This is a genomic window from Nostocoides sp. (genome assembly GCF_037045025.1).
In the GTDB taxonomy this organism is placed as follows: Bacteria; Actinomycetota; Actinomycetes; order Actinomycetales; family Dermatophilaceae; genus Nostocoides_A.
In genome coordinates, this window is the sequence record NZ_JBAOHM010000014.1 from 56,298 (window position 1) to 113,968 (window position 57,671).

At 70.8% G+C, this 57,671-nt stretch carries 14 protein-coding genes and 1 riboswitch (2 of these 15 cut by a window edge); of the genes, 2 read left to right on the forward strand and 12 right to left on the reverse strand.

The features are described from left to right. The 3 genes from V9G19_RS18985 to V9G19_RS18995 all read right to left on the reverse strand — a co-directional run. Positions 1-114: the start of an MFS transporter gene (locus V9G19_RS18985; RefSeq protein ID WP_462286979.1), read on the reverse strand. It extends 1,314 nt beyond the left edge of the window; 114 of the gene's 1,428 nt are visible here — the first part of the coding sequence; the start codon lies at positions 112-114; the stop codon falls past the left edge of the window. A gap of 3 nt (positions 115-117) precedes the next feature. Further along, positions 118-1,848 (reverse strand): phosphomethylpyrimidine synthase ThiC, encoded by a 1,731-nt coding sequence (gene thiC / locus V9G19_RS18990; RefSeq protein WP_462286980.1) that lies wholly within the window; start codon positions 1,846-1,848, stop codon positions 118-120. After that, a riboswitch (TPP riboswitch) is annotated at positions 1,846-1,952 on the reverse strand. (Overlaps the previous gene by 3 nt.) 51 nt (positions 1,953-2,003) lie before the next feature. Continuing rightward, positions 2,004-18,392: an SDR family NAD(P)-dependent oxidoreductase gene (locus V9G19_RS18995; protein ID WP_462286981.1), complete on the reverse strand. Its 16,389-nt coding sequence runs from the start codon at positions 18,390-18,392 to the stop codon at positions 2,004-2,006. 328 nt (positions 18,393-18,720) lie between these two features. Here V9G19_RS18995 and V9G19_RS19000 point away from each other — a divergent pair, with 328 nt between their 5' ends. Further along, positions 18,721-22,479: an ExeM/NucH family extracellular endonuclease gene (locus V9G19_RS19000; protein ID WP_462286982.1), complete on the forward strand. Its 3,759-nt coding sequence runs from the start codon at positions 18,721-18,723 to the stop codon at positions 22,477-22,479. A gap of 119 nt (positions 22,480-22,598) precedes the next feature. On the opposite strand, the gene V9G19_RS19005 is transcribed toward V9G19_RS19000, so the two are convergent. Both V9G19_RS19005 and V9G19_RS19010 read right to left on the reverse strand, forming a co-directional pair. After that, positions 22,599-27,344, reverse strand: a complete 4,746-nt coding sequence (locus tag V9G19_RS19005; RefSeq protein ID WP_462286983.1) for a type I polyketide synthase — start codon at positions 27,342-27,344, stop codon at positions 22,599-22,601. 201 nt (positions 27,345-27,545) lie between these two features. Continuing rightward, positions 27,546-28,007 (reverse strand): hypothetical protein, encoded by a 462-nt coding sequence (locus V9G19_RS19010; protein WP_462286984.1) that lies wholly within the window; start codon positions 28,005-28,007, stop codon positions 27,546-27,548. Positions 28,008-28,591: 584 nt separating this feature from the next. Between V9G19_RS19010 and V9G19_RS19015 the strand changes: the two genes are divergently transcribed. After that, positions 28,592-29,350 (forward strand): transposase, encoded by a 759-nt coding sequence (locus V9G19_RS19015; RefSeq protein ID WP_462284337.1) that lies wholly within the window; start codon positions 28,592-28,594, stop codon positions 29,348-29,350. On the opposite strand, the gene V9G19_RS19020 is transcribed toward V9G19_RS19015, so the two are convergent. The 7 genes from V9G19_RS19020 to V9G19_RS19050 form a co-directional block, all read right to left on the reverse strand. Continuing rightward, positions 29,299-29,736 (reverse strand): DUF6318 family protein, encoded by a 438-nt coding sequence (locus V9G19_RS19020; protein ID WP_462286996.1) that lies wholly within the window; start codon positions 29,734-29,736, stop codon positions 29,299-29,301. The two genes, V9G19_RS19015 and V9G19_RS19020, sit on opposite strands and share 52 nt — an antisense overlap. A gap of 365 nt (positions 29,737-30,101) precedes the next feature. After that, entirely contained in the window at positions 30,102-30,710 is a 609-nt protein-coding gene (locus tag V9G19_RS19025) for a hypothetical protein (protein ID WP_462286985.1), read from the reverse strand. Between the two features lie 263 nt (positions 30,711-30,973). Then, on the reverse strand, positions 30,974-31,582 hold the full coding sequence (locus V9G19_RS19030; protein WP_462286986.1) for a DUF6318 family protein: 609 nt from the start codon (positions 31,580-31,582) through the stop codon (positions 30,974-30,976). 456 nt (positions 31,583-32,038) lie between these two features. Beyond that, entirely contained in the window at positions 32,039-36,385 is a 4,347-nt protein-coding gene (locus V9G19_RS19035; RefSeq protein WP_462286987.1) for a type I polyketide synthase, read from the reverse strand. 77 nt (positions 36,386-36,462) lie between these two features. Beyond that, positions 36,463-40,641 (reverse strand): malto-oligosyltrehalose synthase, encoded by a 4,179-nt coding sequence (gene treY, locus V9G19_RS19040; RefSeq protein ID WP_462286988.1) that lies wholly within the window; start codon positions 40,639-40,641, stop codon positions 36,463-36,465. Between the two features lie 141 nt (positions 40,642-40,782). After that, positions 40,783-50,184, reverse strand: a complete 9,402-nt coding sequence (locus V9G19_RS19045) for an SDR family NAD(P)-dependent oxidoreductase (RefSeq protein ID WP_462286989.1) — start codon at positions 50,182-50,184, stop codon at positions 40,783-40,785. Between the two features lie 39 nt (positions 50,185-50,223). Then, on the reverse strand, positions 50,224-57,671 hold the 3' portion of the coding sequence (locus V9G19_RS19050; protein WP_462286990.1) for an SDR family NAD(P)-dependent oxidoreductase. Its footprint extends 1,579 nt past the window's final position; the window shows 7,448 of its 9,027 coding nt (coding positions 1,580-9,027); its start codon lies beyond the right edge, outside the window — the gene reads right to left on this strand; its stop codon occupies positions 50,224-50,226.

Below are 57,671 nucleotides of genomic sequence, written 5' to 3' on the forward strand. Positions count from 1 at the left end.
GAAGATGTGGATCTGGTCGACATAGTTGCCGAAAACGCCGCCGCGCAACGCCGCCCGCCCCTCGGGCGGAAGGCGTTCGGCGGCAATGTGATCCACGGAGGTGGCCGTGGCCATCGGTTAACGCTCCGTCGGCAGATAGACGCTGGCGCCGAGGTCGAGGAACTCCTGGGACTTCGCGCGCATGCCGTCGGCGAGGCCGTCACCATAGATGTCGCGGATGTCCTGGCTGATCCGCATCGAGCAGAACTTCGGGCCGCACATCGAGCAGAAGTGCGCGGTCTTGGCCGGCTCGGCGGGGAGTGTCTCGTCGTGATATGACATCGCGGTCTCGGGGTCGAGCGAGAGCGCGAACTGGTCGTGCCAGCGGAACTCGAAGCGCGCCTTGCTCATCGCGTCGTCGCGGACGCGAGCGCCGGGGTGCCCCTTGGCGATGTCGGCGGCGTGGGCGGCGATCTTGTAGGTGATGACCCCCACCTTGACATCGTCGCGCCCAGGGAGACCGAGGTGCTCCTTGGGCGTCACGTAGCACAGCATCGCCGTGCCGTGCTGGGCGATGACCGCGGCTCCGATCGCCGAGGTGATGTGGTCGTATCCGGGGGCGATGTCGGTCACCAACGGGCCGAGGGTGTAGAAGGGCGCGCCGTGACACCAATCCTGTTGCAGCCGAACGTTCTCGGGGACGAGATCGAGCGGGACGTGACCCGGTCCTTCGACCATGACCTGGACGTCACACTCCCAGGCGCGCTGGGTGAGCTCGGCGAGGGTGCGCAGCTCGGACAGCTGGGCGTCGTCGTTGGCGTCGGCGACCGAGCCGGGTCGTAGGCCGTCACCGAGGCTGAACGCGATGTCATACTGCGCGAAGATCTCGCACAGCTCGTCGAAATGCGTGTAGAGGAACGACTCTTCGTGATGGGCCAGGCACCAGCTGGCCATGATCGAGCCGCCGCGCGAGACGATCCCGGTGACCCGGTTGGCGGTGAGCGGGACGTAACGCAGCAGCACCCCGGCGTGGATGGTCATATAGTCCACGCCCTGCTCGGCCTGCTCGATCACGGTGTCGCGGAAGACTTCCCAGGACAGCTCGTGGGCGCGGCCGTCGACCTTCTCCAGCGCCTGATAGATCGGGACGGTGCCGATCGGGACCGGGCTGTTGCGGATGATCCACTCGCGGGTGGTGTGGATGTCGTCGCCGGTCGACAGGTCCATGACGGTGTCGGCGCCCCACCGGGTGGCCCAGGTCAGCTTCTCGACTTCCTCGGCGATCGAGCTGGTCACCGCGGAGTTGCCGATATTGGCGTTGACCTTGGTCAGGAAGCGCCGCCCGATGATCATCGGCTCGGATTCGGGGTGGTTAACGTTGGCGGGGATGATTGCCCGGCCGGCGGCGACCTCGTCGCGGACGAGTTCGGGGCTGACCCCCTCGCGGAGCGCGACGAACCGCATCTCCGGGGTGATTTTGCCCTGCCGGGCATAGCGCATCTGGGTGACGGTGTGGCCCGCGGTGGCGCGGACGGGAGCGCGGCGCTCGCCGCGCCACTCCCCCGCCGCGGTGCCCCGCCGGACCGCTCCCCGGCCGTTGTCGGCGAGGGTTCGTTCCCGTCCGTCGTATGCCGCGGTGTCACCGCGCGCGGCAATCCAGTCGGCGCGCAGGGGTGGCAGTCCCTGGGTCGGGTCGCTGCCCGGGCCGCTGGTGCGATAGACGAGCACGTCCGCGTTGGGCGTGCCGTCGGGGGAATCGGCCAGCCCAATCGCCGTCACGGGGACGCGGATCTCCTCGTCCTCGAGGTGGGCGAGCCGATGCTGGGGATGGACCTCGGTCGTCGTGATGGGATCGGTGGTGATGCTCATGGCCGCAGCCTCACTTCCTTCGCCGGCATGATCCGGACAGGTTCAACGGTCCGGGCGGCGACAGCCCGATCTCAGCCCTTGCCAAGGCTCCCGTGTGGGTGCCTCGACCATAGCCCAGTCGAGGCACCCACGCGAAGGAAGTGTCCAGCCGGTGGTCAGGCGAGCGCGCGCGCCCAGGCGTTGAGCACCTCGGCCGTGGTGGCCACGTCGTCCTCGACGAGCGTGAAGTGCGAGCCCGGGACTTCGGCGCTGGTGTGCGCACCAGGCCAGGTGGGTTGCCACTCGGCGACCGGTGCGGCCTGGGCGCCGAACCAGTCGCGCGCGGTGAGGAAGAGCACCGGCGCGGCGAGGAGGGCCCGCTGGAAGTCGGCGAGGATCGCGGCATACCGGCCCATGGCGGACAGTTCGACAGCCGAGAACTCGCCCAGGACCGAGGCCCGCTGCTCGACCGCCACGCCCATCATGTCGAAGATCGACTGGTTGACCGGGTGGGCGATCTCGTAGGTGTCGATGAGAACCACGCCTGACGGTCTGTCGGTGCCCCGGCGCTCCAACTCGGCGGCCACCGCATGCGCGAGCAGCCCGCCCGAGGAGTAGCCCAGCAAGGCGAATGGCCTTCCCGTCGTGCGACATCCGGAAACAGCATCGGCGATCGCGGCCACCGCGGCCGGAAGGTCGGCCGGGAGTGCGTCGCCCTTGGTGAACCCCGGAGTCGGGAGCGCGACCACATTGGCGGCGGCGAGCGGCGCGAGCCGAGCCTGCTGGTGCACGCCTCCGGCGACGGTCGGTGTGCTCAGGCAAATCAGGTCCAGCGGGGTGTCGGGTCTGGTGGGATACCGCAGCGCCCGGGCCGGTGCCGGCGGATCGTCGACCGTGAAGGCGGGGCGAAGGGCAGCGACCGTGCGCAGCAGCGCCATCCCGTCGGCCATCCGGTCTTGGCGGATGGCGTCGGTGAACAGGTCGAAGAGGGTCGGCTCGGCGGTGGCTGCCACCGGTTCGGTGGCTGCCGCCGGTTCGGTGGCTGCCACCGGTTCGGCCGCTGCCGCCGGCTGTGCCGTGGCCGCGCGGCCACCGGAGATGGCTCCGGCGACGATGCGCTCGTGGACGAGCATGGCGAGTCCTCTCAGGGAGTCGACGTCGAAGGCGACAGTTGGGGCCAGGTCGAGGCCGGTGGCCTGGTTGATCCGGTTGCGCAGTTCGACCGAGCTGAGCGAGTCGAAGCCGAGCTCCAGGACGCCCAGGTCGGCGTCGATCCGGCTGGCGTCGGCGAAGCCCAGGACCTCGGCTGCGGTTGCGCTCACGACCGCAAGCGCATCCTCGGGCGAGTCGATTTGCACCGCAGGGATATTCGCGGTTGGGATGGCCGCGGCTCGCGCCGTCGTCGGTGCGAAGTCGCGCACCAGCGCCGGCAGGTCGGCCCGCGTCTTGAGGCCGGCCCGATCGATCGCCAGGGCAGCCAGGACCGGGGCGCTGTCCGCGAGTGCCGCATCAAGGAGATCGAGGGCATGGCCGGCGTCGAGAGGCGGGAACCCGCCGCGCTCCAGCCGCTCCCAATCCTGCTCGCGCAGAAGGGAGCTGAGGCCGGTCTCGGCACGCCAGAGGCCATAGGCGATGGCCGTCGCCGGGAGCCCCACGCCACGCCGGTGCTCGGCGAGAGCGTCGAGGAAGCTGTTGGCGGCGGCATAGGTGCCCTGCCCGGCCGCCATCACCTGTCCTCCGGCGGAGGACAGCAGCACGTATGCCGCCAGCGCCCGCTCGCGAGTCGCCTCGTGCAGCCACCAGGCCCCGTCGGCCTTGGCTCGCCACGCGGGTGGCAAATCGGCGCCGGTGAGGTCGGCGACCAGGCCGTTGGCCGAGCCGCCGGCACAGTGGACGACTGCGGTCAGATGGGTCAACTCGGCGACGAGCGCGTGCACGGCGTCGCGGTCGGCGACGTCGCACGCGACCACCCGGGTGGTGGCGCCGAGATCGGCGAGGTCGGCAATGACTTCGGCTGCGCCGGCGGCTTTTTCGCCGCTGCGCGAGGCCAGGACGATATCGGAGTAGCCCCACGTCGTGACCGCGTGCAGCGCGAAGAGCCGCCCGAGGCCGCCGGTGCCGCCGGTGATCAGGCAGCTTCCGGTGCCCAAAGCCGGGGTGCCCAAAGCCGGGGTGGCCGGGGTCGGGGTGGCCGAGGTCGGGGTGGCCGGGGTCGGGCTGCCGCTAGTCGGCGTGGCATCGGTGCCGGACGCCTGCTGGTCGCCAGCGGGTTCTGAGTCGGAGGGGGTCCGTCCGGCGACCGGGACATAACGCGGCACGAGGACGACGCCGTCACGGACGGCGGTCTCCGGCTCGTCGCCGCCGATCAACCCGGCGGCGAGCGCGAGGTCGTGGTCGGCGGTGACGTCCGTCAGCACGACGCGGCCGGGCTGCTCGGCCTGCAGCGCCCGGATCAGCCCGATGATGCCGGCGTGGGCGACGGCCACGCTCTCGTTCGGCTCCACTGCCCGGGACGAGCGGGTGGCGACGACGGCTCGGCGGTCCTGCCAGTGCGGATCGCTGGCGAGCGTGCCGACCTGACGCAGGACCCAGTCGGTGGCCGTCATTGCGGCGGTGCCGGATTCGCCGGCGACGGGCGGCACGAGGACGAGATCGACCGGGTCACCGTTCCACTCTGAGAGCGTCGGCACCCAGCGCGTCGGGTCCACGTGGTCGGGGAGGACCGGCGCGACGACGAGCAGATCGGCATACGAGCGCGGGGCCGGGGTGACCGAGGGGCGCCAGCCGATCCGCCACAGGTCTCGTTGGGCGCGCGCGGCGGCGCGCAGCACGACCTGGTCGGCCGCCGCCACGAGGGCTCCACTGCTGTCGGTGAGCGTGATTCGGACGGCGTTGGCCATCCCCTCTGCGGGCGACAGCCGGACGGTGCCGCGGGTGGCGTGCCCTGCCGCGCCGACGCGGACGCCCGCCCAGACGAACGGCACGAGCGCGGCATCGGGAGTGTCCGCTGCCCCGATGCCGCCGAACGCGAGGGCGTGCATCGCCGCGTCGAGCAGCACGGGGTGCAGTTCGTGGCTGCCGGGGTCGGCTCCCATTGGAAGCTCGAGTGTGGCGATGATGTCGGCACCGTCGCGCCACGCGGCCGTGACCGCCTGGAACGCCGGCCCGTAGGTGAAACCACGCTCGGTGAGAATGGCATACAGGCCATCGACGTCCAGCGGCTCGGCGCTCGAGCTGGGCGTGACTCCGGGAGCGGCGACGGCCGCTGACGCGGTGCTCACCCGGCCTTCGGCATGCAGTGTCCACGGTCCCGTGTCGCCGCGTTCGCGCGAGTGCACGGCCACGGCTGGCGTCGCCGACGCCGGGTCGGTGACGACCACTTGGATGGACACGCCCGCGTCCGGGACGGTCAGAGGTGCGTGAATCGTCAACTCCGCCAGCGTTGTCCGGCCGACGGCTTGGCCGGCGGCCAGGGCGAGCTCGACGAGCCCGGTGCCGGGATACCACCGCTCGCCGCCGACCTCGTGGTCGGCCACCCAATCGGGGCCGTGCGCGGTGATCGTTCCGGCGAGGATGACCGTGCGCCCGTCGGCCTGAGGCAGGATCGTGCTCAGGACGGGATGCGTTGCGGCATAGTCACTCTCATCCTCGTGGACGCCGCCGCGGCTGACCGGCGGGACCCAGTATTTCTCCGTCTGGAACGGATAGGTCGGCGCATCCAGATCGGGCGTCACGTCCCGGCCGACGACCTCGCGCCAGTCGACGTCGATTCCACGCACCCACCAGTGCGCGAGACCGGCGACGAGAGCCTCGGGTGAGGGGTCGGCGATCAGTTCGAGGTCGGTGCCGTTCGCCGTGACATCGCCGGTCGCGGGTGCCGTCATCCCCAGAGCGAGCCAGGGGCCAGCCGCCTCCTCGGGAATGCCGCGCGCCGGCGGCGTCCCAGCCGCGACCGCTTCCCAGAATCCCGTCGTGTCGGCGTCCAGCGGGATGCCGACCCGAGGTCGGGCAGTGCCGACACGTGTGGGCGTGCTGCCGGCCAGGACGTCGGTGGCGGCCGGGACATCGAGCAGGCCGGCGACGACCCCTGCGGCGACCAGGCCGAAGCCGGTCCCGTCGACGGCGCGCGGCTTGAGGCCGAGGCGCTCCAGCATCCGGGCCAGGGCGACCTGCACGAGGACCGGCTCGTTCTCGGGGATGGCCCCATCGCCGGCCTCGGCGACGACCTCGTCCAGCGCCGTCGTGAATGCCTCGACGTCGCTCAGACCGGTCGCGATCGCCCGGAGCCGGGCGGCGTCGTCACCGAACCACCAGCCCGGCGCCGTGACGGCCGTGCTGGGTGCGCGACCGCGCACCACGGCGTGCTCGTCGCAGGGTGGCGCGCCGGCCGCGGTCAGCGCCGCACGCAAAGACTCGGCGTCGCGGCCCCAGACGACCAGCCGCTCGGGCATCATTGCCCGGCGCGCCATGGCCGCGGCCAGGTGTTGCGCATCGGCCAGGTTCGGCGCTGCGGCCAGCTGTTGCGCATCGGCCAGGTTCGGCGCTGCGGCCAGCTGTTGCGCATCGGCCAGGTTCGGCGCTGCGGTCAGCTCAGGCGGCGTGCTGCTTTCCGTGTGGGAGTTCTTGTGGTCGCGATAAGTCACTGCTTCCGCAGCGGAAGCAGTGACGTAGCTTCCGGGTGCGCTCGCCGGGGCCAGCGATAGCGGCGCCGACAAATGGCCGGCGATCCGACCGGCTTGCTCGGCAACCGCCTCCGGCGCCCGCGCCGAGATGATGATCGGGACCAACCCGCCGAGGCCGACGGACGTGGTCGGGGCAGGCGAACCTGCCGGGTCAGCGACCGGATGCGGGCCGTCCCATTCGGGAGCCTGCTCGATGATCACGTGCGCGTTGGTGCCGGAGATCCCGAATGACGAGACCGCGCCCCGGCGCATGCCGAGGGCATCCCAGGCCCGAGACTCGCGCAGCAGCCGGACGGCGCCGCTGTCCCATTCGACCTGGGCCGAGGGCGAGTCGCTGTGCAGCGACGGAGGCAGGATGCCGTGGCGGATCGCCTCGACGACCTTGATGACCCCGGCGACGCCGGCGGCCGCCTGGGTGTGGCCGACATTGGACTTGATCGACCCCAGCCACGCGGGCCGGTCGGCGGGGCGGCCCTGGCCATAGGTGTTGAGCAGCGCCTGGGCTTCGATCGGGTCGCCGAGTCGAGTCGCCGTGCCGTGCCCCTCGATGAGGTCGACATCCGCGGTGCTCAGGCCGGCGGCGGCGAGGGCGGCGTCGATGACCCGCTGCTGTGACGGGCCGTTGGGGGCCGAGAACCCGTTGGACGCGCCGTCCTGGTTGATCGCCGACGCGGCGATGACGCCGAGCACGCGGTGGCCGTTGCGGCGGGCGTCGGAGAGCCGCTCCAGAACCAGGACGCCGGCGCCCTCGGACCAGCCGGTGCCATCGGCACTCTCGGAGTAGGACCGGCACCGGCCGTCCGGCGACAGGCCCTTTTGCCGGGAGAACTCGACCATCATCCCCGGGGTGCCCATGATGGCGACGCCGCCGACGAGCGCGAGATCGCACTCCCCGAGCCGCAGCGCACTGCTGCCCTGGTGCAGCGCGACGAGCGAGGAGGAGCAGGCGGTGTCGACCGACACCGACGGGCCCTCCAGCCCGAGGGTGTAGGACACCCGGCCAGAAATCAGGCTGCCACCGGATGCCGCCGCGGCGTCGGCACCGAACGCGTAGTCGTGGTACATCACCCCGGCCCATACCCCGGTCCGGCTGCCGCGAAGGGAGTTCGGGTCGATGCCAGCGTGCTCGAGCGAGTCCCACGCGGTCTGCAGCAGGACCCGCTGCTGCGGGTCCATGACCAGCGCCTCGCGAGGGCCGAGGCCGAAGAACGCCGGGTCGAAGTCGGCCGCGCAGTCGAGGAAGCCACCCTGAACCGCGTAGGACTTGCCCTCGCCGCCCTGCGGGTCGAAGGTCGACATATCCCAGCCGCGGTCGGTCGGGACCGGGCCGATGGCGTCGATGCCCTCGGCGACGACGCGCCACAACTCGGCGGGCGCGCTGATCCCGCCGGGATACCGGCAGCCCATACCGACGATCGCGATCGCATCGTCGTGGGCCGCCGCGATGGGACGCGGCCGGTCCAACGCGGGCAGGGATCGAGTCACCCCGCGCGGCTCGATCTGAGTGAGCACGAAGCGGGCGACCGCGGCGGCGTTGGGGTAGTCAAAGATCAGCGTCGCCGGCAGGCGCAGCCCGACGGCCGATCCGAGCTGGTTGCGCAGCTCGACCGCAGCGAGCGAGTCGAAGCCCATCTCATCGAAGGCGCGGTCGGCAGCGACGGCATCAATGTCATCATGACCGAGGACGGCCCCGACCTGGCGGCGCACGATGTCGAGGACCACCGCAAGCGCGTCGTCCTCGTCCAGCCCGGCGAGTTGCTCCGCGAGGGCGTCGCTGTCGCCGGCCTCGGGCTGGGCAGCGGGCTTCTTGGCGGTGCCGGCGAGGTCGAGCAGCACCGGTGCCAATGCCTCGCCACGAGAACGCAGGACCGGCACGTCGACGCTCATACCAACGAGTTCGGCACGCTCGCTGGCGAGCGCAGCGTCGAACAGCGCTAGGCCGCGGGCCGGCGAGATCGCCGGGAACCCGAGCGAGGACATCCGCTCGCCGGCCAGATCGGTGTCGGTGGTCATGCCGGTCGCCAGGTCCCACAAGCCGTATGCCAGTGCCGTCCCCGGCAGCCCGTGCGCCCCGCGCAGGGCCATCAGGGCGTCGACAAAGACATTGGCCGCGGCGTAGTTGCCTTGTCCCGCAGCCAGGGTGAGGCCGCCGGCGGAGGAGATCGCGACGAAGGCGGCCAGCTCACGGCCGGCGGTCGCTTCGTGCAGCCACCACGCCGAGGTCGCTTTGGGGTCAAGGACGGCCGCGATGCGCTCCGGGGTGAGGTCGGTGATCAGACCGTTGTCGGAGACACCGGCGCAATGGACCACGGCGGTCAGATCGGGCAGCCCGGCAACGAGATCGTGGACCTGGTTGCGGTCGGCGACATCGCCGGCCTCGATCCGCACCCGGGCACCGGAGTTGGCGAGACGTGCCTGCAGCTCGGCCGCCCCAGGGGCGTCGATGCCCCGCCGCGAGACCAGGACGAGGTCGGTGACGCCCAGATCGTCAACCAGATGACGAGCGATTGCGGCGCCGATACCGGTGGTGCCGCCGGTGACCAGCACGGTGCCGGTGGCCAGCGTGGCCTCCGCACGTGGCTCCGGGGCCGGGCTGGAGACGATTCGCGGGACGAATGCCCTGCCAGCGCGCACAGCGAGTTCGGCTTCGCCGGATGCGAGCGCGCCGGCGACCGTGCCTGGGTCGGGTTCGGCGGCCGGCAGATCCAGCAGCACGAAGCGGCCCGGGTTCTCCGCCTCGGCCGCCCGCACCAGCCCCCAGACGGCGGCCTGCTCGGGGGCAACGGACTCGCCAGCGACGGCGACGGCGCCACGGGTGACGACCACGCAGCGGCTCCAGTCGGTCCGGCCAAGTAGCTCCTGCAGCCGGGCAAGGGTGTCGGTGAGCACGGCATAGGTGCGGGCGGGCACCGGCAGCGCCGCGTCGGAGCGCACCGGAAGCACCACGGTGTCGGCGCCGACGTTCGTGCTCGTGGTTGCCAGGTCGCCCAAGGAACGCCACGTGACGTGCCAGAGGTCGTCCATCCGGGCCGAGACGAGCTGCGCGGAGGTGACCGGGCGGCCGACGACGGCGGCGACGCGCGCAACCGGGCGGCCGGATTCGCCGGCGATGTCGAAGGACAGCGAATCCTCGGTGGGCTGAGTCAGGCGCACGCGGATCGCGGTCGCGCCGACGGCGGCGATGCTGACGTCGCGCCAGACAAACGGCAGGGTCGTCTGGTCACCGCCGGCTCCGGCAACGAGCGACGGGTGCATGGCGGCGTCGAGCAGGGCGGGGTGAATCCTGAATGAGCCGGCCAGTTCGTGGGCGTCGGCCGGCAGGGCGACCTCCCCAAAAATCGTTCCCGCAGAAGTCCACGCGCGCCGCAGGCCCTGGAACGTCGGGCCATAGGCGAAGCCGCGCTCCAGGAGTCCGGCGTATGCCGCGTTGATCGGCAGTTCGCTGGCACCCGGCGGCGGCCAGGCGGTGAGGCCGCTCGGCTCGGTGGCGGCGGCGCCGAGGACGCCGTCGCCGTGGAGGGTCCAGGCTTCTGCGGTTCCGAGACGCCGGGAGAAGATGCTCACCGAGCGCTCCCCGCGAGCGTCGGCCTGGCCGACGACGACCTGGAGCGCGAGCGGGTCCGCGCCGATGACGAGGGGTGCTTGCAGCGCGAGCTCGACCAGGACCTCGGCGCCCACGATTTCGCCGGCGGCGATGGCAAGTTCGACCAGCCCGGCGCCCGGGTAGAGGACGGTGCCGAGGACGTCATGATCGGCCAGCCAGGGGTGGTCGGTGAGCGACATCCGGCCGAGGACGACGAGATCGCCGCTGCCGGGGGCGGTGAGCCAACCGGTAAGGATGGGGTGCTCGATGCTCTCCAGGCCCTGGGACTGGGAGTCGCCGGCGGGGAGCTGCAGCCAGGTGGCGGCCGCGGCATACTCCGACGCGTCGGACCAGAACCGGCGACGCTGGAAACGGTAGGTGGGGACATCGAGTGCGGGCCAGGTGGTGTCGCCGATGAGCGCGCGCCAGGTGACGCCGATTCCGTTGGCCCACAGGGTGGATACTCCAGCGAGGAGTAGCTCGGGTTCGTTGCCGCGACGGCGGCCGAGCGGCACGGCAACCGCGTCGGGGAGGGTCTGGCCGACGAGCGGCGCGAGCACCCGGTCGGGGCCGATCTCGGCGAAAACCGTTGCGCCGGCGGCCGCGGCCGCCTCGACGGCGTCGCGGAAGCGAACCGCGCCGCGCACCTGCTCGACCCAGTATTCCGGGTTGAGCATGCCTTCGCCAGGAACTCCCGCGTCGGGGCGGCCGGTGACGGTGGAGATCAGCGGGATACTCGGAGCAGTAAAGCTGAGCTTGGTGAGCACGGCACGCAGGCCATCCAGGGCGGGATTCATTGCCACCGAGTGGAATCCGTCCGCGACGCGCAGTTCGACATGCCGGATGCCGTTGTCCCGGCAGTGTGCTGCGACCTGGTCGACTGCGGCGCGCAGGCCGGAGACGACGACCGAGGTGGGCGCGTTGACCGCGCCGATGCCGGCCCGGTCCTCGACACCGGTCGCAGCGAGCGCCTGGGTCACGGCCGCCTCGGTGGCCTGAACGGCGAGCATGGTGCCGAGGCCACCGAGGCGGCCCATCAGCCAGCCGCGGGCGACGACCAGGCGGAGGGCATCGGTGCGGGTCAGGATGCCGGCCAGCGTCGCGGCAGCGATCTCGCCGATCGAGTGACCGACGAGGACCGCGGGCTTGACGCCCCAGGCGGCAAGTTGGTCGGCGAGAGCGAGTTCGTGGACATAGAGGCCGAGCTGAGTGACGAGGGTGCTGATCTGGTCCGGGTCATCCGTGCTCGCTCCGCCGTTGCCCGCGGCGCTCGTCGCCGCGCCGCCGCCCTCCGGTGCACCCGGCGTGACGTCCGGCTCGCTCGTCAATAGCACGGTGACGTCGGCGAGCAGGGTGGCCGTGTCCGCCGGCAGATCGGTCAGGCCACAGTCGGTGACGAGCCAGTCGACGGCCCGCGGAATCTCGGCAAGCAGCGCCGCGCGCGTGGCGGCAAAGACGTGGGCGTGCTCGGCAAGCCCAGAGCCCATTCCGCGCCACTGCCCGCCCTGACCACCGAAGACGTAACACAGCTGGGCACCGGTCCCGGGGATGCGCCCGGCGGCGACGCCCGCGCCCTTGGCGAGGGCGGGAGCCGGTGCCGCGGCGAGGGCCGCCAGGCGTTCCGCGGCGGTGGCGCGGTCGGGTGCCCAGACGACGGCGCGCTCCCCGAAGGCGGTTCGACCGGCGAGGACGCCTGCCACCCTGGCGAGATCGCCGTCGACTGAGGCGGCCATGACGATGGCCGAGTCCGCGCCCATGGCTTGCGGCGTGAAGCCGACGCTCATCGATTCCGAGCCGAATCGGTCGGCAAGTTCGCCCGCCTGCTCGGTGACGGCGCCGAAGGCACGACCCGAGAGTGGCACCGCAACTAGCCCGGCGAACCCGCGGCCCGACGTGGGTAAAGCTGCGAGAGCGGGTGATTCGCTGGCAGCGGGTGATTCGCATCCACCGGACGACTCGGTGACGATCGCACCGACCGAATCCACACCGGTGGTCGTCCGTTCGCTGGTGATCCGCTCGGTGGTGATCCGCTCGGTGGCGGCCCACGGGAGCGGTGCAGCGACGTCGGCGGGGGCCTGCTCGATGATGACGTGCGCGTTGGTGCCGCTGATCCCGAACGACGAGACACCACCGCGTCGGACCCGATCGGCGGGCCACTGCACGTTGTCGCCGAGAAGCGCGACGGCGCCCGCGGTCCAATCGACGTGCGTCGACGGCTGGTCGTTGTGCAGCGACTTCGGCAGGATGCCGTGGCGGATCGCCTCGACGACCTTGATGATGCCGGCGACCCCGGCGGCAGCCTGGGCGTGTCCGATGTTCGACTTGATCGAGCCGAGGTGCGCGGGGTGTGCCTCATCGCGGCCCTGACCATAGGTGGCGAGCACCGCCTGAGCCTCGATCGGATCGCCCAGCCGGGTGCCGGTGCCGTGGCCCTCGACCAGATCGACGTCAGCAGTGGTCAGCCCGGCGTCAGCGAGCGCGGAGCCGATAACCCGTTGCTGGGCAGGCCCATTGGGCGCGGTCAATCCGTTGGAGGCGCCGTCCTGGTTGATCGCCGAGCCGGCGATCACGCCATACACCCGATGTCCCTTGCGGCGGGCGTCGGAAAGCCGTTCCAGGACAAGGACACCGACGCCCTCGCCCCAGCCGGTGCCGTCGGCGCCCTCGCCATAGGACTTGCAGCGGCCATCGGCCGCGAGCCCGTTCTGCCGGGAGAACTCGACGAACACCTCCGGCGTGCCCATCACCGACACGCCGCCGGCGAGCGCCAGTTCGCATTCACCGCGGCGTAGGGAGTCGCTGGCCACGTGCAGGGCGACGAGGGAGGAGGAGCAGGCGGTGTCGACGGTCAGCGACGGGCCGGTCAGGCCGAGCGTGTAGGAGACCCGGCCGGAGAAGATCGCGCCGGTGGAGTTGTTGGCGACGTGATCGTGATACATCAACCCGGCGAAAACACCTGTCGCCGAGCCGCGCAGCGATTGCGGGTCGATCCCGGCGTGCTCCAACGACTCCCACGCGGTCTCCAGCAGCAGGAACTGCTGCGGGTCCATGATCTCTGCCTCGTTGGGGCTGATCCCGAAGAAGTCGGGGTCGACATCACCCGCGCCGTGCAGGAAGTGCCCACGATTCCCGTATGACGTGTGCGGCCGTTCGCGGGTCGGGTCGAAGACGCGCTCGAGGTTCCAGCCGCGGTTGGTCGGGAACTCGGAGCTGGCGTCGCGCCCGGTGACAACCAGGTCCCACAAGTCCGCGGGCGAGTCGACGTCCCCGGCGTAGTGGCAGCCCATGCCGACGATGACGATCGGGTCGTCCTCGGCACGCGTGCGGTCGGCGCCCCCGGCAGCCGCAGCGACCGCGGCACCGGCCGACGCGGAGAGGTCGTCGAGCCCGGCGCTCAGCTCGGTGAGCAGGTGCCGGGCCAGGTCGCCCGGAGTCGGGTAGTCGAAGGCGAGCGTCGCGGGAAGGCGGATGTCGGTCGCCGCGGTCAGCGCGTTGCGGAACTCGACGGCGCTGAGCGAGTCAAATCCCAACTCGCTGAACGCGAGATCCTCACTCAGCGCGGAGTTGTGGCCCAGGACGGTGGAGACCTGTCGCCGGATGACGGTCAGCAGGAAGTCGTGCCGGGCGTCGGGTTCTAGCGCGGCCAGCTCGGCCTGGAGCCCGGACGCGGCGCCGGCCGACGCGCCCCGCCGGGCCGGTTTGGCCTTGGCCGGTAGGACCAGCCCGGCGAGAATGTCGGGCACCTCGCCGACGACGAGCTTGCGCGGATCGAGCTTGATCGGCACCGGTATGCCGTGACCGCTCGCCAGCGCAGCGTCCAGCAACGCACATCCTTCCTCGCCGGACAGGGCACCGACGCCGGAGCGCTCTAGCCGACCGAGATCGGCGTCGGTCAGGCTCTGCGACATGCCGATCCGCCACAGTCCCCAGGGAATGGAGACCCCGGCCAGACCGGCGGCACGGCGCCGGGTGACGAGCGCATCGAGGACGGCGTTGGCGGCGGCATAGTTGCCCTGGCCGGGCGTGCCGAGCAGCCCGGAGGCGGAGGAAAAGCAGACAAATGCGTCGACGTCGTGGGCACGCGTGACCTCGTCGAGGACGATCGCCGCGTCGGCTTTGGGCGCGAGCACTGCGGCCAGGCGCGTCTCGTCCAGGTCGGCGATCAGCGCGTCGTCGATGACGCCGGCGGCGTGGATGACGGCGGTCGGGCGGTGCGCAGCGACCAAGGCTTCGACCTGCTCCCGGACGGTCAGGTCGCACGCCTCGATGATCGTTTCGGCTCCGAGAGCATTCAATTCGGCGCGTGCCTCGTCGACGCCCGGGGCGTGGGCGCCGCGGCGGGAGACGAGCAGCAGCGTGGAGACGCCGTGCTCGCGGGCGAGGTGGGCGGCGACGACGCGGCCGATGCCGCCGGTGCCGCCGGTGATGAGCACCGGCCCGGCGCCGAAGGCGAAGGCGTCGTCGGGGCAGGCGCCGGTGGTCGCGGCCCTGTCCCGGGCCGAGGTGGTGGTGTCGGCCGGGGCGCTGGCCGCCGGGAGCGAGAGCCGCGGCATACGGACAAGGCGGGGGACATGCACCGCGCCGCCACGGACGGCGCTCTGCAAGAGGCCGATCTCGCCGGCCACCCTGACCGGGTCATCGGCGCCAAGGTCGACGATCCGGACCGGGGCCTCGGACTCCATCTGAAAGGCGCGGACCAGGCCCCAAGCGGCGGCACCGGCGAGGTTGTCGGCGGGTTCGTCGGCGACCGATACGGCGCAGCGGGTGACGACGACGAGGGCGGGATCATCGGGAGTCCGGCACTGCAACCGGGCAAGCAGGTCGGCGCCGGCAGACCTAATGGCTTCGGGGCTCGCGCCCGGGGTGACCTCGTAGTAGTCGACAGCGTCCCCATCGGTTGCCGGGATGTCGGCGGCTGCCGGCCAGGCGAGCGCGTACAGGTCGTCGGTGCTGGTGTCGAGGGCGGCGGGATCGAGTTCGCGGAGCATGAGCCCGTCGACCGCGGCGATCACGCCGACGGGCGGGTCAGTGAGGACGACCGTGACGGTGTTGTCGCCGGACACCTCGATGCGGGCCTCGACATAGGTGCTGCCGGGGTGGAGAACCCGGACGCCGCGCCAGCTGAACGGCAGCAACGCCCCGCCACCGGAGGTGAGTGCCCCGGTGAGCATCGCCGCGTGCAGGCAGGAGTCGAGGAGGCCGGGGTGGATCTCGAAACGCTCGGCGAGAGTGCGGGCGGATTCCGGCAACTCCAGTTGGGCCCAGGCGACGTTGCCCTCGCTCCAGACGCGGCGGACGCAGGCGAAGGTCGGCCCGTAGGGCAGGCCCGCCTGGGCGAGGTCGTGGTAGAGCTGGACGGGGTCGCACTCGGTGGCGCTGGCCGGACGGGGCTGGGGTCGAACGATATCGGCCGGTTTCGCGCTGAGTCGGCCCTCGGCGTGCTGGGTCCAGTCGGGGTCGTCTTCCCCGCGGGAGAAGATCGTGACGTCGCCGTCGGCGCCGCCGCTCACGACCACCTGAACCTGGACCGCGCCCTGGGCGGGGATGACGAGGGGGGTCGACAGGGTGAGTTCGTGGACGGCGGCGGCGCCGACGTGATGGGCCGTGCTCAAGGCGAGTTCGACCAGGCCGGCGCCGGGGAAGACGACGGCCGGGCCGACCTTGTGGTCGGCGAGCCAGGGGTGGCTGGACAGCGATAACCGGCCGGTCAGCACCGCCTGGTCGGTTCCGGCGAGGAGGGTCTGGGCGCCCAGGACCGGGTGACGAACCCCGGAGAGACCGAGCGACTCGGCGTCTCCGGAGGCCGGCACATCGAGCCAGTAGCGTTGGTGCGCAAAGGGATACCTGGGCAGAGACTCGCATGGCCAGTCGGCTGCGCCGATCATGGCGTCCCAGTCGACATCGACGCCGCGGACCCAGAGTTCGCCGAGCGCGGCCGGTAGGTCCGCCGCGGTCACGGCATCCGGCAGTCGATCGGCGCAGCCGACGGCGACGACCGTGCCGGGCAGGTCGGCGGCGGGGGCGGCTCCCGAGGCAGCTGGATACGCCGCAAGGCGGTCCCAGACCTGGGAAGGCGAGCCGTTGAAGGCGAGCGGAATGTCGGGTTTGCGGATCTCCTCGGGGGCGACACCGTGAAGGAGTGCGATGCCTTCCGCAACGGAGAGCGATCCGGCGGCGATGCCGGCAGCGATCGCGCCGACTCCAAATCCGGAGACCGCGGCAGGTGCGATCCCCCACGCCTGCAACGACTTTATCAGGCCGACACCAACGGCGAGCACCCCCAAGCGGTCATCTTCCGGTATGCCGCTCGTCCCCGCGAGTGCGTCGCGCACCGCCTTGACGGCCGCCGTCGCTGAGGCGTTCGTGCCAGGCGTCCCAGCGATTCCGAGCGTCGCGGTGCTGACCGACCCCGTTTCGGTCACGGCGGATGCACCGACTGCCGCCGGGATCGAGGTGGTGAGCGCGGCACGGAGCACGCCGGTCAAACCTTGGGTGAATGTCGGCACGGTGAGCAGCGATCGGCCGACTTCGATCCACCAGGGCCCGCTGTCGCCGATGACAACCGAGCACGCAGCGGTGTCGGCTGCGGCCCGGCCGATCGCAGACCCGGGCTGGAGCGCGTTGGACGTGGTGTCGCCGGTGGCGTCGCTCTCGGTGGCGGCCGGGTCGCTCGCGGCGAGCGCCACGAGAGTGGCGGCGATCTCCTCGGGGGCGCTGCCCCATACAACCGCCCGCGCGGCGTGCGGCGAGCGGGCGGCGAGCGCGCGAGCGGCACTCGCGGGAGCGACATCGCCAATGCACGCGGCGAGTTCGCCTGCGAGCGAATGGACTCCGGCAGGAGTGCGGGCGGACAGGAGGAGCGGCACACGGCCGTTGAGGCCGTTGGGGGCAACGGTGGCCGAGCAGGTGCCGTCGGCTTCGGGGGCCTGGGCGAGGATGACGTGGGCGTTGGTGCCGGAGATCCCGAAGGAGGAGACCGCCGCGCGGCGGACCGGGACCTGCGGCCAGGGGCGGGCCTGGTCCAGGAGCGCGACCCGTCCCGCGCCCCAGTTGACCTGGGTGGACGGCTGCTCGCTGTGCAGGGACGTGGGCAGGACGCCGTGGCGGATGGCCTCGACCATCTTGATGATGCCCGCCACTCCGGCGGCCGCCTGGGTGTGGCCCAGGTTGGACTTGATCGAGCCGAGATAGAGCGGGTCGCCGGAGCGGTTCTTGCCGTATGTCGCGAGCAGCGCCTGCGCTTCGATCGGGTCGCCCAGGCGGGTGCCGGTGCCGTGGCCCTCGACGACCTGGACGTCGTCCGTGGTGATGCCGGCGGCGTTGAGGGCGGCGGTGATGACGCGTTGCTGGGACAGGCCGTTGGGGGCGGTCAGCCCGTTGGAGGCGCCGTCGGAGTTGACCGCCGAGCCGGCGATGACGGCGTGGACGTGGTGGTTGTTGCGGCGTGCGGCCGAGAGGCGTTCCAGCACAAGGAGACCGACGCCCTCCCCCCAACCGGTGCCGTCGGCGCCGTCGGCATAGGACTTGCACCGGCCGTCCAGAGCGAGGCCGGACTGCTTGGTGAACGCGACGAAGGGGGCCGGGGTGGCCATGACCATGACGCCGCCGGCGATCGCCAACTCGGCCTCCCCGGCGTGTAGGGCCTCGGCGGCGAGGTGGAGGGAGACGAGGGAGGACGAGCACGCGGTGTCGATGGTGAGCGAGGGCCCCTCGAAACCGAAGTGGTAGGAGACCCGGCCGGACAGCACGGCCGCGGACGTCGCGGTCGTCATATAGGCCTCAGCGACCTCCGGCGAGTTGCCGAGAACGTGCTCGTAGTCCTGGAAGCCCGAGCCGACAAAGACGCCGACCTGCCCACCGTGCAGGGACTCCGGGCGAATCCCGGCCTCTTCCAGTGCTTCCCACGTGGTCTCCAGGAGCAGCCGCTGCTGCGGGTCCATGACCAGCGCCTCACGCGGGCTGATCCCGAAGAACTCGGGATCGAAGTCCGCGGCACCCTGCAGGAAGCCACCGTGATCGACGCCGCCCTGCAGGGTGCTCAGGTCCCAGCCGCGGTCGGTAGGGAACGGGCAGACCGCGTCGACCTCGTCGCGAACGAGGTTCCACAGCTGGCTCGGGGTGCGCACACCGCCGGGGTAGCGGCAGGCCATGCCGACGATGGCGATCGGGTCGTCCTGCTGCGCGGCGCTGTCCGCGGGGGCACCCGGCCGTGCTTGGGCCCTCGCGAGGCGCTCGCGCGTGACCGCGAGGTCAGCGGTGACACGCTTGAGGTAGTCGAGCAGCTGGGTCGAGTCGGTCATCGAGGGCCCTTCGTGTTCGGCTGGCGTGAGCGCATGGCGCCGCGCTGCGCGCGTTGCTGTGAAGGAGAGCCGCTAGGGCCGCGCAGTCGGTCACCCACGCGTCGAGGGCGGTGCCAGAGCGCCGCTCGGCTCGGCACGGAGCACGGGCGTTCTCGCGCTGGCCACGTGCGGTTGTCCGCGGGGCCAGGCCGATTTCACCCGCGCACCTGTCCCGATCCCTCCCGGGGTGTTGACACGCCCTGACCTGCGGTGTTGAGGTGTCACCGACCCCACTGGTCCGTCAGAGAGATCCCCCATGTTAGGTACCCTTCGCGGGACGCGCAGGCGTGTGCTCGGCGCCGTCACAGCAGTCGTCACCACCACGGCCGGACTGGCGGTGATGTCTTCCCCGGCCCAGGCGGCGGGCGCGGCCGCGCTGACCGCCCTCGGCACGGCATACGAGCAGAATTTTGACGCGCTGGTCTCGTCCGGGACCGGGACCGAGGCGACGGACACCCCCGCCGGGTGGACCTTCGTCGAGGCCGGCACCAGCGCCAACACGAGCTACACCGCCGGCACCGGGTCGGGGACCAGCGGCGATACCTACTCCTTCGGCGCATCCGGCACGTCCGAGCGCGCGTTCGGCAGCCTCAACAGCGGCAGCAACTCCCCCACGCTGGGCGTCGTGCTGACGAACTCGACCGGCGGCACGATCACCTCGCTCGACGTTGCGTTCTCGGCTGAGCAGTGGCGGCACGGCGGGAGCACGGCGTCGCGTACCGACCGGCTGGCGTTCGCCTATAGCACCGACGCGACCAGCCTGACGTCCGGGACCTGGACCCTGCTCAATGATCTGGACGCCGCCTCCACCATCACGAGTGGAACGGCGGGCGCACTCGACGGCAACGCCGCGGCCAACAAGACCGCGGTCAACGGCAGCGTCCCCGGCCTGAACGTCGCCCCCGGCGGCCAGATTGTCCTGCGCTGGAGCACAACCGACGTCTCCGGCGCCGACGACGGGCTCTCCCTCGACGACTTGGCGATCACGCCTCGGGGCATCCCCTCCGGTGGCTCCACGGACCCGTCCGGCACCGGCGCCGCCGATCCCGCGTCCGTCGTGCAGGGCGGTCAGACCACGCTGAGCGTCGATGTGACCCCGGGGACCAACCCAGCCAGCACCGGCCTGGCCGTCTCGGCCGACATGAGCAGCATCGGCGGGCCGGCGAGCACGGCCCTGCTCGACGACGGGGTGGCGCCGGACGCGACGGCGGGCGACAACATCTTCACGGCATACGGAAATGTCGCCGCGAGCACCACGCCAGGGGCAAAGTCGCTGCCGCTCACGATCACCGACGCCCAGTCGCGCTCGGGGACGGGAACGATCGACCTGACCGTCACGGCGAGCGAGCCGTGCGCCGCCGAGGACCAGACGATCGGCTCGGTGCAGACCGACGGCCCGATCGGGATCACCGGAGCGGTGACGGTCCAAGGCGTCGTCGTCGGCGACTACGAGGGTGCCTCGCCGAAGCTGCGCGGCTTCTACCTACAAGACAGCGGCGACGGCAATACGGCGACATCGGACGGGATCTTCGTCTTCGAGGGCGACAACGCCAATCGGGTCGCCGTAGGCGATGTCGTCCAGGTGACCGGCAACGCCGGGGAGAACCAGGGCCAGACCCAGATCAGCTCCACGACCGGGATTGCGGCGTGCGGCACGACCGGCACGGTCGGCGGGACCGAGGTGAGCCTCCCGGTGACGTCTGCCACCGACGGATTCGAGCCGTATGAGGGCATGCTCGTGACCTTCCCGCAGGAGCTGTCGGTGACCGAGCACTACCAACTCGGCCGCTTCGGCCAGGTCACGCTCTCCAGCGGCGGCCGCCTGCAGCAGCCGACCAATGTCGTCGAGCCGGGACTGCCGGCCAACGCGCTGCAGGCGGCCAACGACCGGCGCCGGGTCATCGTCGATGACGACAGCCAGGCCCAAAACCCCGACCCGATCAAGTTCGGGCGCGGCGGCCAGCCGCTGTCGGCGACCAACACGCTGCGCGGCGGTGACACGATCACCGGGCTCAAGGGTGTGATGACCTACACCTGGGGTGGCAACTCGGCCAGCCCGAATGCCTACCGGGTGCGCCCGATCGGCGCCCTCGACGGCGGCTCCCCGGAGTTCGTTGCGGCGAATCCGCGGCCGGCGACCGCTCCCGCCGTCGGCGGCAGCTTGACGGCGGTCGGGATGAACCTGCTCAACTACTTCAACACCTTCGGCACCAGCTGCACCGGCGGGGTGACCGGCCCGACGATGGACTGCCGCGGCGCCGACAATCAGACCGAGTTCGATCGGCAGGCGGCCAAGACACTTGCGGCGATCGAGGAAATGAACCCCGACGTCATCGGCGTCAACGAGATCGAGAACGACGGGTATGGCGCGAACAGCGCGCTCGCCGACCTCGTCGGCCGGCTCAATGCTCGCTTGGGCGCCGGGACGTATGCCTATCTCGACGTCGATGCTCGCTCGGGTCAGGTCGATGCGCTCGGCAGCGACGCGATCAAGGTCGGGGTGCTCTACAAGCCGGGGACTCTCTCTCCGGTGGGCACGACGGCGGTGCTCAACTCGGCCGCGTTCGTCAACGGTGGGGACCCGGCGCCGCGCAACCGGGCGACGGTGGCCCAGGCCTTCGAGGAGACCAGCAGCGGGCAGCAGTTCATCATCAACGTCAACCACCTCAAGAGCAAGGGCAGCGCGTGCTCGGCCCCGGATGCCGGTGACGGACAGGGCGAGTGCAACCAGGTCCGGGTCAACGCCGTCAACGTGCTGACCGACTGGCTCGCCGGCGACCCCACGCAGACCGGTGACCCCGACGTCCTGCTCGTCGGCGACTACAACTCCTATGCCATGGAAGACCCGATCATGGCGTTGCAGGCGGACGGGTTCGTGCACCTGATCAAGACCCGCCTGGGCCCGGATGCCTACTCGTATGCCTTCGACGGACAGTGGGGATACCTCGACCACGCGCTGGCCTCCAGCTCGTTGGACTCGCAGGTGACCGGGGTGGCCGACTATCACATCAACGCGGACGAGCCGTCGGTGCTGGATTACAACACCAACTTCAAGTCCCCGGGCCAGATCGATTCGTTGTATGCGCCGGACGAGTTCCGGATCTCCGACCACGACCCGGTGATCGTCGGCCTGGCGTTGCGGACGGCGGTCAACCAGCCGCCGACGGCGCATGACCAGTCGGTGACCACGCCGGAGGACACCGCGGCGAGCATCACGCTCACCGGATCGGACCCCGAGGGGCAGCCGCTGACCTATACGGTCACCAGCGGCCCGAGTCACGGGACCCTCGGCGGCACGGCTCCGGACCTGGTCTACACCCCGGACCCGAACTACAACGGACCGGACTCGTTCACGTTCACGGTGAATGACGGAACGCACACATCCGAGCCGGCAACGGTCAGCATCACGGTCACCCCGGTCAACGATGCGCCGACGATGCGGATCACGCCTGGCGGAACGTGCCTGTCCGACACCAGTGGCCGGATGAACCTGGCGGTCGCCGACGCCGACCGGACCCCGGTCTCCGTGACCGCGACGTCGTCCAACCAGACGCTCGTTCCCAACTCCGGGATCACGATCGGCGGCTCCGGATCGACCCGCTCGATCACGGTCCAGGGTGCTGCCGGCAAGAGCGGCGCGGCGACGATCACGATCCGGGCGAACGACGGCTCGGTCACCGTGACGCGCACGCTGCGGGTGTGGATCGGCACGGCCGGGGCCAACTCGGCCACCGGCAGCGCCGGACCGGACATGATGCTCGCCGGCGGCGGCAATGACACCGTCAACGGTGGCGGCGGCGTGGATCTGATCTGCGGCGCCGCCGGAGCGGACAAGCTCTCCGGCGGAGGCGGCGAGGACACCCTCGTCGGCGGCGACGGCAATGACACCCTCAGCGGCGGGCTGGGAAGTGACGTCATGCAGGGCCTGTCCGGGGCGGACGTGATGACCGGCGGCGCCGGCGCCGACCTCTTCGACGGCGGCACGGGCACCGACCGCGCCGTCGACTACGCCCCCATCCAGGGCGATGTGAAGGTCAACACGCCCTAGCACTTCCGGTTCAATCCCGGTTTGATCTCCCCGGCCCGGCCGCCCGAATGGGCGGCCGGGCCGGCGGTTGTCCTGGCCGTCGGCTGTCCTGGCCGGTGGTTGCGAGCCGCGCGTGACGGTCAGTTGAGACCGAGTTCGGTGTCGATGAAAGCGAAAACGTCGGCGGCTGTGGCCGCGGCCAGGTTCGCGAAGCTGACGGTGACACCGGCCAGGGCGGGCGCGCGTTCTGGAGCAGTCTCAGGCGCTTGGTCCCCTGCTCGCGACGGCGCCGCCCCAAGGGTTTCGCCGTGGACGGTCTCGGGAGCTTGGTTGGGCGACGGCGCGCCTGGCCCGGCTTCCTGGAGGGCCCGCAGCCGAGATGCCAGCCCGGCGGGCAGCTCGCCGGCTGCGGCGAGGGACTCCAGGACCGCCACCGCGACCTCGGCGTCGGGGGCGCTCGCGGAGGGTGCGGCGGCGAGCACGGCGTCGAGTTCGGCAGCGAGGAACGACGCGACCGCGGTCACGGTCGGGTAGTCGAAGACCAGGCTCGGCGGCAGATCCAGGCGCAGCGGGCCGGCGAGACGCGTGCGCAGATCGACGGCAGAGACCGAGTCAATTCCCAAGTCGCCGAAGGACTTGGTGATCGGGAGGGCGGACGGATCGGCATACCCGAGCAAGTCGGCAGCCTCGGTGCGCACCAGCGTGACGAGCCGATCCGAGCGCTCGGCCGGGGCCAGGCGGGCGAGGTCGTCCAACAAGCAGGTATCGCCCGGGACCACGGCCGCGCTCGTGGGAGCGGCCTCGGGGATCTCGCAGATCAGCGGCCGTGACCGCGCCAGAGTGTAGGTGGGCACGAACCGGGCCCAGTCGAAGTCGGCGACGACCGGGTGCGCGCTGTCCGAGCCGAGCACCTGGGGAAGCATCGCGGCCGCGCGGTCGGCGGGCATCGCCGGGGCGCCGATGCGGCGCATGGCGGCGGCCAGGTCCGCGTCGACCATGCCGGCGTCCCACGAGCCCCAGTTGATCGACGTTGCGCGCAGGCCCAGGCTTCGCCGGAGGTCGGCGAGACCGTCGAGATAGGCATTCGCGCTCGCGTATGCCGCTTGCCCGGCACTCCCCCATACCGCCGAGCCGGAGGAGAACAGCACGAGGTTGGTTCCGGGGTTGGCTTGGGCTGCCTCGTGCAGATTCCGGGCGCCGCGGCACTTCGCCGACGCGACATTCGCGAAGTCGGCGGAAGTCAGCTCGGTCACCGGCTGCACCTCCTGCGCAACACCCGCGCAGTGCACAATCGTTTCCGGCTCGTATGCCGCGATCAGCTCGCGCACGGCAGTCTCGTCGGTCACATCGGCAGCGACGATCTCGACGTCGATATCGTTGTTCCGCAGGGCTTCCAGGACGTCCGGCGAGATCTTGCCACCGCGACTGACCAGCACCAGCCGACCGAGGTCGTTGTGCGCCTCGGCAAGGTAGCGGGCCACGGCCAGGCCGACGCCACCGGTGCCTCCGGTGATGAGCACGGTCTCGCCGGGGGCCCATGCGATCTCGCTCGGGGTGGCAGTCCCAGTCGACGGCACACGTGCCACGCGCTTGACGAAAGCGCCGTCGGCGCGCAGCGCGACCTGGTCCTCGCCGCACCCGCCGAGGATGGTGCGCAGGGCCGCCGGGGTCGCGGCGCCCCACTCATCGGGCAGGTCGATGCTGCCCCCGAAGCCAGCCGGCTGTTCGAGCCCAAGGCTCGTGCCGAGCCCCCAGAGCGCGGTCTGCACGGGGCTGGGCGTGGGATCGCCGTGGCCGGTTGCAACCGCACCGCTGGTGGCCAGCCACAGTGTGGCCTTCGACTGGGTGCGAACCCAGGCCTGGACGAGGTCGATCGTCGCGACCTGTCCGGGAGGCAGCCCCTGGCCGGCGCTGTCTTCGGACTCGTCGAGCCCGAGCAGGCTGACGATGCCCTCGACATCGCCGGTGAGGGCGGACTCGAGCGGCGCGGCGGCATACGAGCGAATGTCCTTGCGCACGACCGTCGCTCCACCGTCAGCAAGCGCATCGGCGATGGCGGCGGCGTGGTCACGACCGTCGGTGCCGTGCAGCACGAGCCACCGTCCTGCGGGAGCGGCGGCGCGCGGCAGCTCGGTCTGACGCCACTGGACCTCGTAGTGCCAGTCCGCACCGGCAGGAGTCTCGGGCGCCGGCGCCGGCGCTGCGGCAATTGGCTGCGGCATCGACCAATAGGTTTGGTGCTCAAAGGGATATGTGGGGGCGGTGGACGCTGGGGGCCCACCCGTGGGGGCACCGACGAACACGCGAATGTCGACGTTCACGCCGCGGCAGTGCAGGCGGGCGACGCCGTGATTGAGGGTCTCGACTTCGTCTTTCTGCTTGCGCAGCGTCGGGATAAAGACAGCGTCGGGCACCTCGCGGGTGCAGGCCGCCCCGAGGGCAGCGAGGATCGCGTCGGGGCCGACTTCGACGAACGTCCGCACGCCGTCGTTGACGAGCCACCCGATCGCCGAGCGGAACTGAACCGTGCCGCGCACGTGGTCGACCCAGTGCGTCGGATCGGCAAGCGTGGTCGCGTCGACCGGCTGGCCGGTGAGGGTAGACACCAGACTTAGCTGCGGGGCAGCGAACTTCAACCCACGAACGAGCTCCTCGAACTCGGCCAGCATTGGCTCCATCAGGCGCGAGTGGAAGGCGTGCGAGACCATCAGCCGTGAGCAGCGCTTGCCCGCGGCGTCGAATTCCTCGGCGAGCTTGGACAGGTCCGCGCCCGCCCCGGCGAGAACGACCGCGTTCGGGCCGTTGTCGGCGGCCAGGTCAACGCGGTCGAGGTAGCGCTGGACATCCGCGACTGACGCCTGGACGGCGAGCATGCCACCGCCGGCCGGCAGGGCCTGCATGAGGCGGCCGCGAGCTGCAACCAGGGCGGCGGCGGACTCCAGGTCGAGCACGCCAGAGACATGGGCCGCAGCGATCTCGCCGATCGAGTGGCCGGCCACATAGTCGGGACGAATACCCCAGTGGCGCAACAGGGTGAAGAGGGCAACCTCGACGGCGAAGATGGCTGGCTGAGCGTTGGCCGTGCGATTCAGGTCGGCGGGCGCCGAGCCCCACATGACCTCGCGGAGCCCAGGCGTATGCCGCTCCAGCGCCCCCATGACCTGGTCAAAGGCCGCAGCGAAGGCGGGGTGTGCATCATACAGCGACGCGCCCATGCCGAGGCGTTGGGAACCCTGTCCCGTGAACAGGAAGCAGGTTGGGCCGGCGCCGCTGGCCTCGCCCGTGACGACGGTCGGAAGCGTGCGGCCCTCGATGACCGCGGTGAGTCCATCGCCGGCGGGTGCGTTATCCCCGGCGAGGACGACCGCGCGATGATCGAGGTGGGTGGCGCGGTTGGCGAGCACCGTTGCGGCAGAAGCGAGATCGTCGTTGCCCACAAGGTGGTCGCGCCACGAGATGGCGAGTGCGGTGAGCGCTTCGGGGGTGCGTGCGCTGAGCACGAGCGGGGCGGCGGCACCGGCGGATGTGGCCGGCGGCATACGGACTGGGGGTGCCTCCTCGATGACGACGTGCGCATTGGTGCCGGACAGTCCGAAGGAAGAGATGGCAGCGCGGCGGGGTTTGTCGCCCGCGGGCCAGGGCTGTGCGGACGTGAGCAGGCGGATGCGGTCGTCGTTCCACGCGACCTTCGACGTGGGCGCGTCGACGTGGAGGGTTTGCGGGATGCGGTTGTTCTCCAGGGCTTTGATCATCTTGATCACGCCGCCGACGCCGGCTGCGGCCTGGGAGTGGCCGAAGTTGGACTTGAGCGAGCCGAGCCACAAGGGCGTGGTGCGGCCCTTGCCGTAGGTGTTCATCACGGCCTGCGCCTCGATCGGGTCGCCGAGGACGGTGCCGGTGCCGTGGGCCTCGACGACGTCGACGTCCGCGGGGTCGAGCTGGCCGTTGGCGAGGGCGTCGAGGATGACCCGTTCTTGCGCGGGTCCGTTGGGGGCGGTCAGGCCGCTGGAGGCGCCGTCCTGGTTGACGGCCGAGCCGCGCAGGACGGCGAGGATGGGGTGGCCGAGACGGCGGGCGACCGAGAGGCGTTCCAGGACAACGAGGCCGGCGCCTTCGGACCAGGTGGTGCCGTCTGCGCCCTCGGCGAAGGATTTGCAGCGACCGTCGGGCGCCATTCCCCGGTCCTGGCTGAAGCCGACGAACGAGTCCGGGGTGCCCATGACCGTGACACCGCCAGCCAGGGCCAGCTCGGACTCGCCGGTGCGCAGCGACTGGGCGGCGAGGTGGATGGCGACGAGCGAGGAGGAGCAAGCGGTGTCGATGGTGATCGCCGGGCCCTCGAGGCCGAGGACATAGGCGATCCGGCCCGACGCAACGCTGGCCATGGTTCCAGCACCACCGCCGCCGGGATAGTCGTGGTAGACGACGCCGACGAAGACCCCGGTGCGGGAGCGCTTGAGCGACTGCGGGTCGATGCCGGCTCGCTCCAGGGCCTCCCAGGAGAGTTCGAGGAGGAGGCGCTGCTGCGGGTCGGTGTCGGTGGCCTCGCGCGGGCTCATCCGGAAGAAGGCCGGGTCGAAGTCGCCGGCGTCGTGCAGGAAGCCGCCTTCCTGACAGTAGGTCTTACCAGGCAGTCCTGGGGTGGGGTCGTAGAGGTCGCGCGCCCAGCCGCGGTTGGATGGGAAGGTGGTGATGGCGTCGAAGGCAGTGTCGACGAGGCGCCACAGTTCCTCAGGTGAGGTGACGTCGCCGGGGTAGCGGCAACTGGCCGCGACGATCGCGATCGGCTCATGGGCGCGGCTTTCCGCGTCGTGCAGCCGCTCGCGCGTGCGCTGCAGTTCGGCGGTTGCGCGCTTCAGGTAGTCGCGCAGCTTCTCGACGCTCATGCTGGGTCCTCGTCCTGGGATCGGCTGGGGCTCGAGGAGGAGAACCAGGGTTGAGAGGTATCAAGGCATGTGGGCCGCAGAGGTATAGAGCGCGTTGGCCGCGGGTATCGAGGTGCGCTGGCCGTGGGTATCGAGGCGCGGTGGCCGCGGAGGTCGAGAGCGCGGCGTTGAGCGAACTCAGCGCGCCGGATCGGTTGCCGCTCAGGAAACGTAGAGGCGGGTACGGGCGGTCAGCACGGTCAACTCCTCCCGCGGACCGGGGATCGACACCTCACCTGGGATCTCGATCCACTCGGAGCCGTCGATCATCACGTAGCCCTTGTAGACGGCGTCCGCCCCAACCGCATACACGCCCTTCGACTCGTAGGTCTTGACGATGTCTCCGCTCGGATACGGCCCACCGACCGACGTCGTCGGCCCCTGGCTCGTCCCGTCGCCAAAGTCATACGTCACCGACTGCAACACCGGCCTGATCGTGAGGTGCATCCCGAACCAATCTGCCGGGTCCAGCGTGTCGAGCTCCTCCGGCTCAAAGCCCTCCGCCGACCAGTCGACCGCGAAGTAGTTGGGTAGGGTGACCAAGGTCCTGTTGTCCGGCGGCTCGATCTTCACTCCAGGCACGGCCAGGTCGGTGCGATGGAACGCCGCTGCGGTCTTCGCCATGTCCACTTTGCCCGGAATCAGATTCGGATGGCAGGTGTAGCCCTGCCGAACCCAGGGCGTCTCGGGGTTGATTCGGCGTTGAAAGACCCATACCGCCGGACCGTCACCGGGCAAGTTGTCACAGAAGTGGTACATGAGACTGCAGTCCACACCGCCTGGTTGCGTTGGGAGGGCGCCACCACAGTATTGCGCAGTGCCGTAGTCCCAGAATTGGCGCGGCGTTCCACTGACGTGCCCCGACGCGAGCCGAAGCATCGCTGCCGCAACCAGCAAGCTCTTCCCGTCGTTTCCGCAAGCGATTCCACAACCCGGGTCGCCGTCACCAGCTTGAGCTGGTTCCGGGCCAAGAAGTAGCAGGAGTAGGCAGAGTATCACCGCGGGATAGGGCCATTTCATACGTTCACAACATTCTCGACACGCCAGCCGTTCTGGCTCCACTGGAGTTCGACACGGAAGGAGGCTTATTCACGTTGGGGAATGTAATACAATCGCGACATTCTGATCGGAGCGCCTGACAAAGCGACAGCCCGCTCCAAGAGAAGATTTGGTTTCCACACTCAAACCTCCAGATCGGACTGTCGCGAATGTATTCTTCCACCGGTTACACCAGGGGCCAGATCGACCGTCTGGTCGTCCTGATCCGCGACCTGGAGAACGCGGGATATTCGCTGGCCTACCCGCCGTCGCTGGGATTACGGAAGTCGATCATCATCACCCTGACCTATTTGCGGCGAAACCACACCCAAGACGACCTGGCCGACCGGTACGCCACCTCCCAGCCCACGATCTCGCGGACGATCGCCGCGATGACCCCGGTGCTGGCCGACGCCACCGCCGACTGGATCCCGGTCGCGGACGACCTCGACCCCGAGGTCGTGCTGATCATCGACGGAACTCTGCTCCCGTGCTGGTCCTGGGCCGATGTTCCCGACCTCTACTCCGGCAAACACCACACCACCGGTGTCAACGTCCAGGTCGCCGCCACCTTGTCGGGTCGCCTGCTGTGGGTCTCCGATCCCCTTCCCGGGTCCACCCACGACCTGACCGCCCTGCGCGCCAGCGGCCTCCTGGACGGCGACCGTGACGCCACGATCATCGCGGACAAAGGCTACATCGGCGCCGGCCTGATTACCCCCATCAAAAAGCCACCCAAGGGAGAACTCACCGACGACCGGAAACAATTCAACAAAGAACTCAACGCGATCCGCGCCACCATCGAACGAACCATCGCCCACCTGAAAACCTGGCGGATCCTCCACACCGACTACCGGCGGCCTTACCACACATTCGCTCAAACCATCACCGCTGTCCTCGGGCTACAATTCCTGAAACTAGCCTCGTGAATAAGCCTCAAGGTGAAGTCCGTTGCTGGAGAGGCAGCCGTCAGGCTACCGTCGGGTTCCACGATGGACACCTTGTTTTGGCGGCCCTTTACAGATATCCAGGGCTTGTCAAGGTCGGTCGTAGAGAACGTTACGTAGTCCAAGGAAACGAGCTTCGACTGATACCTCCTGTCGTCGCGTTTGAGCCGGGTCGACTCGTTCTCGAAGTACTTGCAAGGACCGCAGCTTATCGTCCCCAGCGGCGCTATTAGGCCTGACTCTGGCTTGGTGTAAGCATAGTTCAGGAGATCATAGAAGTACTTCACGAACACCTCGGCCGACTGCAGCGTCTGCTTCTTCGCTGCCGCAGGAAACTTCGGCTTGACCGGGACATACGCCGCCGAGATCGAACTCGACGACGGACTCGGCGCCGAACTCGTGCTCGGCGCGCTGGACGTCGCCGGCGAGTGTGATGTCGAGGACTGACCCGTCGGGTCGCTGCCGGAGTCACAGGCGCCGAGGAGGGCGGCCCCGAGCAGACACCAGGACGTGCCCACCACGGCCGCTCTGGTGGCCAAGCGATGTCTCATCCGAGCCTCCCCTACCGACGGACGAGGACCGTGCTGCCCGGGCCACGCCGCCCGAAGACGGTCAACGTTGGCATCAACCTTCGCCTAGGCGGGCGGATCTCGCCACCGGAACAGCAAGTTATCCACAGGGTTATGGCCGAGAAGGGCTAGCCGGACGACAGGAACCAATGGCGACCAGCAGGTCAGCCCCCGCTCAGGGAAAGGTAGAGGCGGGTACGGGCGGTCAGCACGGTCAAGTCCTCCCGCGGACCGGGGATCGACACCTCGCCCGGAATCTCGATCCACTCCGAGCCATCGATCATCACATAGCCCTTGTAGACCGCATCCGCACCGACCGCGTACACGCCCTTCGACGCATAGGTCTTGACGATGTCACCACTCGGATACGGCCCACCGACCGACGTCGTTGGCCCCTCGCGGGTCCCGTCACCGAAGTCGTACGTCACCGACTGCAACACCGGCCGGATCGTGATCTGCATCCCGAACCACTCGCCGGGATCCAATGTGTCGAGCTCCTCCGGCTCAAACCCCTCCGCCGACCAGTCGACCGCGAAATAGTTGGGCAGGGTGACCAAAGTCCGATTGCCCGGCGGCTCGATCTTCAAACCAGGCACGGCCAGGTCGGTGCGATGGAACGCCGCTGCAATCATCGCCATATCCACCTTGCCCGGGATCAGGTACGGGTAACAGGTGTAGCCCAACCGAGTCCAAGGGGTTTCAGGATTAGTCATGCGCTGGAAGACCCATACGGCCGGCCCCTCCCCGGGAATGGTCTTGCAGTATTCGTGCATTAATGTGCAGTCGACTCCGCCCGGCGAAGTTGGTATGACGCCGGGACAGTAAGGCGATGTCCCGTAGTCATACAATTGGGCGGCTGTGCCCGCAACGTGTCCGCTGGGAAGACCGAGCACTCCCTTGGCGGCTATCAGGCTCTTACTGTCGGTTTCGCAGCGTACTACCTGGCACTTCCCCGGTGATGTCACTGCCGCGCCAACACTGGCAGGCAATGAGAGAGCGAGCAAGATCGCCGATGTTAGCTGGGCCAATTTCCCCATCAGACGCTCGCTATGTCTTCGACGCGCCACCCGGATTCGCTCCATCGCAACACGACTCTCAGGTTCAGGTCTTCCTCAGGAATCATGCTAACTATTTCTCCGGCATTGTCAATGATCGACGTTTTGCGCTGCGTGCCGATATACATGACCCAGGGATTAGTGATGTTCTCTGTCACGAAAGTTACCCTCTTGAAACGCACAAGCTCTCCGTCGTACTTGTGGCCGTTGGTTACGAGGTCCGCTGAATTCTCCTCATACGCTCGGCAGGGTTCGCAATCAGCCAGGCCCAGTTGGCCCATGAGACCTTTCTCAGGCTTGGCAAATGAGTAGTTCAGCAGATCGAAGTAGTACTTCACGAATACCTCGGCCGACTGCAGCGTCTGCTTCTTGGCCGCCGCGGGGAACTCGGGCTTGACCGGGACATACGCCGCCGAGGTCGAACTCGACGACGGACTCGGCGCCGAACTCGTGCTGGGCGCGCTGGACGTCGCCGGCGAGTTGGATATCGAGGACGGACCCGTCGGGTCGCCGCCGGAGTCACAGGCACCGAGGACAGCGGCGCCCAGCAGGCACCACGACGCGCCCACCACGGCCGCTCCGGCGGCCAAGCGATGTCTCATCCGAGCCTCCCCTGCCGACGACGAGGACCGTGCTGCCCGGGCCACGCCGCACGAAGACGGTCAACGTTGGCATCAACCATCCCCCACGCGGGCGGATCTCGCCACCGGAACTGGAAGTTATCCACAGGGCGGCCGGGCTTGACGGGGCGACCACGGCGCTCATAAAGGGCGGAGCGACCTGCAGAAGGTGAGGTATAGCGCACCGCTTGCAGGTCACCCGCCGGGACGTCGCCCGGTGACCTGCAGAACGTGAGGTATAGCGCACCCCTTGCAGGTCACCCCCCGGGACGTCGCCCGGTGACCTGCAGAACGTGAGGTATAGCGCACCCCTTGCAGGTCACCCCACGCCGACGTCGCTCGGTGACCTGCAGAACGTGAGGTATAGCGCACCCCTTGCAGGTCACTCCGGGCCGCCGGCAACTCAGCCCGGAGGTTCGGGGCGGGTTACGAGCTCAACTCCGAGTCCAGCAGCGCGAAGAGGTCGGCGTCGGAGATCTCGGCCAGTTCTGCGGGGATGTCGACGCCCGCGAGGGACTCGTTGAGCGCCTCGGCAACGGCCGCCGGGGGCTCGGTCGTTGCGAGTTGACCTGCGGGCGCCGCTGGCCGTGGCTGAGCCCAGCTTGGGGCAAGCGGAGGAGCCGGGGCGGGCTCGGCTGCCTGGGTGACGGCGTTGTAGGTGGCCACCGCGCGCGCCGCGAGGCCGGCGACACCGCCAGCCTTGCTACCACCCGCCGCACCGCCGCCACCCTTGCCGCCGCCGGCCGTACCGCCACCTGCCGTGCCGCCACCTGCCGTTCCAACGCCATTCGCGCCGGGGCCACCCTTGCCGCCGCCGGCCGTACCGCCACCTGCCGTGCCGCCGCCACCGCCAATCGTGCCGGCGCCAGTCGTGGCGTCGTTGTCCGTCGGGGCGATGCCCCGCTCCAGGACGTCCTTTACCTTGCGGGACATCGACTCCAGGCGCCGGCCGAGCGCCCGAGTTTGCGCGGTGTCGGCCTTGCCGATCAGCTGCTGCAGCCGCTGGATTGCCTCCTCGATCGGGTCGGCGGTCTCGGGCCGAAGCGCACCGGCGAGCAGGTCCGCGGCCGCACGGGGGGTCGGGTGGTCGAAGATCAGCGTCGCCGGCACGGCCACACCCGCTTCGGCGGTCAGCGCCTTGACAAGTTCGACGGCGGTGAGCGAATCGAAGCCCAGCTCCAGGAACGGTAGGTCGGGGTCGACGTCATCCGGAGCGTCAAGCTGCAGGATGCGGGCAGCATGTGCCCGTACGGTGGCCAAGAGTGCCCGGAGCCGTTCCGGCTCGGACAGCCTGGCTAAGCGGCTCGACTGGTCCGCCGGCCTCGCGGTGGCAGGGGCCGCGGGCCCCGGGCCCGTTCCGAGGCTTGCCTGCGTGTCAGGGGCCGCGGGCGACTGGCCCTCGCCGACGCTCGCCCCAGTGGCGGCACCAGGCAGGGCACCCGAGCCACCGGTGACCAGCACACCGTCGGCCGTTGCCGGAGACCCGGACACCGAGGCAGGCGTTGCGTCGCGATTGGGGTCCGCTGCAGTCATCGATCCGACGCCGCCCGCCGCTGGCGGCGACTGAGTGGCGAGCGGCAGGAGCGGGCCGGGCGTTTCGGCCAGCGCCGGTGCCCCCAAGGCGGGGTGGGCGGTGCGGTCGAGAGCCACATACGTGATCGAATCGGCAAGCCAGACAACGACGCCGGACGCGTCGGTCGCGGTGACCCGATAGGTCAACGGCCCGACCCGCTGAGCAGTCACCGCATGAACCGCGGCTCCCGGTCCGAAGTCGACCTCGCGCCACGCACGTGCATCCAGCACGACATCGCCGGACACACCCTCCGTGCTGGCAACCGCATCAGCCAGTATGCCGAGCACCGCCGGCGGTGCCAGCAGCACCTCCTCGTGCGGCAGCGTCAGGACGATCGTCTCGCCTGCCGCCGTGACGGTCACCGGCGCGGGGACACCGATCCGGCGCGGCCCGGCTGGAAGCTCCAGCGGGCGGCCGCCGACGGGTGCGGTGGCGGTCAACGTGGCTTCTGGCCGCGGGACGGCGAGCGTGGCCGACGCGGCAACGATCCACTGCTGCGACGCGCCAACGCGCACGGTCAACTGCGCGCTGGTGTCGTCGGCGGTCACCCGAATCGCTGCCGCGGCACCGGAAGCATCGACCGGAACGACCTCTCGCACGGTCACTTCGGTGACGCGGCGGCGCCGCATACGCGCGGCAGTCAACAGGACATCGGCGCATTCCTCCCCGGTCAAGACCTCGTGCCCCCACCACGTCTGCCTGCCGAAAACATCCCGCTGAGCCGCCGTGAGGGCCCCGGTGAGCAGCGTGGCCCCGGCGACGTCCGCCCGGCCCGAAAGGATCGGGTGACCGCTGGCGTCGAGGCCCACTGCGGCAGCCGGAGCGGGCAGCGGGTCGAGCCAAAAGCGTCTGTCCTGGAAAGGATATGTCGGTATGCCGCCCGCCGGCCAGGGTTGCTCGCCCGCGATCGCGGTGATCACCGCGCGCCAGGAGACGGCGCCGCCGCGCACCCACAACCGGGCGAGGGCGTGCAGTGCTGCGATCGAGGGATCGACTGAGGCGTCGATCGAGCCTGGCCAGACCCACACCGTGTTCGTCGCGCCGGACTCGCCGCCCATGCCGGAGCCGCCGCCCACACCGAGCCATAGCTCCGCTTCATGCTCGGACTGACCCGGGCCCTGCGTTGGGCCCGTCTCGTGCCCCAGGCCGGGCCGAGCCGACGCCGACGTGGAAGCCGTTGCGCCAGCAGCCATCACCGCGGCGAGCCCGTCCTCGGGAGTGAGCTCGCCGCGGGCGGTGGCCGCGGCATACGCGCCAATCCCGACACCGTCAATCGCGACCGGGTCAGGACAGACCCGCCGGAGCCAGGCCGCGTGAGCGACCTGGACGGCATACGCGCCGATCGGGCGGATGGCCTCGGGGAGGGTGTCGGAGGTGGAAAGTGATTGCCGCACAGCGGAGCCAGGCGCTCCGGCGGCGTCGAGGACGCTGTTCAGCGTCGTGACGGCGTCGGCGTCGAGGGTGTTCAGTGCCCGGGCGAGACCGGCCCACGGGATGTGCGGGTCGGCGTCGGCGAACCACCAGCCGACCTCCGCAGTGCCGCTGACGGGTCCGCGGCCGCGAATGATGGTCGGGGTGCTCTCGCCGCGTGCGGCGGTCGCCAAGGCGGCTGCGGCGGTGGCCGCATCTGCGCCGAGGACGACAACGCGCTCCGGCAGTGCCGCGCGGGTGGTGAGCGCTGCTGCGGTGGAGGCGAATTCATCGGGGGTGATCGCGGTAGCGAGGTTGTCGGCATACGCGTGCAGGGCGGCCCGGGTGCGGGCAGCGACCACGAGGGGGAGGGTGCTGGTGGTCGGAGAGGGCTGCGCCGGCGTGACGGGGGAGGCCACGTCGTCGGGGGCCTGCTCGATGATGACGTGCGCGTTGGTGCCAGAGATCCCGAACGACGAGACGGCGCCGCGTCGCGGTCCGGTCCCTGCCCAGGGACGAGCGGCGGTGAGGAGTTCGACGGCGCCGGATTCCCAGTCCACGGCGCTCATCGGCGCCTCGCAGTGCAGAGTCGGGGGCATTACGCCGTGCCGGATCGCCTGAACGACCTTGATGACGCCGGCGGTCCCTGCCGCAGCCTGCGCGTGACCGAAGTTCGACTTGATCGACCCCAGCCACACCGGCTGGCCGGCGGGCCGGCCCTGGCCATAGGTCGCCAGCACCGCTTGCGCCTCGATGGGATCGCCCAATCGCGTTGCCGTGCCATGGCCTTCGAGGAGGTCCACGTCGGCAGTCGTCAATCCTGCGGCGGCGAGGGCGGCGTCGATCACCCGCTGCTGCGCCGGGCCATTGGGCGCCGAGATGCCGTTGGAGGCGCCGTCGCTGTTAAGGGCCGATCCGCGGACGACGGCAAAGACGTGATGCCCGTGGTGGCGGGCCGCGCTGAGGCGTTCCAGGACAAGGATTCCCGCGCCCTCGGCCCACCCGGTGCCGTCGGCGGACTCGGCATACGAGCGGCAGCGGCCGTCGCGTGACAGGCCGCGCTGTTTGGAGAACTCGACCAGCATGCCGGGCGTGCCCATGATCGCGACACCGCCGGCGAGCGCAAGATCGCATTCCCCCGCGCGTAGGGCGGTCGCGGCCTGGTGCAGGGCGACCAGTGACGAGGAGCACGCGGTGTCCACCGACACCGAGGGGCCTTCCAAGCCAAGGGTGTAGGAGATGCGGCCGGACACGAGGCTGCCGCCGGCCGAGGGGGCGGAGTCGACACCATACGCATAGTCGTGGTACATCACCCCGGCCCACACACCCGTGCGGCTGCCACGCAGCGAGTGCGGGTCGATCCCCGCATGCTCGAGCGACTCCCACGCCGTTTCGAGCAGCACCCGCTCCTGCGGGTCGAGGATCACCGCCTCGCGTGGGCTGATGCCGAAGAACGTGGGGTCGAAATCCGCTGCCCGGCTAAGAAATCCACCGGTGATCGCATAGGACGTCCCCGGCGCGCCGTGGGGGTCGAACTGAGCCGGGTCCCAGCCGCGGTCAGCCGGGACCGGCCCGACGGCATCCACACCGTCATGAACCAACTGCCAGAGGTCGTCCGCGCTGGACACGCCACCGGGATAGTGGCACGCCATGCCGACGATGGCGATCGGCTCGGTCGCCGAGATACCGGACTCCGCCGCTGCCTGTGCCTCGGCGAGGCGTTTGCGGGTGGCCCGCAAGTCGGCGGTGACCTCCTTGAGGTAGTCCACCAAACGCTGCTCAGTGCTCACGTGCTTCCTCCGGCATCCGTCCCGACCGCTCGAGGCGGCGCTGCTACGGAGAAGCTAGGAGGTCCCGCCCTTGGTCACTACCCCTTAGCACCCCAGGCTCCGACCCCACCCGGCGCGCTCCCCTCGGGCACAAGGAGGACGCCCGCATGCGCGGGCAGTTCCAAGCGAGACCCGCTCACCGTTGCACCCGAGGGGGTGGCCCAGTGCACGGCATACATGACGTCGGTGCCCATGTCGAGGACGCGCGCCTGGCTCGAGAAATTGACGGCAATGACAACGGCTTCGCGACCGCTCCCGCGGCGCATGACGAAGGTGCGCCGGTCCTCATCCACCTCGCAGGCGACGTTGACAAGCAGCGGATCGGTCAGGGCCGGCAACTCGCGACGCAGGGCGATCAGCTGCTGGTATGGCGCGAGCATCGTGCGGCCACGCTGCCCGTCTACCTCGGCCCACTTCAGCCGCGACGCGGCGAAGGTCGCGGCATCCTGCGGATCGGGGACCGCCTCGCGCTCCCACCCCATCCTGGCGAACTCCGTGAACCGCCCCTCTGTCACGGCAGCCGCGAGCTCGGGCTCCGGGTGTGAGCTAAAGAACTGGAACGGGCTCGAGGCGGCAAACTCCTCCCCCATAAACAGCATGGGTGTGAACGGGCCGGCGAGGGTCACGAGCGCCGCACTGAGCAACTGATCGTCGTCGAGCACTTCGGTGAGCCGGTCGCCCCGGGCGCGGTTGCCGACCTGATCATGGTTTTGGCTGCAGACGATGAGCCGGTATGCCGGCAGGGTCGCCCGCGGGATCGGCGCGCCCCAGTCGGTGCCACGGAACGAACTCCACGTCGCCGCGTGGAAGAAGCCCTCATCGCAGACCCGCTTCAGCGAGGTCAGCGCGGCAAAATCGGCGTAGTAGCCGCTGGTTTCACCGGTCAAGGCCACGTGGAGGGCGTGGTGGAAGTCGTCGCTCCACTGCGCATCGAGGCCGTGCCCGCCGCCCTCGCGGGAGGTCACGAGCGCGGCGTCGTTGAGGTCGGACTCCGCGATCAGGAGCAGCGGCCGGCGCAGATGCGCACTCAGGGCGCCGATCTCGATCGACATCTCTTCCAGCAGGTGCATCTCGGACTCGTCGTGAAGGGCGTGGACGGCGTCCAGACGCAGCCCGTCGACGTGGAAGTCGGTAAACCAGGCTCGCGCCGAGTCCAGGACGAAGCGGCGCACCTCCAATGAACCCTCGCCGTCCAGGTTGATCAGGTCGCCCCACGTCGAGTGCCCGGCCTTCAGATAGGGCCCGAATCGGGGAAGGTAGTTGCCGGATGGCCCGAAGTGGTTGTGGACGACGTCCTGAACGACGGCCAAGCCGCGGGCATGGCACGCGTCGACGAACCGCTGATAGGCCTCCGGCCCGCCATACGCCTCGTGCACGGCCCACCAGGCGACGCCGTCGTATCCCCAGCCACGGTCGCCGTTGAAGGCATGCACGGGCATCAGCTCGACGATGTCGACCCCAAGGTCAACGAGGTGATCGAGTCGGTCAATCGCCGCGTCCAGCGTGCCTGCCGGAGTGAAGGTCCCGATGTGCAACTCGTAGATGATCGACCCAGCCAATGGCCGTGCACGCCAGCCGTGGTCGGTCCAGGCGAACGCTGTCGGCTCCCACGTCCGGCTCAGGGCATGAACGCCGGACGGCTGGCATCGTGACCGGGGATCGGGAAGGACCATGGGATCCTCATCGAGCCGGTAGCCGTAGTCCACACCGCCAGCTGGCACATCGACCGGCCGCGACGGCGTCCACCAGTGCCCAGAGCCGCGCCGCATCGGCAGCTCCCGGTCACCGACGACAAGGGTCACGCGCTGCGGGATCGGCGCCCAGACGTCGAATCGCCCTCGTGCACCGGGCTGCTCAGGGAGGTGGAGAAGCAGGGCGACGGGGAACTCGGCGAGGACGTCGGCGACGGTGACACCCTCGCCGTCCGACTCCACGAGATTCCCGGTCACCGCGTCGCGCCACCGGCCGGCCGGCAGGTCGAGACGAGTGTCGCCCCAGCCGCCTCGTGCCGCGAGCCCAATGGGCAGCCGGGTCGCGACCGTGACGGCACCGCCGCGGTCGAAGGCAAGCACGTGCGCGGCAGCTTCCCCTTGTGCCGCAACGGGTTCGTATGCCGTGAACCGCTCCCGGTCGTCGCGCCGCGCCGTGAGCGCACGGTGGGTGAGCAGGAGCTTCGCGGCGCCGGGGTCATCTAGCCCGTAGGGGCGGCGCGCCGCGTCACTGCCTAGGGAGGCGAGCAGATCGCGCCGCGCGTCGTAGTCAACCGGTCGCCGGTTGTCGGGATCCACGAGCGACTGCTCCCACAGCTCCGCACCCTGGTAGACATCGGGAACACCCGGCATTGTGATTCCGATAAGCTTGGCGGACAAGGAGTTCGACCAGCCGGCGTCGACCACCGCCGCCATGATCTCGTCCAAAACCCCACGCACAGCGGGGTTGTCGTATGCCGCATCGACTGCCGCGTGCACGGCCGACTCGTAGCCAACATCGACACTCGTCCAGGCGGTCCGGTCGCCGGCCTCACGCATGGCCTTCTCGGCATACGCATGAAGGCGCTCCCGCGAGGCCGGCCAGGCGCCGATAACGGCTTGCCACAAGAGATTTCCAAAGGAAGCTTCCGGGACCGGAGCCAACTCGAGCAGCCGCTCCAACCAGCTCGCCCATCGGTCAGGCAGCTCGGCGAGCACGGCGATCCGGGCCCGGACGTCCTCGCCGCGTTTGGTGTCATGGGTGGTCGCGGTCGTCATCGCAGCAGGCCACTCGGCTTGGCGGTGGATCATCGCCTCGTGGAATTCCGCTGGGGCGATGGCAAAAACCGACGGGTCGCCGCCAACCTCATTGAGGCTGGTCAGGCGTGAAGTGCGATAGAACGCGCAGTCCTCAACACCTTTGGCCATCACCATCCCGGAGGTCTGCTGGAAGCGTTGGGTCCCAGCGGCCGCGCCGTCGCCGAGAAGCGGTTCCAGGGCGTTGAACGCGTGCCCGAGATCCGGTCGCGCCGAGCGCGCGGACGCGAACGCGTGATCGAGATGCTCGCGGCCCAGTGGGAGGTAGGAGCGATAGACCGGGAAGGCGGCCAGCAGTTCGGCGATCGCATCCTCAACGAGACCGGGCGCGACCGGCTCGTCGTCGGGATCGGTGACGCTATCCTCGATCAGGGGCCGCAAGTCGCGCGCGATGCGTGCCACTTCCGATCGCAAGATCCCGTCGGCGACAGCGCGTTTGGTGTCGTGGCTGAGCGAGTGCCAGTCGAGCAGCCGACCGCGCAGTCTGGCCTGCAGGTCGGTCAAGGTCGGCTCTCCGGCCGGGTCGGTCAGCACCCGGTCGATCAAGGCCAGGGCGTCGTAGCCGGTGGTCCCGGCGGTCGCCCATTGGCGAGGCAGCGCTTCGCCGGGCTCGAGGATCTTCTCGACGAGCACATAGGCGCCATCGGTCAGCTCAGCGAGGTCATCGAGATACTTGCCCGGGTCTGCCAGACCGTCGGGGTGATCGATCCGCAGGCCGTCGACCAGGCCGTCGGTGAACCACCGGCCCACCTCTTCGTGCGAGCGGGCAAACCACTCGGGATCCTCGACTCGGATCGCGACGAGGGTGTTGACCGCGAAGAAGCGCCGATAGTTCAGCTCGGTGTCGGCGAGACGCCAGGAGACCAATTCATAGTTCTGGCGGGAGTGGACGGCATCGGGGTTGTCGTCGACCGGGCCGACAGTCCCGGGCGCGAGCGGGAAGCGCTGATCGTGATAGTGCAGCTCCCCCGCCTCCACGCGCAGGCCGCCGATGCTGCCGCCGGGAAGCAGGTCGTCGTCACCGACAACGGGGATTCGGACCCGGCCGTTGCCGAACTCCCAGTCGATATCGAAGGCAGCGGCATACGGGCTGTCTTGGCCGTGGGTGAGGACGTGCCACCACCAGGTGTTCTCCCACGGGCGGGCGACGCCGACGTGGTTGGGGACGATGTCGACGAGCACCCCCATCCCGAGCCGGCGCGCCTCGGCCGACAATGCGGACAGCCCGGACGAGCGGCCGCGGGCCGGGTCGACCGCGCTGTGGTCGGCCACGTCGTAGCCGTGGTCGCTGCCGGACTCGCTGGCGAGCAGTGGCGAGAGGTAGACCCAGTCGACGCCGAGGTCGTGCAGGTAGCCGAGGGTGCGCGCGGCCGTGCGCAGGTCGAAGTCCTCGGTGATCTGCAGGCGGTAGGTGCTCGTGGGGATGCGCATCAGGACTACCGTATGCCGTCCGTCCGGTGTCGGCCCCCTCGACGGGTCGCGGCGGGTGTGCTTCGGTCGAGCTACCCAAAGGACCATGAACCCGCCAAATCAACCTGACTTGGCGTGTTCATGTTGGTGGGGCGTCGCCAATCAGCCGACTCGGCCGAGTTCGCGGTCGAGGATCGCCATCAACTCGAGGGTGTCGGCTGCAGCCAGGTCGGCGAGGTCGACCTCGTCCGGAGTGGCGGCGGCGAGCGGGCCGCCGGTGAGGATCTCGTCGGCGAGGGCGCGCAGCTGCAGGGCCAGGTCGACCCGGTCGTCGTCGCCGACGGCCAGGGCGCCGCGGCGAACAGCGTCGAGGTCGAGCGCGCCAACCGCCCCATCCCCAGCCGGCCCTTCCCCAGGGCCACCGGCCTGACCATCGCCCGGCCCGCTCGGCGCGACCGGGATCTGGCCGTCCAGGTAGCTGACCACGGCGTCGACGCTGGGGTGGTCGAACACGAGCGTCGCCGGCAGGCGCAACTCTGTGTCCGCGGCGAGCTGGTTGCGGAACTCGACGGCCGAGAGGGAGTCGAAGCCCATCTCGTCGAACAGCCGTGCGGGATCGACCGCATCGGCGCCGGCGAGCCGCAGCGTCCCGGCGACGACCGAACGGACGAGCGAGCGGAGTGTCTTGCGGCGCGCGGCCGGGGCCATTCCGGTCAGCGACGCCGCGAACGACACCGCACCGCCCGCCGGTCCGCCGGAGCTAGCCGCGTCGCCGACGGGCCGAGACGGGCCGGCTGCCCGCGTCGGGCGGAAGTCGCCGAGCACGGCCGGCAGCGAGCGCCGGCCGGCGCCGAGTGCGGCCCGGTCCAACGGCACGGGAACGACCGTGGCAAGGCCAGAGGCCAACCCCTGGTCGAACAAGGCGAGGGCCTCGCTGGCCGGCATGGCGCGCGTGCCCTGCTCGGCGAGCCGCTCGATGTCGGTCTCGGTGAGTCCCGCCGCCATGCCGGCATCGAGCGCCCACAGCCCGTAGGCGAGGGAAAGCCCGGGGAGCCCGAGGTCGCGTCGATGAGCAATCAGCCCATCACAGAACAGATTGGCCGTGGCATAGCTGCCCTGACCGGCCGGCATGGTGATCCCGCCAGCCGAGGACACGACGACGAACGCGGCCACGTCGTGCGCGCGGGAGGCCTCGTGCAGCAGCCACGCGGCATCGGCCTTTGGCCCGACGACGGCGTCGAACGCCGCCGGCGTGATGTCACCGATCACGCCGTTCTCGGCGACCCCGGCGCAGTGCACCACACCCGTGATCTCGTATGCCGCGAACAGCCGCGCGATCGCGTCCGGGCGCGTCACGTCACAGGCGACGGCCTCGGCGGCACAGCCCAATTCGGCCAGTTCCGAGGTGAGGGCTGTCGCGCCGGGCGCGTCGGCGCCGCGGCGCGAGGTCAGGATCAGGCGCCGGACGCCGTGCGCTGTGGCGAGGTGGTGGGCCAGCTGCGCCCCAATGCCGCCGGTGCCGCCGGTGATGACAACGGCGCCGGAGCCAAAGCCCCCGCTGACCCGGGGAGCCGCAGTCCCGGCTCCGGCCTCGGCTTCGCCCGCACCGGCCGGATCGCCCCCACCGTCACCAGGCACGACATCGTCCGACGCCAGAGCACCAGGCACCGGAACACCAGGCGCCACATCACCAGGGGTGACCGGCACCAGCCGAGGGACGTATGCCGCTCCCTCCCGGACCGCGAGTTCCGCCTCGCCGCCGGGCAGTGCGGCGAGAGCCACGGCCTCGCCCGCGGGCGCGTCGACGAGGACGAACGACCCCGGCGACTCGGCCTCGGCGGCCCGGACCAGGCCCCATACGGCCGACTGGGCGGGATCGACTCGATCGCCTTCTGCGACAGCCCAACCGCCACGGCTGATGACCACACAGCGGCCGCCATCAGCGAGGACCGATTGCAACTGCGAGAGCACGGCGTGGCCAAGTGCGTGCGTGCGGGCCGGCAGCGGCATACCGGCCGCCAGCTCTCCGCAGTCGAGGACAACATCCGCCGAGACTCCCGCGGAACCACCAGAGGTGCCGGACGGCATTGCGCGCCAGTCGATCCGCCACAGGTTGTCCGCCGGTGCGGCACCCAGCGGCCGCGAGACCAGCGAGCCGACTCGCAGCAGCGGGCGGCCGACCTCATCGGCGATCAGCAGGTCGAGGCTGTCAGCGCCCGCGGCGGGCCGGATCCGCACCCGCACGGTGCGACCCACCTCGCCGACCGTCTGAACGTCGTTCCACGCGAACGGAAGCAGCGTCTCAGCTCCGGCCTCGCGGTCACGAATGTCCAACAACCCCAAGTGCATCGCGGCGTCGAACAGCGCCGGGTGGACGAGGTGCTCCAGGGCCGGCGTATCGGCGGGCAGCTCGATTTCGGCATATTGAGTCGCCCCATCGACCCAGCCGGCCCGCAGGCCCTGGAACGCGGGGCCGTAGTGGTAGCCGAGGTCGGCCAGCACCGAATAGGCGTCGGCGACATCGACCGCAGTGGCACCCTCCGGCGGCCAGGACATCAGATCCTCACCAATGCCCGGGGTTGCCGGAGCGAGGATGCCCTCGGCGTGCTGACGCCACACACCATCCGCGGCCCGGGTATGGATGCGCACCCGCCGGTCGCCGCGCCCGTCCGGGCTGTCGACGACGACGTGCACTTGCGACCACTGCGCGGTCAGGATCAGCGGCTCCTGCACCAGCAACTCGGCGAGCAACGGCACGCCGAGCCGGCGGCCGGCCGTCAACGCCAGCTCGACCAGCCCGGTTCCGGGATAGAGCACCGAACCGTCCACGACGTGGTCGGCCGTCCAGGACGGGGCCGCTGCGCTCAGCCGGCCGGTGAAGGTCACGGTCGCGTCGGTCGGGGACTCGACGATTGCGCCAAAGACGGGGTGGTCGATCGGCGAGCCCACCAGCGGGCGCGGTTGGGCCCAGTAGTGGCGCGTGTCGAAGGCATAGGTCGGCACCCAGGTGGCCGGCCAGGCGGCCGCTGCGAACGGCCATTCGACGGTGGCGCCTGCGGTCCAGGCCGCGGCGAGGTGGGCGATCGAGTCGCTGGCCGGCGCCGGTGCCAGCGCGCGGGCGCCGCCCATCACCACCGCAGGCACGGTCGAGCCGTCGGCGACCGCGGCGAGTCCGGCGCGCAGCTCGGCCGCCCCGGCTCCGACGATGGTGGCCCGGTGCTCGAACGCCGTCCGCTCCGCGAGCACGCGGGCCAGCGAGAGCGGGCCGATGGTGTCGAGAACACCGTCGATGCGGGCGGCCAGCTGCCGCAACGATGCCGGTGTCTTGGCCGACAGCAGCAGCGCGACCGGCTCGGCCGGTGTGGCAGCACTCTCCAGTGCCTTGGTCCCGGCCGGGGTCACGGCGGGTGCTCCGGCCGGTGCCGCGACGTCCGCCGGCGCTTGTTCGATGATGACGTGCGCGTTCGTGCCGCTGATCCCAAACGAGGACACACCGGCTCGGCGAACCCGCTCGGTCTCCCACGGCCGATTGTCGGTCAGCACCTCGACCGCGCCGGCGGCCCAGTCGACGTGCGACGACAGCGTCTGCGCGTTCAGCGACTGCGGCAACACTTCGTGCCGGATCGCCTGGACCACCTTGATGACCCCGGCGACCCCGGCCGCGGCCTGGGCGTGGCCGATGTTGGATTTGATCGACCCGATCCTGACCGGCGCCTCGCGGTCTTGGCCGTAGGTCGCCAGCAGTGCCTGCGCCTCGATCGGGTCGCCAAGCTTGGTTCCGGTGCCGTGGCCTTCGACCAAGTCGACGGCGGCGGCGGTGAGACCGGCGTCCGCCAGGGCGGCCGAGATCACCCGCTGCTGGGCCGGGCCATTGGGGGCAGAGAAGCCGTTGGAGGCACCGTCCTGGTTGATCGCCGAGCCGGCGACCACGCCATAGACGCGGTGGCCGTTGCGGCGCGCGCTCGACAATCGTTCCAAGACAAGGACACCCACGCCCTCACCCCAGCCGGTGCCATCGGCTTCCTCGGCATAAGGCTTGCACCGGCCGTCGGGCGCGAGCCCACCCTGCTCGGACATGTCGACGAAGGTCGCCGGCGTCGCCATCACCGTGACGCCGCCGGCGAGCGCGAGCTCACACTCGCCGCGGCGCAGCGACTCACCGGCCAGGTGCATGGCGACGAGCGAGGACGAGCACGCCGTGTCGACCGAGATCGACGGGCCCTCGAAGCCGAAGGTGTAGGACACCCGGCCGGACAACATGCTGGCCGCGCTGCCCGCCGCATAGTCGTGATACATCACCCCGGCGAACACACCGGTCCTGGATCCGCGCAGTGATCGCGGCTGGATCCCCGCGTGCTCCAACGCTTCCCACGTCGTCTGCAGGAGGATGCGCTGCTGTGGGTCGGTGTCATGGGCCTCGCGCGGGCTCATCCCGAAGAAGTTCGCATCGAACCATGCCGCCTCCCGCAGGAAGCCGCCCTGGTCGGTGAGCATCGTCCCAGGAGCACCCTCGGGGTCGATCAGTTCGGGGTCCCAGCCCCGGTCCGCCGGCGCCGGGGCGATGGTGTCGACGCCGTCGATCACCATCCGCCACAGCGCGTCCGGGTCACCGACGTCGCCGGGGAAGTGGCACGCCATACCGACGATCGCAATGGGATCATCGTCCGCCACGCGGGTGCCGGCCGGCTCCGCTTCGACGGTCACGGCAGCCTCGTCCGGGGCCAGCTCGGCGAACAGGTGGTCAGCGACGGCGAGCGCACTCGGGTAGTCGAAGATCAGCGTCGCGGGCAACCGCAGCCCGACCGCCGAGCCGAGCGCGTTGCGCACCTCGATCGCGGTGAGCGAGTCGAAGCCCAGCTCCTCGAACGGCCGGTCCTCCTCGACCTGGTCGGCCGACCGGAACCCGAGGACGCCGGCGATCGACTCCCGGACCAACTGCAGCAGCGTGTCGCGCTGCTGTTCGCGGGTGCCGCCGCCCAAGACCGACAGCGCCTCGGACACGGCCTGATCCGGGCGGGTTCCGCTGCGGCGCAACACGGCGGGGAGGTGATCGTGCGCTGCCAAGGCCGATGAGTCCAGGCGGACCGGGGCGACAACGGGGCGCTCGCTGGTGAAGGCGACGTCGACCAGGGCCAGGCCCTCGTCCGGATCCAGCGCGGGCATTCCGGTCGCTGCCATGGCTGCCCGGGCGCGCTCATCGAGCGCAGCGCCCATGCCGACGGTCCATAGCGCCGGGGTCAGGCTCAGCCCGTGTTCGCCACGGGCCCGGCGGCGGGCGGCGAGCCCGTCGCAATAGGCGTTCGCGGCGGCATAGTTCGCCTGACCGGTCGAGCCGACCGTCCCCGCGATGGAGGAGATCAGCACGTATGCCGCTCCCTCCGGCGCGTATTCGTCGAGCACGCGCGCGGCGGTCGCCTTGGGCGCCATGACGGCGTCGAGCCGTTCGGGGGTGAGCGAGGCGAGCGCGGCGTCGTCGAGGACGCCGGCGCAGTGCACGATGCCGGTGATCGCAAACCCGGAGAAGAGGGCTGCCACCTGCGCGGCGTCGGTGACATCGCACGCGAGCACCTCGACCTCGGCGCCGGCCGCGGTCAGCTCGGCGAGCAGGTCGGCAGCTCCCGGAGCATCCGGGCCGCGACGGGAGGTGAGCAGGAGTCGCGTGACCCCGTGTCGGGCGACGAGGTGTCGCGCCAGGACGGCGCCGATCCCGCCGGTGCCGCCGGTGACCAGCACGGCACCGGCCCCGAAGTCGATGCCCGCATCGCCGGCACCGGTGATCGCCTCGAGCCCAGGCAGGTGGAAGACGTTGTCCCGGAATGCGACCTCGGGCTCCACGGCCGGAATCGCGGCCAGGTCGAGCCCTGCCGGTTCGGCAGGCAGATCGACCAGGACGAAGCTGCCGGGCGATTCGGCCTCCGCCGAACGGACCAGACCCCACACCGCGGCCATGTCCGGCTCCGGCAGGTCACCGTCGGCGACCGCCCAGGCGTCACGGGTGACGACGACGCAGCGCCGCCCGGATGCGGCTGCGGACTGGACCGCGGCGAGTGTGTCCGCAAGCGGCATACCAGGGGTGACGTCGATCAGTTCGGCGTCGGCGAGGGAGGCGTCGCCAGGAGACGCGGGTGCCGGGTGCCAGGCGACGGCATACGGAATCGGGGTTGGGGCCGAGCCGATCTCGGCGACCGGGCGGCCGACGACGGCATCCACGGCGGCGACAACACGTCCGGCGGTGTCCGCGAGGACGATGCCCATCCGGTCGGCAGCGCTCCGGGTCAGGCGAACCCGGACTCGGTCGGTGCTGCGCCAGGCGGTGACGCCATGCCAGACAAAGGGCACGGCGGCATCGTCCTCGCCGCTGATCATCGCGGCGTGGCAGCTGGCGTCGAGCAGGGCAGGGTGGATCGCATGTCCGGGCGCCGCGTCGCCGAGTTCGGGGGCGAGCGCGACCTCGGCGTAGGTCTGCTCGTCCTGCTGCCACGCGGCGACCAGGCCCTGGAAGGCCGGGCCGTAGGCCAAGCCACTGGCAGCGAGGCGCTGATAAGCGGTCGAGATGTCCAGCGGGGCAGCGTCGTTGGGCGGCCAGGTAGTCGGAAAGTCAGGCAGCGCAGCGGGTTCCGCGACAAGCGTGCCCTGAGCGTGGCGTGCCCAGGAGCCGTCCTCACGGGAGAAGATCCGCACCGAGCGGGCGCCGGTCGAATCGATCGGTCCGACGACGACGCGCACCTGGGTCCACGAGCTGCGGACATAGAGCGGCGCCTCGATCAGCAGCTCGGCGATCGCGGGCGTGCCGACGCCGCGCCCCGCGGCCAGCGCGAGGTCAACCAGCCCGGCACCGGGGAGAATCACTTCGCCCGAGACGACGTGCTCGGCGAGCCAGCCGGGCGAGGTGCGACAGACCCGGCCGGCAAAGATCACCTCGTCGGCGACCGGTGAATCCATTCGCACGGTGAGGATCGGGTGCTCGGTCGCATCGGCGCCGAGGGCGACCGGGCCGGACGGCGGCGTGGGCATCCACAGGTTCTGGTGCTGGAACGGGTAGGTCGGAACATCGACGGCAGGCCAATCGAATTCGCCGACCACAGCGGTCCAGTCGACGTCGACGCCAACGCACCAGGCCTGGGCGACAGCAGCGACGAGCGCCTCGGCAGCGTCCGCCGGTGAGCCGTCGGAGGGTGTCGCGCTGGCGGCCGGGATCGTGGAGACGTCGGGGGCGGTCCACTCGCCCACGACGATCCACACTCGGGCCCGCTTGGCGTGGTCGGCCTCGACCAGCGAGTCCCAGACGCCGGCGGGCGTCGTGCCCTGACCGGCTGCCGGACCCACCAGGAGTCCGTATGCCGTGGCGATGTCCGCCCCGGCCGCCAGCGCGGCGATCGCTGCACCGGCCCCGGACCCGGCGAAACCGGCCAGGTCAAGGCCCCAGGAGCGCAACGTCGCCACCATCCCGGCACCGACTGCGAGCAGGCCAGCCGCCGACGCCTCGGCGGTGAGGCCCAACGCATGCTCGCCTGGGGTGCGGGATGGAGAGGGTGAAGCTTGGGTGACAGCCGGATCGGCTGCCTGGTGTGCGGTCGTGACCGCGGCGCGCGCGGTCTCCGCTGCGCCGCCGTCGACCCCGGCGAGAGCGGTCAACGTCTGCTCGACCGCGGCCGCGAAGGCCGGGACGTCGCCGAGGGCGGCGGCGGTCGCCAACCACCAGTCGCCGCCGAGGTCACCGAAAGCGACCCCGGGCGCGGTGCTGTGCAGGGCGCGTCCGGTGGCGACGTTGGGCTGGTCAACGCCCGAGTCGTTGACGCGGGCATCCGCGACCGAGCTCAGGCCCGCGACGACCGCGGCCGCGTCCCGGCCCCAGACCACCGCACGCTCACCGAGGTGGGCGCGGGTGGCGAGCACACCGGCCGTCGAGATCAGGTTCTCGATGCCGTCGGCTCGATCCTGGCCCGCTCTATACTGGCCTGCTCGATCCTGGCCCGCTCGATCCTGGGCGGGTTCCGTCGGAGCCAGCCGTATTCCGAGCGTCCTCGCCTGGGCCGCAACGGCGCCCGCGACTCGCCCGGAGATGGCGATCGGGACGATCCCCGCCACGCCCGGGTGTGAAGTAGACCCCTCAGCTGCGTCCATCGAGGCACCAGCGTCGACGCTGGTGTCAGGCGCGCTTGCCGAGTTGCCGGCGGCGCCGGGATTGGCGCCGGGTGTTGTGCACGGGGTGGTGACCGCCACCGCGAGATCGGCGGGGGCCTGCTCGATGATGACGTGGGAGTTGGTGCCGGACAGCCCAAACGACGACACCGCGGCTCGGCGCACGCGGTCGATGCCAGCCCAGGGCCGGTTTTCGGCCAGGACGCGGACGTCGCCGGCCTCCCAGTCGACGACGCTGGATATCTGGTCGACGTGCAGGGACTGGGGCAGCACGGCATACCGGATGGCCTGGATGACCTTGATGACCCCGGCGACACCCGCGGCGGCCTGGGCGTGCCCGATGTTGGACTTGATCGACCCGACCCACGCCGGCTCGGCGCGGTCTTGGCCATAGGTGGCGAGCAGCGCCTGGGCCTCGATAGGGTCCCCCAACTTGGTGCCGGTGCCGTGACCCTCGATCAGGTCGATATCGCCCGTCGTCAGGCCAGCATCGGCCAGGGCAGCTGCGATAACCCGTTGCTGCGCAGGCCCGTTAGGCGTGGTCATGCTGCTCGACGCGCCGTCCTGGTTGACCGCCGACCCGGCGACGACGGCAAACACCCGGTGGCCGTTTCGCCGGGCGTCGGACAGCCGCTCCAGGACAAGGACTCCCACGCCCTCGCCCCAGCCGGTGCCGTCCGCGCCATCGGCATAGGGCTTGCACCGGCCGTCGGGGGCAAGGCCACCCTGCTCGCTGAAATAGACCATCATGCTCGGCGTGCTCATGATCGTCGCGCCACCGGCGAGCGCCAGTGTGGTCTCGCCGCGCCGGAGCGACTGCACCGCCTGGTGGATCGCGACGAGCGAGGACGAGCAGGCGGTGTCGACCGATACCGCGGGGCCGTCGAGGCCGAGGGTGTAGGCGACCCGTCCGGAGAGGAAGCTGCCGGCGCTGCTCCCCGCGTAGTCGTGGTACATCACCCCACCCCAGACCCCGGTGTCGCTGTCGCGCAGCGACACCGGGTCGATGCCGGCGTGCTCCAGCGCCTCCCAGGTCACCTCGAGGAACCACCGCTGCTGCGGGTCCATGGTCAGTCCCTCGCGGGGGCTGATCCCGAAGAACTCCGGGTCGAACTGGCCGGCGTCGTGCAGCCAGCCACCGGCCGACGACGCCGAGCGGCCGGGCTTGTCGGTGTTGCCGTCGAAGATCGACGGGTCCCAACCGCGTTGCAGCGGAACCTCGGTGATCCCGTCGACGCCGTCCGCGACGAGTCGCCATAGCTCCTCCGGGGTGGTGACGTCGCCGGGGAAGCGGCACGCCATACCGACGATGGCGATCGGCTCGTGCGCGGCGTCGGTCAGCCGGGCGTTCTCGGTGCGCAGCCGCTGGTTGGCGGCCAGGGAGTTGCGCAGCGCGGCGGTCATCTGCTCGACGTTGGTCATTAGCTGTCCTCGGGTCTCAAGGTCGGTCGGCGCTTGGGATCATTCGGCCATCGCGGCAGCGATCAGCTGCTCGATGTCCATGTCGTCGAAGGCGTTGTCTTCGGAGGCGATGTCTTCGGCGGGGTTCGGGCCGGCAAGGGTGGCGTCGGCGCGTTCGGTCGTTGTCGTGGTGGGTGTCTCGGGGGAGGTGGTTGCGGTGGCCGCTGGGGTGGTGGGCACTGGCTCGCCGACCGGAACGCTGGCCAGCAGGTGCGTGGCCAACTCCTCGACGGTGGGTTGGTCGAAGATCAGCGTTGCCGACAGGCGTTGCCCGCTGGCCTGCTGCAGCCGGTTGCGCAACTCAACGGCGCCGAGCGAGTCGATGCCCATCTGGGTGAAGCCACGGTCTCGCAGCACCTGCTCCGGTCCGCTCAGCCCCAGCACCGTGGCCGTATGCCGCAGCACCAGCTCCTCGACGCTCGCCTGCCGCTCGCGCTTGCTCAGTCCGGTCAGGGACTGGGCGAACTCGCCGGCCGCGTCGGCCTTGGCGCTGTTCGACCGTGCGGCGGGAGCGGGGCTGGGCTCGGGGCCGGCACTCGACGCCGTCGTCGTGCCCTCGACCACAGGCTCGGTCGCGGGTGCTGCCGTTGCCAGCTCGGCCTCCGGGACGCCGGCCAGCTCGGCCTCCGGGACGCTGGCCCGCGCCAGGCCAGCCGGGCCCGCTAGGGCCGACCCAGTCCCCGCGCCGGCGCCGGGTACACGGGACCAGTCGGGCGCGACGTCCCGCAGCAGGGCCGGGACCCAGGCCGCCTCGGTGAGTGCCGCCCGGTCGTAGTTCGCGGCCACCACGGCAGCCGGGGCGCCGGCGAGCGCCCGGTCGAGCAGGCTCAGTCCGTCGCGGGCGGCGAGCGGGCGGACGCCTTGGCGCAGCATCCTGCGCAGGTCGACCTCGCTCAGGTCCTGACCGTCACCCGCGGTTCCGGCCCACAGGCCCCAGGCGATCGAGGTCGCCGGCAGACCCTGCGCGCGGCGCCACTGGGCGAAGCCGTCGAGGAAGGTGTTGGCGGCGGCATAGTTCGCCTGCCCGCCGGCGAGGGTGAGCCCGCCGATCGAGCTATAGAGCACGAACGCGTCGACCTCCAGATCGCGGGTCGCTTCGTGCAGCGCCCACGCGCCGGCCACCTTGGGCGCCAGCACATTTCGCACTTGCTCCGGTGTCAGCGCGCCGACCGCGGCGTTGTCCATGACCCCGGCGGCGTGCACGATTGCGCGCGGTCGAACCGGCAAGGCGTCGATCGCGGCCCGCACCGACGCCAGGTCGCTCAGGTCGGCCACGACCAGGTCGACGGTCGTCCCGAGTTGCGCCAGCTCGGCCTGCAGCTCGGCGGCCCCCGGGGCGTCGGCGCCGCGCCGGCTGGCGACGATCAGCTGCTTTGCGCCGTGCGCGGTGACCAGGTGCCGGGCCAGCAGCTGACCGAGCAGGCCGGTCCCGCCGGTGACGAGCACCGGGGCCGTTGGGTCGAAGCCGAGTGCCTCGTCCACAGGGTCGGGCACGGTCACCAGGCGTGGGAAGAGCACGCGCTCGCCGCGCACCGCCGCCTCGTCCTGGCCGCAGGCCGCAGCCGCGACCGTCGCCGGGCCGGCGGCGTCGACGTCAATCACCGCAAACCGGCCCGGGTTCTCGGCGGTCGCCGCCCGAAGCACGCCCCAGACGGCACTGGCCGCCGGGTCGATGCGCTCCCCGTCGACCACAGTGACGGCACCCCTCGTGAGCACGGCGAGCCGGGCCGACTCGTCCCCGCCGGCGAGCCAATCGCGCACCAGCGCAATGGTGTCGGTGACGGCGCGCTCGGTGCGAGCGACCAGGTCCCCGAGGACCGGGACCGGCGCCCACACGATCGCGGTAGCCTCGGCCACCGGTTCGTATGCCGTCGCCACCCCGGGCAGGTCCGCCGCGAGGGCCACGACCTGCTCGGTCGCCTCCACCGAGGCGGCCTCGTGCCAGCCGATGACTCGCATCGGCTGCGTCGGAATGCTGTTCTCGCGCAGGGTAATCGACTCCACACTGCCGACGACCTGGCCATCCGCGCCGTGCAGTCCCAACGTGATCGTGTGGCTGTCGGGTTTGCGCAGCACGACGCGCACGGTGTCCCTGCCAGTCACCGAGAGCCGAACACCGTTCCAGCTGAACGGCAATGCCTGGCTTTCCTGGTCGGCGAGGAACTGCTCCGCGTGCATGCACGCGTCCAGTAGCGCCGGATGGATTCCGTATGCCGCGGCTACCGCCGCCTCGGTTGGCGGCAGGCTCACCTCCGCAAAGACGGCGTCGCCCAGGCGCCAGGCCGCGTGTACGCCCTGGAAGGCGGGGCCGTAGCCGAAGCCGGCTTCGGACAGATCAGCATACAGCCGACCGACCGGGATCTCTTCGGCACCCGGGGGTGGCCAGGCGGCGAGCGGCTCGAGCGGTGCCATCAGTTCGGCGGCGTCGGCTGCGGCGACGACCCGGCCGCGCGCGTGTTCGGTCCAGCTGCCGAGCTGCCCGGCGGGGCGCGAGTGGATCGAGGCGGCCCAGCCGTCGCCGTCGGCGGCGAGAACGACCTGGACATCGACTCCGTTGGCGCCGAAGGGCATCGGTGCGAGCTGAATGAGTTCCTCGATGATGTCGGCACCGACCTCGGCGCCGGCGCGCAGGACCATCTCGACATACGCCGTGCCGGGCAGGATGGCGCTCGCGCCGATCGCGTGTTCGCCGAGCCAGCCGAGGCCGGCCGGATCGAGCCGGCCGGTCGCGATGACCTGGTCTCCCGTGACCAGCGGCACGATCGTCGGCAGCAGCGGATGGCCGCTGACCGGTGCGCCACCCTCGACCGTGGAGTGCGTCTTGGCCCGCACCACATCGCTGGCGCCACCGGCGGCGGGCGCATCGTCGAGCCAGTAGCGCTGCCGCGCAAAGGCGTAGGTCGGCAAGCTCGCTCGCGAGCCACTGCCCGCCAGGGCCTCCCGGTCCACGGGCACCCCGGCAGCGAACAGCCGGGCCGCGGCGAGCTTGACCGACTCCGCCGCGGTGAGTGCTGCGGCATTGCCCGGCTGCGGCGCGCCAGGAGCGACGACGATCACGTCGGCGGGCTCCTCGACGTGCGCCGCGATCACCGCTGCGGGTGACGGCAGCTCGCCGAGCACGATGTAGCAGTCGATCCCGTCCGCGTCCGCCGCCGCGATGCGGTCGGCGACGCTGGGGGCGTCCGGCGTGCTGCCCGCGGCCACGAGCCGCACCGCATCGGTCAACGTCACGTCGCCGGCGACGTGCGCCGTGGCAAGCTGGCCGACCGAGTCGCCGATGAGCGTTTCGGGCTCAATGCCCCACGAGGTGAGGAGGCGATGGAGCGCGATCTGGTAGGCGAAGAGCTTGCCCGGAGCAGGGTCGGTCTGCGGTTGCTCGTCGAGGAGCGCGACGACCTCGTCGTATGCCGCGGCGAAAGCCGGCTCGACAGTGAGCAGTTCGCTACCCATGCCGGGTCGTTGAGCGTCGAGCCCGGGGAAGAGGAACGCGCAGCGGCGGCCGGCCTTCGCGCGGGCCGTCCATACCGAGTCGCTGCACAGTGCTGGGTCGGCGGACAGGGCGGCGAGGTCGGCGAGCAGCTGCTCCCTGCTTGTCGCGGCGAGCACGGCCCGAACGGGTTGTGGGGTGCGCGTCGTCAAAGCGGCTCGCGAGATCGCAGCGAGGTCGGTATCCGGGGTGGCCATCAGCGCATCGCGCAGTGCCTGTGCCTGCCGTCCCAGGGCGGCGCTGTCGAGGGCGCCGAGGACGAGCGGCGGGGTCGCGCCTGTGGGCTCGTTGTCTGTCACGGGCTCGCCTATCACGGGCTCGTCGCCTGTCACGGGGGCGGCCGGTGCCTGCTCCAGGATGACGTGAGCGTTGGTGCCGGACAACCCGAACGACGAGACGGCAGCGCGGCGCGTGCGGTCCTCGGGCCAGGCGCGGGCCTCGGTGAGCAGGGCGACCGCGCCTTCGCTCCAGTCAACCTTGGGGCTGACCTGATCGACGTGCAGCGTCTGCGGCATCAGGCCATGCTGGAGGGCGAGCACGCACTTGATGACGCCGCTGATGCCGGCGGCGGCCTGGGCGTGGCCGAGGTTGGACTTGATCGAGCCGAGCCAGACCGGGTCGTCGTCGGTGCGAGCCCGGCCATAGGTGGCCAGCAGCGCCTGCGCCTCGATCGGGTCGCCGAGGATGGTTCCGGTGCCGTGACCCTCGATCAGGTCGACGTCGGCGGCGGTCAGGCCGGCCCGGTCCAGGGCGGCGGCGATGACCCGCTGCTGCGACGGACCATTGGGCGCGGTCATGCCGTTGGAGGCGCCGTCCTGGTTCATCGCCGAGCCGCGGATCACGGCCAGGACGTTGTGCCCGAGCCGTTGGGCGTCGGAAAGGCGCTCCAGCAGAACCAGGCCGACGCCCTCGGACCACCCAGTCCCATCGGCGGCGGCAGCGAAGGACTTGCACCGGCCGTCGGCCGCCATGCCCTTCTGCTGGGAGAACTCGACGAAGAGCTCCGGCGTCGACATGACGGTCACGCCGCCGGCCAGGGCCATCGAGACCTCGCCGGAGCGCAGCGACTGGCAAGCGGAGTGCAGCGCGACGAGCGAGGACGAGCAGGCCGTGTCGACGCTCACCGCCGGGCCCTCGAGGCCGAGGGTGTAGGCGACCCGCCCGGTCAGGATGCTCGCCGCGGTGCCATTGCCGAGGAAGCTCGCGACCTCCTCGGGGACGGCGGAGAGCCGGGAGCCGTAGTCGTGGTACATGACGCCGGCCCAGACTCCGGTCGCGCTCCCGCGCAGCTGCGCCGGGTCGATGCCGGCCCGCTCGATCGTCTCGTAGGCGACTTCGAGCAGCTGCCGCTGCTGCGGGTCCATGGCAATCGCTTCGCGAGCCCCGATCCCGAAGAAGACCGGGTCGAACTCGGCTGCGTCGTAAAGGAAGCCACCCATGTTGGCGTAGGTCTTGCCCGGCGTCGCGGGCTGCGGGTCGTAGATGTCCTCGGCCCAGCCCCGGTCGGTCGGGAAGGGACCCATCGCGTCCCGCCCCTCGGCGAGCAACGCCCACAGGTCCTCCGGGCTGCGCACGCCGCCGGGGAAGCGGCAGCCCATGCCGACGATCGCGATCGGGTCCTCGGCCGAGTCACTGCGGGTGACCGGCTGCCGGGCCGGCGTGGTTTCGGCCGGCGCGGAGATGTCCAGTCCCTCGATGATGAGCGCGGTGACGTGCCGTGGGGTCGGGTGGTCGAAGACCAACGTGACCGGCAGCCGGAGTCCCTTGGCCGCGTTGAGCGCGTTGCGGAGCTCGACGGCGGCGAGGGAGTCGAACCCAACCTCACGGAATGCCTTGTCCGGGTTGACATCGGCGCCACTGCCGTAGCCGAGGACGGTGGCGACGTGCTCCGAGACCAGGGCGAGGACATGCCGCTCCGCGGCAGACGCCGACATCCCGGTCAGGGCTTCGGCGAGGGCCTTGCCCTCGGCGCCGGTGGCCGGCGCGGTGGTGCGCTTGGCGCGCACCCAGCGACGCAGCAGCGCCGGGACTTCGCTGCGGCGGGACAAGGCTCCCGCATCGACCTTCAACGCGGCGACGTATGCCGGGCCGGCCGCGAGCGCCGCGTCGAACAGGTCCAGCCCGCGCTCGACAGAGATCGCCGGCAGCCCGAGGCGTGCCATCCGGACGAGGTCGGCGTCGGTCAGGTCGCCGCCCAGCCCGGTCACGACATCCCACAGCGGGAAGGCGACCGCGGTCGCGGGCAGCCCGAGGTGGCGGCGGTGGTGGGCCAGACCGTCCAGGAAGGCATTGGCGGCGGCGTAGTTCGCCTGGCCCTCGGCGAGGACGGTCGCGCCGGCCGAGGAGATGACCACGAACCGCGACAGGTCGAGTTCTGTTGTGGCACAGTGCAGGTTCCACGCACCGAGCGCCTTGGCTCCAAGAGCCCGAGCGATCGTGTCACCCTCGAGGTCGGTGATGACGCCCGAGGCGACCTCGGCCGCGCAGTGGACGACACCGCCGAGCGCCGGGGTGCAGCCGGCGATCACGTCAGCGATCGCGGCCGGGTCGGTGACATCGCAGGCAACGACCGAAGCGGTCGCGCCGAGGGCGGCGAGTTCCGCGATCAGTTCGTCGGCTCCGGCCGCGGCGCCACCACGACGGCTGGTCAGCGTCAGGTGCCGCACGCCCTGGGTGGCCAGGTGCTTGGCGATGATCGCGCCGAGCCCGCTGACGCCACCGGTGATCAGCACGGTCCGCTCGCGGTCCCAGTCGCTCGCGCCGCTCGCGGACGGGGGGACGAGTCGGGCTCGGAACCAGTTGCCCTCCCGCACAGCTAGTTCGGGCTCACCGGTCGCCACCGCAGCGGCGATCTCTGCCGGATGCCGCCCCGCCTGTTGCCAGGGCTCGCTGCCGTCGACGAGGGTGATGCGGCCGGGCTGCTCGGCCTGAGCGCCGCGGACCAGACCCCATACGGCAGCGGCGACCGGGTCGACGTCCGGGGTGCCTGCATGGGCTGCACTGGCAACTGAGCCGGGGTGTGGGGTGTCGGAGTCGGGGTGTGGGGTGTCGGAGTCGGGGTGTGGGGTGTCGGAGTCGGGGTGTGGGGTGTCGGCGTCCGGGTGTGGGGTGTCGGCGGCGGCCGCGGTGGGAGACCCGGTTGCTGCCTGGTCGAGGTGGACTCCGTGCGCAGTGGCGACCACGAGGTGGCCTGACGGTTGCGCGAGATGCTCCTGAAGGGCGGTGAGCACGGTGGTGAGCGTTGCGGCGACCGCCGTTGGCTCGGAGCCCGCCGGCACGGCGAGCACCGTCAGCCGCGCATCTCGTGGCAGTTGCTCGCCGGGGGCAATCAGCACGGGCTCGATCGGCGGGGCGGCCGGGTCAGCGGCGGCGTTGGTTGTCGCGCCGGGGCCATTGGGCGCGACGGCCACGGGCTCCCAGCCGATGACGTGCAGGTCGGGGTCGAGGTGACCGCGGGGGTCGTCCACCCGGGAGACCAGCCGGTCAACCTGCAGGACAACCCGGCCCGCGGTGTCGGCGACAACCATCCGGGACTCCTCGGCGCCACGGATCCGTTCCACGGCGACGCGCAGCGTGCTCGTCCCGGGGGTGGATAGGGCCACGCCCGTCCACGCGAACGGCAACAGCGCTTGGGAGCCGCCGGCGCGCATGTCGACGACGAGGTCGGCGTGCATGGCGATGTCAAGCAGCGCCGGGTGCATCCGGTAGCCCGTGACCGGCCCGGCGGCCTCGGGAAGGGCCACCTCGGCATAGAGCGCGCCGTCGGCGATCCAGGCGGCGCGCAGGCCCTGGAACGCGGGACCGTAGCCGTAGCCGCGGCCGGTCAACTCGGCATACGCGCCGGTGACGTCGATCGCGGCAGCGCCGGCGGGTGGCCAGGCAGTCAGGCCCGCGGCCGCGGCGGGCGGCGTCGCCGTGACGAATCCGACTGCGTGGCGGGTCCATTCGCCACGGGAAGCGG

Excerpts from the sequence above, each read along its gene's own strand:
- V9G19_RS19010 (WP_462286984.1), bottom strand. The coding sequence starts at position 28,007 with ATGGCGAAGACCGCAGCGGCGTTCCATCGCACCGACCTGGCCGTGCCT.
- V9G19_RS18995 (WP_462286981.1), bottom strand. The coding sequence starts at position 18,392 with ATGACCGACTCGACCCAGCTGCTCGACTACCTCAAGCGTGTCACCGCT.
- V9G19_RS19005 (WP_462286983.1), bottom strand. The coding sequence starts at position 27,344 with ATGAGCGTCGAGAAGCTGCGCGACTACCTGAAGCGCGCAACCGCCGAA.
- V9G19_RS19015 (WP_462284337.1), top strand. The coding sequence starts at position 28,592 with ATGTATTCTTCCACCGGTTACACCAGGGGCCAGATCGACCGTCTGGTC.
- V9G19_RS19025 (WP_462286985.1), bottom strand. The coding sequence starts at position 30,710 with ATGCACGAATACTGCAAGACCATTCCCGGGGAGGGGCCGGCCGTATGG.
- V9G19_RS19045 (WP_462286989.1), bottom strand. The coding sequence starts at position 50,184 with ATGACCAACGTCGAGCAGATGACCGCCGCGCTGCGCAACTCCCTGGCC.
- thiC (WP_462286980.1), bottom strand. The coding sequence starts at position 1,848 with ATGAGCATCACCACCGATCCCATCACGACGACCGAGGTCCATCCCCAG.
- treY (WP_462286988.1), bottom strand. The coding sequence starts at position 40,641 with ATGCGCATCCCCACGAGCACCTACCGCCTGCAGATCACCGAGGACTTC.